General features: G+C 49.2%; 42 protein-coding genes (2 of these 42 cut by a window edge). 23 read left to right on the top strand and 19 right to left on the bottom strand.

Going from position 1 to position 57,671, the window contains the following annotated elements:
• Positions 1-778 carry the 5' portion of a catabolite repressor/activator gene (cra, locus tag N7E60_RS07325; protein WP_269596948.1) on the bottom strand. 236 nt of this gene lie to the left of the window's left edge, so only the first 778 of its 1,014 coding nucleotides appear in the window; it begins with the start codon at positions 776-778; its stop codon lies beyond the left edge, outside the window.
• A 460-nt stretch (positions 779-1,238) separates the two neighbouring features.
• Between cra and fruB the strand changes: the two genes are divergently transcribed.
• The 3 genes from fruB to fruA are packed head-to-tail and all read left to right on the top strand — an operon-like array spanning position 1,239 to position 5,123.
• Positions 1,239-2,411, top strand: coding sequence for a fused PTS fructose transporter subunit IIA/HPr protein (gene fruB, locus N7E60_RS07320; protein ID WP_096631387.1), 1,173 nt, complete (start codon positions 1,239-1,241; stop codon positions 2,409-2,411).
• A complete protein-coding gene (gene pfkB / locus N7E60_RS07315; RefSeq protein WP_269596945.1) occupies positions 2,408-3,364 on the top strand; it encodes a 1-phosphofructokinase in 957 nt (318 codons plus the stop codon). The genes fruB and pfkB overlap by 4 nt, the downstream gene beginning before the upstream one ends.
• Positions 3,365-3,389: 25 nt before the next feature.
• Positions 3,390-5,123, top strand: a complete 1,734-nt coding sequence (gene fruA / locus N7E60_RS07310) for a PTS fructose transporter subunit IIBC (RefSeq protein ID WP_269596943.1) — start codon at positions 3,390-3,392, stop codon at positions 5,121-5,123.
• Positions 5,124-5,182: 59 nt separating this feature from the next.
• On the opposite strand, the gene N7E60_RS07305 is transcribed toward fruA, so the two are convergent.
• The 3 genes from N7E60_RS07305 to N7E60_RS07295 all read right to left on the bottom strand — a co-directional run bounded on the left by N7E60_RS07305 (position 5,183) and on the right by N7E60_RS07295 (position 11,025).
• Positions 5,183-6,628 carry a glyceraldehyde-3-phosphate dehydrogenase gene (locus tag N7E60_RS07305; RefSeq protein WP_269596942.1) on the bottom strand — a complete coding sequence of 482 codons (1,446 nt, stop codon included), beginning with the start codon at positions 6,626-6,628 and terminating at the stop codon, positions 5,183-5,185.
• Positions 6,629-7,018: 390 nt separating this feature from the next.
• Complete coding sequence (locus N7E60_RS07300) at positions 7,019-7,702, bottom strand: DUF3334 family protein (RefSeq protein ID WP_069588523.1); 684 nt, start codon at positions 7,700-7,702, stop codon at positions 7,019-7,021.
• 128 nt (positions 7,703-7,830) lie between these two features.
• A complete protein-coding gene (locus N7E60_RS07295; protein ID WP_269596941.1) occupies positions 7,831-11,025 on the bottom strand; it encodes a hybrid sensor histidine kinase/response regulator in 3,195 nt (1,064 codons plus the stop codon).
• A gap of 367 nt (positions 11,026-11,392) precedes the next feature.
• Between N7E60_RS07295 and N7E60_RS07290 the strand changes: the two genes are divergently transcribed.
• The 3 genes from N7E60_RS07290 (at position 11,393) to nagK (ending at position 13,630) form a co-directional block, all read left to right on the top strand.
• A complete protein-coding gene (locus N7E60_RS07290; RefSeq protein ID WP_069588527.1) occupies positions 11,393-11,737 on the top strand; it encodes a DUF3802 family protein in 345 nt (114 codons plus the stop codon).
• Between the two features lie 134 nt (positions 11,738-11,871).
• Positions 11,872-12,618, top strand: a complete 747-nt coding sequence (locus N7E60_RS07285) for a tRNA-uridine aminocarboxypropyltransferase (protein ID WP_269596939.1) — start codon at positions 11,872-11,874, stop codon at positions 12,616-12,618.
• A 106-nt stretch (positions 12,619-12,724) separates the two neighbouring features.
• The gene (gene nagK / locus N7E60_RS07280) at positions 12,725-13,630 is read left to right on the top strand and encodes an N-acetylglucosamine kinase (RefSeq protein ID WP_269596937.1); all 906 of its coding nucleotides are present in this window, start codon (positions 12,725-12,727) and stop codon (positions 13,628-13,630) included.
• Positions 13,631-13,713: 83 nt separating this feature from the next.
• On the opposite strand, the gene N7E60_RS07275 is transcribed toward nagK, so the two are convergent.
• From N7E60_RS07275 to N7E60_RS07260, 4 genes are all read right to left on the bottom strand, one after another.
• Entirely contained in the window at positions 13,714-14,793 is a 1,080-nt protein-coding gene (locus N7E60_RS07275) for a ketoacyl-ACP synthase III (protein ID WP_077457025.1), read from the bottom strand.
• A 127-nt stretch (positions 14,794-14,920) separates the two neighbouring features.
• Entirely contained in the window at positions 14,921-16,291 is a 1,371-nt protein-coding gene (locus tag N7E60_RS07270; RefSeq protein WP_269596935.1) for an SLC13 family permease, read from the bottom strand.
• Positions 16,292-16,501: 210 nt separating this feature from the next.
• Positions 16,502-17,161, bottom strand: coding sequence for a SanA/YdcF family protein (locus N7E60_RS07265; RefSeq protein WP_096628440.1), 660 nt, complete (start codon positions 17,159-17,161; stop codon positions 16,502-16,504).
• 119 nt (positions 17,162-17,280) lie between these two features.
• Positions 17,281-18,972: an NAD-dependent malic enzyme gene (locus tag N7E60_RS07260; protein WP_269596934.1), complete on the bottom strand. Its 1,692-nt coding sequence runs from the start codon at positions 18,970-18,972 to the stop codon at positions 17,281-17,283.
• A gap of 514 nt (positions 18,973-19,486) precedes the next feature.
• Between N7E60_RS07260 and N7E60_RS07255 the strand changes: the two genes are divergently transcribed.
• On the top strand, positions 19,487-20,224 hold the full coding sequence (locus N7E60_RS07255; RefSeq protein WP_077674812.1) for a substrate-binding periplasmic protein: 738 nt from the start codon (positions 19,487-19,489) through the stop codon (positions 20,222-20,224).
• A gap of 75 nt (positions 20,225-20,299) precedes the next feature.
• On the opposite strand, the gene N7E60_RS07250 is transcribed toward N7E60_RS07255, so the two are convergent.
• The 3 genes from N7E60_RS07250 to N7E60_RS07240 all read right to left on the bottom strand — a co-directional run bounded on the left by N7E60_RS07250 (position 20,300) and on the right by N7E60_RS07240 (position 23,535).
• Positions 20,300-20,782, bottom strand: coding sequence for a YajQ family cyclic di-GMP-binding protein (locus N7E60_RS07250; protein WP_077457015.1), 483 nt, complete (start codon positions 20,780-20,782; stop codon positions 20,300-20,302).
• A gap of 48 nt (positions 20,783-20,830) precedes the next feature.
• Positions 20,831-21,889, bottom strand: coding sequence for a 3-deoxy-7-phosphoheptulonate synthase (locus N7E60_RS07245; RefSeq protein WP_077457013.1), 1,059 nt, complete (start codon positions 21,887-21,889; stop codon positions 20,831-20,833).
• Positions 21,890-22,065: 176 nt separating this feature from the next.
• On the bottom strand, positions 22,066-23,535 hold the full coding sequence (locus N7E60_RS07240; protein ID WP_269596932.1) for a protein adenylyltransferase SelO: 1,470 nt from the start codon (positions 23,533-23,535) through the stop codon (positions 22,066-22,068).
• Between the two features lie 189 nt (positions 23,536-23,724).
• Between N7E60_RS07240 and N7E60_RS07235 the strand changes: the two genes are divergently transcribed.
• Positions 23,725-24,558: a CvfB family protein gene (locus N7E60_RS07235; protein ID WP_269598558.1), complete on the top strand. Its 834-nt coding sequence runs from the start codon at positions 23,725-23,727 to the stop codon at positions 24,556-24,558.
• 177 nt (positions 24,559-24,735) lie between these two features.
• On the opposite strand, the gene rsmF is transcribed toward N7E60_RS07235, so the two are convergent.
• From rsmF to N7E60_RS07215, 4 genes are all read right to left on the bottom strand, one after another.
• Positions 24,736-26,184, bottom strand: coding sequence for a 16S rRNA (cytosine(1407)-C(5))-methyltransferase RsmF (gene rsmF / locus N7E60_RS07230; protein ID WP_269596931.1), 1,449 nt, complete (start codon positions 26,182-26,184; stop codon positions 24,736-24,738).
• Positions 26,185-26,330: 146 nt separating this feature from the next.
• Positions 26,331-28,970, bottom strand: a complete 2,640-nt coding sequence (locus N7E60_RS07225) for a PqiB family protein (protein ID WP_269596930.1) — start codon at positions 28,968-28,970, stop codon at positions 26,331-26,333.
• The gene (locus N7E60_RS07220) at positions 28,933-30,192 is read right to left on the bottom strand and encodes a paraquat-inducible protein A (protein WP_269596929.1); all 1,260 of its coding nucleotides are present in this window, start codon (positions 30,190-30,192) and stop codon (positions 28,933-28,935) included. Before N7E60_RS07220 ends, N7E60_RS07225 begins: the two co-directional genes overlap by 38 nt.
• Position 30,193: 1 nt before the next feature.
• On the bottom strand, positions 30,194-31,981 hold the full coding sequence (locus N7E60_RS07215) for an ABC transporter ATP-binding protein (RefSeq protein WP_269596928.1): 1,788 nt from the start codon (positions 31,979-31,981) through the stop codon (positions 30,194-30,196).
• A gap of 76 nt (positions 31,982-32,057) precedes the next feature.
• On the opposite strand from N7E60_RS07215, the gene N7E60_RS07210 reads away from it, so the two are divergent.
• The 4 genes from N7E60_RS07210 to N7E60_RS07195 all read left to right on the top strand — a co-directional run bounded on the left by N7E60_RS07210 (position 32,058) and on the right by N7E60_RS07195 (position 36,121).
• The gene (locus N7E60_RS07210) at positions 32,058-32,516 is read left to right on the top strand and encodes a GAF domain-containing protein (RefSeq protein WP_069589071.1); all 459 of its coding nucleotides are present in this window, start codon (positions 32,058-32,060) and stop codon (positions 32,514-32,516) included.
• A gap of 115 nt (positions 32,517-32,631) precedes the next feature.
• The gene (gene proQ / locus N7E60_RS07205; protein WP_069589069.1) at positions 32,632-33,273 is read left to right on the top strand and encodes an RNA chaperone ProQ; all 642 of its coding nucleotides are present in this window, start codon (positions 32,632-32,634) and stop codon (positions 33,271-33,273) included.
• A 17-nt stretch (positions 33,274-33,290) separates the two neighbouring features.
• On the top strand, positions 33,291-35,297 hold the full coding sequence (prc, locus tag N7E60_RS07200) for a carboxy terminal-processing peptidase (protein WP_269596926.1): 2,007 nt from the start codon (positions 33,291-33,293) through the stop codon (positions 35,295-35,297).
• A 176-nt stretch (positions 35,298-35,473) separates the two neighbouring features.
• Positions 35,474-36,121, top strand: a complete 648-nt coding sequence (locus tag N7E60_RS07195; RefSeq protein WP_077456730.1) for a hypothetical protein — start codon at positions 35,474-35,476, stop codon at positions 36,119-36,121.
• A 79-nt stretch (positions 36,122-36,200) separates the two neighbouring features.
• Here the strand turns inward: N7E60_RS07195 and pncB are convergent, their stop codons facing one another.
• Entirely contained in the window at positions 36,201-37,373 is a 1,173-nt protein-coding gene (gene pncB / locus N7E60_RS07190; RefSeq protein WP_269596924.1) for a nicotinate phosphoribosyltransferase, read from the bottom strand.
• A 342-nt stretch (positions 37,374-37,715) separates the two neighbouring features.
• Here pncB and pepN point away from each other — a divergent pair, with 342 nt between their 5' ends.
• The 9 genes from pepN to rmf all read left to right on the top strand — a co-directional run bounded on the left by pepN (position 37,716) and on the right by rmf (position 52,748).
• Positions 37,716-40,325 carry an aminopeptidase N gene (gene pepN / locus N7E60_RS07185; protein ID WP_269598522.1) on the top strand — a complete coding sequence of 870 codons (2,610 nt, stop codon included), beginning with the start codon at positions 37,716-37,718 and terminating at the stop codon, positions 40,323-40,325.
• 96 nt (positions 40,326-40,421) lie between these two features.
• Positions 40,422-40,640 (top strand): DUF2835 domain-containing protein, encoded by a 219-nt coding sequence (locus N7E60_RS07180; RefSeq protein ID WP_069587733.1) that lies wholly within the window; start codon positions 40,422-40,424, stop codon positions 40,638-40,640.
• A gap of 185 nt (positions 40,641-40,825) precedes the next feature.
• Complete coding sequence (locus N7E60_RS07175) at positions 40,826-45,646, top strand: NAD-glutamate dehydrogenase (protein ID WP_269598521.1); 4,821 nt, start codon at positions 40,826-40,828, stop codon at positions 45,644-45,646.
• A gap of 61 nt (positions 45,647-45,707) precedes the next feature.
• On the top strand, positions 45,708-46,721 hold the full coding sequence (gene pyrD / locus N7E60_RS07170) for a quinone-dependent dihydroorotate dehydrogenase (RefSeq protein WP_096628402.1): 1,014 nt from the start codon (positions 45,708-45,710) through the stop codon (positions 46,719-46,721).
• Positions 46,722-46,877: 156 nt separating this feature from the next.
• Positions 46,878-47,432, top strand: a complete 555-nt coding sequence (locus N7E60_RS07165; RefSeq protein ID WP_077456720.1) for a cell division protein ZapC — start codon at positions 46,878-46,880, stop codon at positions 47,430-47,432.
• 658 nt (positions 47,433-48,090) lie between these two features.
• Positions 48,091-50,229, top strand: a complete 2,139-nt coding sequence (gene rlmKL, locus N7E60_RS07160; RefSeq protein WP_269598520.1) for a bifunctional 23S rRNA (guanine(2069)-N(7))-methyltransferase RlmK/23S rRNA (guanine(2445)-N(2))-methyltransferase RlmL — start codon at positions 48,091-48,093, stop codon at positions 50,227-50,229.
• Between the two features lie 2 nt (positions 50,230-50,231).
• The gene (locus N7E60_RS07155) at positions 50,232-50,486 is read left to right on the top strand and encodes a glutaredoxin family protein (RefSeq protein ID WP_269598519.1); all 255 of its coding nucleotides are present in this window, start codon (positions 50,232-50,234) and stop codon (positions 50,484-50,486) included.
• Entirely contained in the window at positions 50,473-52,395 is a 1,923-nt protein-coding gene (uup, locus tag N7E60_RS07150; RefSeq protein ID WP_269598518.1) for an ATP-binding cassette ATPase Uup, read from the top strand. The genes N7E60_RS07155 and uup overlap by 14 nt, the downstream gene beginning before the upstream one ends.
• 182 nt (positions 52,396-52,577) lie before the next feature.
• The gene (rmf, locus tag N7E60_RS07145) at positions 52,578-52,748 is read left to right on the top strand and encodes a ribosome modulation factor (protein ID WP_269598517.1); all 171 of its coding nucleotides are present in this window, start codon (positions 52,578-52,580) and stop codon (positions 52,746-52,748) included.
• 222 nt (positions 52,749-52,970) lie between these two features.
• On the opposite strand, the gene fabA is transcribed toward rmf, so the two are convergent.
• On the bottom strand, positions 52,971-53,486 hold the full coding sequence (gene fabA, locus N7E60_RS07140; protein ID WP_069587720.1) for a bifunctional 3-hydroxydecanoyl-ACP dehydratase/trans-2-decenoyl-ACP isomerase: 516 nt from the start codon (positions 53,484-53,486) through the stop codon (positions 52,971-52,973).
• 68 nt (positions 53,487-53,554) lie between these two features.
• Positions 53,555-55,210, bottom strand: a complete 1,656-nt coding sequence (locus tag N7E60_RS07135; protein WP_269598516.1) for a Lon protease family protein — start codon at positions 55,208-55,210, stop codon at positions 53,555-53,557.
• 197 nt (positions 55,211-55,407) lie between these two features.
• On the opposite strand from N7E60_RS07135, the gene matP reads away from it, so the two are divergent.
• Together matP and N7E60_RS07125 are read left to right on the top strand one after the other, a co-directional pair.
• Positions 55,408-55,857 carry a macrodomain Ter protein MatP gene (matP, locus tag N7E60_RS07130; protein ID WP_269598515.1) on the top strand — a complete coding sequence of 150 codons (450 nt, stop codon included), beginning with the start codon at positions 55,408-55,410 and terminating at the stop codon, positions 55,855-55,857.
• A gap of 59 nt (positions 55,858-55,916) precedes the next feature.
• A complete protein-coding gene (locus tag N7E60_RS07125) occupies positions 55,917-56,207 on the top strand; it encodes a DUF3634 family protein (RefSeq protein WP_269598514.1) in 291 nt (96 codons plus the stop codon).
• A 291-nt stretch (positions 56,208-56,498) separates the two neighbouring features.
• On the opposite strand, the gene N7E60_RS07120 is transcribed toward N7E60_RS07125, so the two are convergent.
• On the bottom strand, positions 56,499-57,671 hold the 3' portion of the coding sequence (locus N7E60_RS07120; protein ID WP_269598513.1) for an ATP-binding protein. Its footprint extends 951 nt past the window's final position; 1,173 of the gene's 2,124 nt are visible here — the last part of the coding sequence; its start codon lies off the right edge, out of view; the stop codon is at positions 56,499-56,501.

Here is a 57,671-nt window from a genome sequence, read left to right as displayed (position 1 = left end):
GCCGGATTGCATCCAATACACCCTCACATAGGGTAAATGAGGTAGTAAGCAAGGCATCGGGTAAATCGCCAGCGTCTATCCATTCAGTCATTAATCGTTGACCTTCGCTGCGGCTAAAGGCGTTGCCATAGCGCACTTGTCCGTCCACATTGCCGACCTTCAATGCGTTACGAAAGCCTTTTTCACGCTCTTGCGAGATGGCTAAAGAGGGGACGGCACCAATTAATCCCGCCTGATACACATCGCGAGGCGCAATAAGTGTCTCGGTTAATTGATACGCACCTTTGGCATCATCACTCAGTACATTGGCGAACTGGGTCGCGTCTAGTTGTCGGTCGATAGCCACCACAGGTGTGCCTTTTCGCTGCACATCAGGATAGAAAGCATTGTCCGCTGGCAAACACGAAGCGACGATCAACGCATCAATCTTTCGAGAAATCAATGTAGTGGCAACGGTTTGCTCGCGCTGAGGATCATCATCCGAGCCGGTGATAATCACTTGGTAGCCTTGGTCATGGGCTTTGCGCTCTAGCAATTTGGCCAAGAGGGCATAACTGCTGTTGGCAAGATCAGGAACCACCAATCCGAGGGTGCGTGTTGTTCCTGCCCGTAGGGCGGTTGCGGCACGGTTGGGTTGATAGTTATGTTGGTCAACAACCGCCATCACCCGTTCCCGGGTCTTAGCACTGATCCGATAACGATCGGCTTTTCCGTTAATCACGTAGCTGGCCGTGGTGCGTGACACGCCGGCAAGGCGTGCTATCTCATCGAGCTTCATAGAAAGGATCCAGTATCAGGCCAATCGTTATTGATGGCTTTGTGAATGCGATCAAAGTTTGCACACATCCGATCGAGATTATGTTTGCATTATATGCTAAAACGATTCAGCCTTAAAGCTGAAAGGTTTCAGCTGTTCTGTATGACACTACTTTTATCACATATTTGCCAAAGACAGGACGGCAAAGCGTTAGACCGGATTCAACGTTGCGATAAATAGACCCGAAGGCAACACGCTTGAGGTCTGACTGCAACCAAAAGCTGAAACGATTCAGCTTGGCGTGAGTTGAGTGATACGAACCATCTCGCGTCTTCAAGGATTGAACAGAATGTGGGTCGATGATGCAGGCATCCGTCTGGCTCACCTTCTACGATTTACAATGCAGTTGCTGCGATGCGGTGATTGTAATGAGCCCAATATATTGCGTGCGCAAGGCGCACAAACGAAGAGGATTAACCTCATGCTCGCACTAACAGCACAAGATATCTATTTACAGCAGTCTGCCGCCTCGAAAGAAGAGGCGATCAAAGCTATGGCCATGCGACTGATTGACAAAGGATTGGTCGAGCCCGGTTATCAAGCGGGTATGTTGGCGCGAGAAGCGCAAACGAGCACCTATTTAGGCAATGGTATTGCGATCCCGCATGGCACTACAGATACCCGTGATCAAGTGAAACAAACGGGCGTGCAAGTGTGTCACTTCCCACAGGGCGTAGACTGGGGAGACGGTGAAACCGCTTATCTTGCCATCGGTATTGCGGCGAAGTCAGATGAGCACTTGACAATCCTACGCCAATTGACCCACGTGCTATCACAAGACGGTATTGAAGCGCAGTTGAAACGTATTGAGAGCGCAGACGCTATATTGGCACTCCTCAATGGGGACACGAAGGACAATAATCAGGGTTTTACGTTTACCCCAGATATGATTTTAAGTGGTTTCCCAGCGCGAGATATCACCACACTGCAAGCAGCTAGCGCGGGACTTTTGAAAAATAGCGGATGCCTAGATACCTCAGGCGTTAGTCATCTGATTGCCGCAGCGCCTGTTCATTTGGGCGAGGGGCATTGGGTGTTGGGCATTGCAAATGGCGTGTCTCACACTGGGGTGTCGTTAGTCATGCCTTCTGAGCCATTGAATATGGGTGAGCATGTCGCCCATGCTTTGTGGTGTTTTGCGGCGAAGAATGACGCGCATATGGCCCTGCTCGCCAAGCTGACCCAACTCAAAGCAGAGGGTAAATTGAACAGCCTTATCAACCAATCACCTGACGCGCTTGTGTCGGCGGTTATGCATCCGGATGCCGCTGACGTAGAGACTGTGCAGCCACCAGCATCAGCGGCAAATATTGAGGGTGAATCTGGGCTATTTACCATTACCAATGCACATGGCCTACATGCGCGACCTGGTGCCATGTTGGTGAACACCGCTAAAAAATTCAGCGCGGATATTCAAGTGGCCAATGCTTCTACCCAATCGGCTGCCGTCAACGCGAAGAGCTTGATGAAAGTCATTGCCCTGGGAGTAAAGCATGGCCATCAGCTTCAGTTTACCGCCCAAGGGAGTGATGCGCAGGAGGCGATAGCCGCCTTGGGTGAAGCTATTCGTCAAGGTTTAGGAGAACACGCATGAGTGCAATCTTAACCGTGACCTTTAATCCTGCTCTCGATATGACGGGAGCGCTTGGTATCTTGCAAGCTGGCGATGTCAACTTAGTGCAAAAGTACAACCTACATCCTGCAGGAAAAGGCGTGAATGTGGCGCGGGTGTTGGCTGATTTGGGCGCTCAAGTGACGGTGTCTGGCTTTTTGGGTGAGGAAAATCAAGATCCTTTTGCGCACTTATTTGTTGAGCATGGTATTTGCGATCGCTTTTTACGCGTACCGGGCGTGAGTCGAACAAATGTCAAACTGGTGGAAAAAGACGGTCGCGTCACGGATCTCAACTTCCCGGGAATGGCAGTAGAAGGACGCGATATTGAGGCGCTCACGCATACCTTATTGGAATTAGCTGATGGGCATGACTGGATTGTACTGGCCGGTAGCTTACCGCCAGGCGTCAATGCTGATCAGCTCAGTGACTGGGTTCAGGCTCTCACCGAGGCCGGAAAGCAGGTGGTTGTAGATACCAGCCAACATGCGCTGCGTGCTGCGGTGTCCGCCAAGCCTTGGCTTGTGAAACCCAATGAAGCTGAGCTTGCTCAGTGCTTGAACGCGCCAATCAGTAATGAACTCGATACCTTGTTAGCGCGTGGTGAACAGCTATTCCAACAAGGGATTGCCAATGTGGTGATTTCTCGTGGTGTAGATGGTGTGTTGTGGCGCAACCATCAAGGTTGGCTGCAGGCCGTTGCACCTGCGCAAGAGGTCGTCAGTACCGTTGGTGCGGGAGATTCACTGGTTGCCGGTTTGGTATGGGGATGCCAAGCCGGTGAAGAAAAAGCGACGGTACTTCGTCGAGCGGTCGCGCTATCTGCGCTGGCGGTTACCCAAGTGAGTGTCGGTGTCTCTGATCTCGACCGTGTTTATCAAATGATAGAAAAAATTAGCGTGTCACCGGTCACTATGTCCGCACACGCCGAATAAACAATCCAAGAGTGGGGTAAAAGGTATGAAACTGGTCATTGTGACGGCGTGCCCAAGTGGCGTCGCTAACACAGTTATCGCAGCAGGATTGCTTGAAAAAGCAGTCGGTGAGCGAGGCTGGCAAGCAACCATCGAATGTCAATCGAGCATTAAGGCGCCAACACCGGTCTCGTCTGAAGCGATTGCTGACGCGGAGCGTATTTTGCTCGTCGGTTCACCGGCGCAGACGGCACGTTTTAACGGTAAGCCGGTTTATCAGGCATCATTAAGTGATGTGATGGACAATGCGCAAGCGGTTCTCGATGCGGTGTCATCTCACGCTGAGGTTTATCAAGCGTCAGAGGAGCCTGAGGCGAATCAATCCATGCGTATTGTCGGCATCACCGCATGTCCGACCGGGGTTGCCCACACGTTTATGGCGGCTGAGGCGATCGAAGAGGCCGCCAAAGCGAAAGGCTACAGCGTTAAAATTGAAACACGGGGCTCGGTGGGGGCAAAAAATGCGCTGACTGACCAAGAAATCGCTGATGCGGATGTGGTGTTTATTGCCGCAGACATTGAGGTTGATTTAAGTCGCTTTGATGGGAAGCGATTATATCGAACCAGCACAGGCGTCGCGTTGAAAAAAGCCGCTCAAAGCCTTGATGATGCGGTCGCCAATGCTGAGGTCTACCACGCTGCTAAAAAGCACACCAACGGACAAGCGACTGCTAGCCAAGGTGAGCGGACGGGGGTGTATAAACACTTGATGACTGGGGTGTCGCACATGTTGCCACTCGTGGTCGCGGGCGGTTTGGCCATTGCACTGTCATTTGTGTTCGGCATTGAAGCATTTAAAGAAGAAGGCACATTGGCTGCCGCATTAATGCAAATTGGCGGTGGCAGTGCGTTTGCCCTGATGGTGCCTGTCCTCGCCGGTTTTATTGCCTTTTCTATCGCGGATCGTCCCGGTCTTGCTCCCGGCCTTATTGGCGGTATGCTCGCAGCCTCAACCGGCGCAGGGTTTCTTGGCGGGATTCTGGCGGGCTTTATCGCCGGTTACAGTGCCAAGTTTGTTGCTGATAAAGTGCAACTGCCTGCAACCATGGAAGCCCTCAAGCCTATTTTAGTGATCCCATTGGTGGCAAGCTTATTCACGGGCTTGGTCATGATCTATGTGGTGGGTGGCCCTGTTTCGGTGGCGATGGATAGCTTAACCACCTTCTTGCAAGGAATGAACTCAACCAACGCAGTGATCTTGGGTGTAATACTGGGTGCGATGATGTGCTTCGACTTGGGTGGTCCAGTGAACAAAGCCGCATACACCTTTGGTGTGGGTTTGATCGACAGTGGTACCTACATGCCAATGGCAGCGATCATGGCCGCAGGTATGGTGCCGGCGCTGGGTATGGGACTGGCAACATTTCTGGCGAAACGTAAGTTTAACGATGCTGAGCAAGAAGCGGGTAAAGCCTCGTTTGTGCTGGGGCTGTGCTTTATCTCTGAGGGGGCGATCCCTTTCGCGGCTAAAGACCCAATGCGAGTTATTCCGGCGTGTATTGCTGGGGGCGCATTGACTGGTGCAATTTCGATGCTGATTGGCGCAAAATTAATGGCGCCTCATGGTGGATTATTTGTCCTGCTTATTCCCAATGCAATCACCCCCGTGTTTATGTACTTGGCTGCCATTGCCGCGGGTACGTTAGTCACAGGGATTGTTTACGCGTTGATCAAACCTGTCAGTCAGCCATCGCCGCTGACGGCTGCAAAGCAGTCATAGTTTGCTCTCTGCTTAGCAAAAAAGGCCCATTCGGGCCTTTTTTTATGCTCTACACCTGATTACAGGCTTGCGGGTTCAGGGACCAATGGATAGCGAACGCCCATCATTTTCTCCATGCAATGAACCACTTGGCAGCTATAGCCAAATTCATTGTCGTACCAGATATACAGGACGCAACGGTTTCCATCCGCGATAGTTGCTTGGCTATCAACCACACCCGCAAAGCGAGAACCGATTAGATCGCTAGAAACCAGCTCAGTAGATTGGGTAAAGTCGATTTGGCCGGATAGCGGCGAATACAAGGCAACATCTTGAAGGTAAGCATTGATCTCATCTTTGCTTGTTGCGTTATCCAAATTCAAATTGGCAATTGCCATCGAAACGTTTGGGGTAGGAACGCGTACAGAATTCCCCGTGAGCTTACCTTTTAACGCAGGCAACGCTTTCGCGACCGCACTGGCGGCACCGGTCGAGGTGAGCACCATATTCAAGGATGCTGAGCGACCACGGCGATCCCCTTTGTGATAGTTATCAATCAGGTGTTGGTCGTTGGTGAATGAGTGCACCGTCTCGATATGGCCACCATCAATGCCAAATTTGTCGTGCATGGCTTTAAGCACTGGCGTGATCGCATTGGTGGTACAGCTGGCCGCTGAGATAATCTTATCATCGTCGTGGATAACGTTATCGTTGACGCCGAATACCACGTTTTTGATATCGCCTTTGCCCGGTGCGGTGAGCAAGACCTTTTGGGCGCCCTTGCTTTTCAGGTGTTGGCTCAACCCTTCTTCGTCGCGCCACATTCCCGTGTTGTCGACCACTAATGCATTGTGAATGCCGTACTGGGTATAATCCACATCCGCTGGACTATTGGCGTAGATCACCTGAATAAAGTTGCCATTTGCGATTAACGCACTGCGGTCTTCATCAACGGTGATACTGCCGTTGAATGGGCCATGAACCGAGTCACGACGTAATAAACTGGCACGTTTTTCTAGATCGCCTTCGCGCCCACCACGCACAACAATAGCGCGTAAACGTAATGGATAGCCGGGACCGCTTTTCTCCACCAACAGTCGTGCTAACAAACGCCCAATGCGGCCAAAGCCATATAAAACGACATCTTTAGGCTCAACACTGTTGCCCGTTCCCACTAAATGGCCTAATTGACTGTGGAGAAAATCAGCGATGCCGTCTTGGTTGTCATGAGATTGCCAGTACGTCCAAGCCAGTTGGCCGACATCGATTTTACTTGGCGCGAGATCCATTTCCGCCATCACTTCAATCAAAGGCAAGGTTTGACTGGGTGCTAAGGTGCCTCCGGTGTAACGGCGTGCGACTCGGTGCGCTTTGATAATATCAATGGTACTGGCGTTGATCAGTTGACGGCCAAACAGTTGGATTTCGACCCCTTTTTGGCGATAAAGCTGGCTGAGCAGCGGATACATGGTTTCAGAGTGGTTTTGGCTAGTTTGCCAATCGAGTAGGTAATGTTCTGGACTCATGAATCGACCTTTTTTCACGAATGATAATGGAGTGGGCAGGGTGCCCAGTAGGGTTTTGACTGATCTTTTGCCAGCCTTATGATTTTGTGGCGCAGTCTATACGATGCAGAATTATTCACCTACTAAAAATAACTGACGTATTTAATGAGGTAAACGATTAAAAAATGGCGAGATTTTGATTGAGATTCATTCTTTCTGTGTGACGTTAATCAAACGAAGATTGCGATAGGATGCAAAAAGAAAGTTAATAAATTGAGGTTGCGCAATAAGAGGCGTATTTATTTTATTAACTAAAATTAGTTGCAGGCCTTACAAGGCGAGAGTGAGTCTTCCCAACCACTAACTATGGCGACGTTAATGGTTGGGGGCCCAAGGTTCAAAGGGGAGCGATTAGATCCCTAGTTCGTCGAGTAGGTCGTTATTACCGCCACCCGTCCCTTTTTTCTCGGTGGGTTTCTTCTCCAGCTGACGGACGGTTTCTTCTTCGAGAATCGCGTCTGGATTGACCTCTTCACCTTCTTCAAAGTCTTGTAACTGGATGAATTCAGTCCGCTCCATCGCCAGCTCTAGGTAGAAAATGTGGTTGTTTTCGGTGGTAAAGCTCACACGGCGCGCTTGTGGCTTATCAATGTTGCTGTCCACGGATACCGTGAGGTTTTTGTTCACCGCCATCATCTTCGGCTGATTCTGAGTGATAGAGGTTTGAATCGAGCGTTTAATTTTCCCTGTGAAGTCACCAATGATTTGGTTCATCAACTCGCCAAGTACGTCACCGACTTCATCGGATGTGTGCAAACTCGCAAGCTCTTCGGCAGGGATCCCCATGTGTTGCATATAGTTGTTGTAGATCTCCATTGCCGCAGCAGAGGAGAAGTTGATGACGACAAGGCCAGAGAAGCCGCCATCAAATAAAACAAAGCAGCCTAAATCAGGCTTTAAACTGGTTTTGGCAATTTTTTGTACCATCGCGGCGTGATGAACCGGTGAATTGGTGGCCTTGGTCAACACAGCGGTGGCTGACTGACAAAGCTTAAGTAATATGTCCTCGGAGGTGACGACCTTGGTTTTTCTCATTATTCACTACCGTAGTTGTTTAACTGTCTCTTACTCAGTGTGGCACTGGATTGCGCAATTTGTACACTGGTTTTACAGATATCCGGATATGGGATCACGTTATCCCTCGTCATCCGCCGCTGATACCGCTATTCCGACCCGTCCAGAATTTGCGCAATAGCTGCCTCGAGGCGAGGTAGTGCTTGGTGGAGTTGGCGAAGCGCTGTATCCAATCCAGCGCTATCGCGTGCGGCCGCCGCTTTTTCTGCCGCTAGGCAATAGTGATATGTCTCTTGTGCCCCGATACTGCCTGCCGCGGATTTTTGTTTGTGTGCGGCGTCTTTTAATGCCGCCCAGTCGTGAAACGGTGGTGTGTGTTGTACAAGCTCATGTAGGCAGGGCAGGCTGCGTGTTTTAAAAACGGCGATGATGTCTTGGTAAGCATCTTGTTGCCCAGCATACAGTCGCGTGATCACGCTGGCGTCTAGGACGAGATGCTCGGCTGTTTGTTCTGCCTCGGGCGTGGTGTGCTTATCGTCTGAGACAGGGACGCCTGAGGTGAAAGCGGCAAGCGCATTGTCGTCGTTCAACCACTTTTGTAAGGTCTCGTTGAGCGCGTCGAGCTCAATGGGTTTAGTGATGTAATCGTCCATCCCTGCTTGAAAACAGCGGGTGTCTTCACCGCTCAGGGCGTTGGCGGTAATGGCTATGATTGGAATGCGTTGACCGCCTTGCTGTCGTTTTCTTAGTGCCGCGGTGAGATCGTAACCATCCATTTTGGGCATGTGGCAATCGGTGAGCACCAAATCCACCTCATGCTGTTGGTAAACACTGAGGGCATGTTCACCATCTTCTGCCATCAGTACATCGAATCCGAGATAACTAAGCTGCTGGATCAGCACTTGCTGGTTAGTGGGGTTATCTTCGACGACTAAAATTCGACCCCGTCCGGTTTTGAGTGGGGCTGACAGTGATAGCTCGTCACTATATTCACCGAGCATACTGACATCGGGGCTTTCTAGCCCTAAGCAGACACGAAGACCGTGCACCAGTCGACGATAGGTCAATGGTGAGGCGAACAGTTCCACCACACGCTTATCTTGGTGACGAGCCAAGGAGAGGGTATGTCGCAGTGCAATCACATGGGCGAAAGTATATTGGTGAAGTTGGCTATCATTTAATACCGTTTCTGGGTCTTGGGTGATAATAACGAAGTGGGTGTTATCCGTTTGAGTTGAGCTGGGATGCGCATCAAGCGGTGTGAGCGCTTTATTGTGTGTCACTCGGTGTTTGATACCTAAGTGTTTTAAATAAGCGGTAATGGCGGTGCGCAACGCTCCGGCGGGTAAATCAATAAAGACCCACAGTGGCGCGATCGATTCTGTGGCAATGGCGGGTTTAGTTTTTTCTGACAGGGGATTGATCGTGTACTCCAGCTCGACACGAAACTGTGTGCCTTTCCCTTCCTCACTGTGCACGCGGATCACGCCGCCGAGCAGGTCAACAATATTCTTGCAAATCGCCAGTCCGAGACCGGAACCCCCATACTCGCGGGTGGTGGATGATTCAGCCTGATTGAATGGCTGAAAAATGGTTTCGAGCTTCTCTTGGCTAATACCAATTCCATTATCGGTGATTTCGATATCGAGCTTGGTTTTATCCGGCGAAGAGGCAGGCTGAGGCATGATCCAGACATCGACTTTCCCTGTCAGGGTCGACTTTCCGCCGGAAAACTTCACCGCATTACCAACCAAGTTATACAGCACTTGTTTAAGGCGGTTGGGGTCCCCAATCAGCTGATCAGGAAGGCGCGGATCGATAAATAGTGACAGTGTCACGTTTCGCTTGTTGGCATGGTGGCTCACCGTTTCCATGACTTGCTCGACCGTCTCCGAGAGCGAAAAGGTGACGCGTTCAAACTGGAGCTTGCCCGCCTCCGTGCGAGAAAAATCAAGAATATCGTTAATAATCGACAACAGCGATAATGCCGATTCTCGCACTGTTGCAATCAGACTGTGTTGCGACGGTGAGAGCGGTGAACGGCGTAACATATCAATCATACCGATGACGCCATTCATTGGCGTACGAATTTCATGGCTCATGGTGGCGAGAAATTGAGCCTTCGCGCGCGAGGCACTTTCTGCGCGCTCTTTTTCTCGCATCAGCTGTTCTCGTGCTTGGTTGCGAGAGATGATATGCGCACGGAATATCACTAAACCATGCGCGATTTTACCAACCTCATCGGTGCGTTCTTGGTAGTCACTGAGCGGGGGCGTCATATCGCCTTTCACCAAGCTTTGCATGGTATCGGCCAGGTTGACGATAGGTTGTGTGAATGTGCGGTAGATATACACATACATGGCACCGCTCACAAACAAAATAAATAGCAGCAAATAACCAAGATTAAGCTGATTGGAATGAAGAATATCTTGCAAATCAACCATTGAGCTGCTGACAACCATACCCGTTTCGCGTGTAAAGCCGGAAAGCGCATTTTCTAGCGCTTGATATTCCTGATCACTGAGCGTTCGCACCGCCTTCATAGCTTCTATTTTGGCGCGAGGTTGATAGTTATTGAAAATGGCAATGCCACTGCGCTTCAGGCTGGTAAAGTGCTGAGAAATTAATTCCAGTTTGTTCAGAGACAAGGGATCATTGAGCTCGAACTTCGCCAGTGATAGGTAGCGCTCGAATGTTGCCATGTCGTCAGTGAAGTCGCGACGACTGGGTTCTTGGCCATCGAGGTATTGGTTGAGCTCGGTGAGCATGTCGCCGTTTTCATCCACGAGCTCATCAAGGTATTGTAAAATCGCGACGTTGTCGGGTTGCGTCAGCTCTTGAGCGGCTTTTAATTCGGCGACGAGGCTATCGATCGGGCGGACCACATCAATCGATAAACGTAATACTTGCTTGCGAGCCCATTGCTCAGCAACGGGGTCAAACTCGGTTAGTACTTTCTGATGAGCTTTACGTTGAAATCTTTCATACAGATGACGAATTTCCGCAAGCCGCTGGTGGCCACTTGGTTTGATTCGCGCGAGTTTGTCTAGTTGGTTCTCGAATTCTTGTTGGTTTTCAAGAAACACGGCCAATGATTCATGACGCCCCATGACATATTTGAGCATGCTGGCATTCATTTCACCCGCCGCCCGCAGTAAGGTCATGGTAATAATGGCACTGGGGATTTCTTGGTTCGTGGCTTGCTCAACATCCCGATTAACGCGCTCTTGCATCACGTAACTGGATACAGAGAGGCCGAGCACCATCAGGGTAATAAAGGTCATGATCAGCCCGATTTTGCTGACAATACTTTTGCTAAATGGGCGGGCACGGTTAGCTGTCATGCGTGTTTCCTACATCCTTGTGCGTGAATAGCGACGGGGTCATCCCGGCTTGTTGCCATTGAGGCCTCTGCATCTTTGCCAACCCCCAGCTATACTGCTGGTAGTTGCACTGGCGTTCAGTCCTTTGTATGAGCTTGTGCCTCAACACGGATTGTGGTTGTATGCTTGCCTAGCTCACGAATTTGACGACGTGTCGGTTCGACGTGGTCGCATGGCGTGCTATACACAATGCTATCTTATAGTATACATAGCGTTAAGCGGTGTACGAAGAAGCGTGACTAGCTTTCTAATTTCGTGCGCAAAAGGCGCATACACTTGACGATCGCGATACAATAGCGACATTAGAACAGTCTAAGGACAAGTAATCATGGTAGTAGACTCAGACGGGTATCAAGCACTGATCGAGCATTTTGCGTTTAATCTCTCTGTGTTTGAGCAACCGGGCGAAGCCATTGGCGATGATACGATTGCCGATATCGTCCATGATTTGGTCGCATCCAATATTATGACTATATGCGAGCAGAATCCTGGCCTTTCGTCAGCGTTGCGCTTTACCATCCTGAAAGAAGCTGACCGTGTGGTAGAAGACATGGAAGAAGTACTCGCGGGACGCTGGGAGCAACCTGTTACGGCAGAACAAGTGGGCTTTTTGGAAGAGTACATTGCACTCGTAAAAAATTTGTTTGATGGCGCTATGGTTGAACTGCGCTAAACAAAAGATCACTACATGCCACAGAGCTCAGTGTTGACTGGGCTCTTTTCCTGTCAGCACAACCTCTTTCAGCACTGCATCTCATTTTACTTTGCGTATAATAGGCACCTTTATCGTTATTGCCTGCTTGCCTTATGTCTGACGCAACCCCTTCCCATGCCATTCACCGCTTATACGAGAGGCGTCTTGCTCGCGCCACACGACCTTATCTTGCCCGAGGTGCAGGTGTTGAACGTTGTACCCAATGCATGTTGGTTCGCCGCTATTGTGTGTGTGAATACCGTCGTCAGTGTGAGACTAACGCCGCGTTTATGTTGATCATGTACGATGACGAAGTTCTTAAGCCGAGTAACACGGGGCGACTCATTGCTGACTGTATCCCTGATACCTCGGCGTATATTTGGTCGCGTACTGAGCCAGATCCTGAGATGCTGACGCGATTAGCCAATCCCGCTTACCAGCCTTATATTGTGTTTCCTGCCCAATATGCTGAGCCGTCTCGCGTTGTTTCTTCCCCAAAGCCTCATCCTAGCGGTAAACGTCCGTTATTTGTGATCATTGATGGCACATGGCGAGAAGCGAAGAAAATCTTTAGAAAAAGCCCTTGGCTTGATCGTTTTCCGGTTTTGAGTATTCAACCTGAGGCATTATCACGCTATCAAGTCCGTGACGCACACGGAGAGAACCAATTAGCGACCGCAGAAGTGGCAGCGCACGTGCTCGAAAACGCGGGTGACCGCCGAGCCGCGGTGCATTTAAGCCAGTGGTTTGATGTCTTTCGCGAACGTTATATTGCTGGGAAGCGACAAAAAACCTTACCTGAGGGAGATGCGTTAACCCAGTTTATGGCGATGCGTGACCAAACATCTTACGCGGGATAAAATATCTTGTTCTAAAGTAACGAAATATGTTGCGGCTCACGGACATTTATGACCGTTTGCTGAATAATAATTTGTATAAATAACGACACACAAAGGTGGCTGGGCCATGTATTACGGCTTTGATGTGGGCGGAACCAAAATTGAATTTGGCGCCTTCGATAAACAACTCAATCGTATAGCAACTGAGCGCTATGCGACACCGACTAAGGATTACGCAGCCCTGATTGATACCCTCGCCATGTTGGTCGAAAAGTACGACGCGAAGTTCGGCGAAAAGGGGACGGTGGGGATTGGCATTCCCGGATCAGAAGCGGCAGACGGCACGGTGTTAACCGTGAATGTGCCTGCGGCTAACGGGATGCACTTGCGAGCGGATTTAGAAGCGCGCGTCGATCGCGAGGTGCGGGTGAGTAATGACGCCAATTGCTTCGCGCTATCGGAAGCGTGGGATGAGCAAGCCAAAGAAGCGAAAACCGTGTTTGGTTTGATTCTGGGTACCGGGTTTGGTGGTGGCTTGGTGATTAACGGTAAAGTGATCAACGGTAAAAACCAAATGGCCGGTGAAGTGGGTCATATGCGCATGCCTATTGATGCCTGGCTACGCTTGGGGGATAAACCACCCATGTTTGCCTGTGGATGTGGTAATCAAGGTTGTCTCGATAACTACTTGTCAGGACGCGGGTTTGAACAACTTTATGCCCATTATTACGCGCCGCTATCTGCCGTTGAGATCATCGAGCAATACCGGTTAGGCGAAACGAATGCCGTTGCGTTTGTTGACCGCTTTTTTGATGTGTTGGCGATGTGCTTTGGTGGGCTGTTAACCGCGTTTGATCCCGATATGGTGGTACTAGGCGGTGGTTTGTCTAACTTTGATGAAATTTATCACGAATTGCCCAAGCGTCTTCCTCATCACCTTTTGTCCGCGGCAAAACCACCGATGCTGATGAAAGCACAGCACGGTGATTCTGGTGGCGTACGCGGTGCGGCGTTTTTGCATCTCGCTCACTAAGCAACGCCTGATAAAATACACAGCAAAAAGCCGACTTGATTGTCGGCTTTTTTTAGCGAGTGCGGATGCACCAAGCGTTGGGGCTAGGCTTGGCGGTTCTGACATTGATCAACCGCGTAGGCAAGTAGCTCGAGCGCGGTTTTATCTGTGGCGGGTAATTCCGCATCCGATTGTTGCAGTGGCGTAGTGCGTTCACCCCAACGAATCAATCCCGCGCCCCAAGTTAAACCGGCACCAAACGCGGCGGTCAGTAATTGGCTATGGGGTTTCACTACACCTTGTTCCACCGCTTCGCAGAGTGCGATAGGAATGGTTGCTGCCGAGGTGTTGCCATAGTGCTGAATATTCACAAATGCTTTATCTAGGCTAATGCCTGCGTGGTCACAAAGTGCTTCAATAATGCGTTTATTGGCTTGGTGAGGAACCACCACGTCAATTTGTTCAGCGCTGAGCTGATTACGCGATAGCACTTGGTTCGCGGCAGCTCCCATTCCTTTCACAGCCCGTTTAAAAATGTCGCGGCCGATAAAGTCAAACGCGAAGTGACCATTTTGCGGATCAAATCTGTCCATCGCGGTGCCAAAAGCAGGAATTGCCAACACATCGCGTCCTGCTGAGTCGCATCCGAGCTGTGCGTCGAGAAGGCCCACTTCTTGATCGGTTTGACTAATAACCACCGCGCCAGCGCCATCACCGAACAACACCGCAGTATCACGTTTGCTCCAGTCGAGGTACCATGTTAAGTGTTCTGCCCCGATGATCAGCGCATGCTGATAATGGCCGGCTTGAAGCATCTTGGTTGCGGTTTCTAGGCCATAGAGAAAGCCGGTGCAGGCTGCATTCATATCAAATGCCGCCGCGCGCACTGCACCAAGATTACCTTGGACTTTGGAGGCAATGTTAGGAATTAAGGTATCCGGTGAGCAGGTTGCAACAATCAGTAGATCAAGCTGCGCTGCCTCAATCCCAGCAGCGGCCAGCGCACGTTGAGCGGCAACGGTGGCAAGATCTGAGGTTTCTACATGACTGACTCGGCGTGACTCAATACCGGTGCGGGAGCGGATCCACTCATCGTTTGTTTCAATAATCGTGCTGAGGTCATCATTGGTCAGCACCGCCGGAGGAAGACATTTTCCCCAGCCTGTAATTTCTGCAAATGCCATAGTTAGTTACGGTTAATGAAGCGTCGCAACAGTGTAAACCTGAAACTCTATTGAAACAATTTCGGGGTGAGAGTAGAGGAGAAAAACACTACCTAGCGCATATGCTAGGTAGTGTGATTGAACAGGGTTACCAGAATAACCAAGTAAAGACGGCTAAAACCATGATACAAATAATGTTTAGGTACAAACCAATACGCATCATGTCACGCTGTTCGATATGACCGGAACCAAAAACAATGGCGTTTGGCGGTGTCGCGACCGGCAGCATAAAGGCACAGGATGCCGCAATCGCAATCAGTGCAGATAGCGCAACAGGGGAAACACCTAACGCTTCTGCAATAGTGGCAAACACAGGGACGAGTAAGGCAGCACTGGCGGTATTACTGGCAAATTCCGTCAGGAAAATCACAAAGGCGACGACACCTAACATGGTGAAGAAGATGCCGGAGCCGGTAAGGGCGCTGCTTAGGTGGTTAGCCAAAAATAGGCTTGTCCCTGTGGCTTTGAGTACGTTGCTTAGACAAATCCCGCCGCCGAAAAGGAGCAAAACGCCCCAATCAGCAGTCTTTTCGATCTCTTTCCATTTCACGACACGGGTAGCACCCAGCAGCACAATGGCAGACAACGCGACGATGGAGTCAAACTTACTGAGGCCGCCTAGTAGGCTGTTCAGTGGTTTGCTAAAGATCCATGCTGCGACGGTGAGTGCAAAAATTCCCATGGTGACTAAGCGAGGCAGCGTCCATTCGAATTGGCGTTTCTCTGCCTCAAATGCATGGCTTAAATTAGGCTTGGTCAGCACATAGAGCACCAAGACGGCGATCGGCAGCAATACCAAGGTGATAGGCAATCCGATTTTCATCCAACCAACAAAATTCAGTCCCGCTTCTGCTGCAGCAATCGCATTGGGTGGGCTGCCGACGATGGTCGCAATCCCGCCGATACTCGCGCAATAAGCAATCCCCAGTAACACAAACACGTAGGTTCCATGATCTTTTTGGTTACTGACTTTACGTAAAATGCCGAGTACAAGCGGCAGCATCATCGCCGTGGTAGCGGTGTTGCTTATCCACATTGACAAGGCCGCAGTGACCCCAAACAGCATCATCACGGCAACGGACATTTTTCCTTTCGCGACCGTCAGTACCTTATTGGCGATGGCTTGATCCAGCCCTTGTGATTGCAATGCCGCGGCAAGGGCAAAGCCACCCAAAAATAGGAAAATGATAGGGTTAGCAAAATTCGCCATCGCTGCTGGGGTTTCAAATACCCCTAAGACGACCGCCAGAATGGGAACGAGAATGGCAGTGATGCTGACATGGATAGCTTCAGTTAGCCAGAGCACCGCGATAAAGACGAGAAGGCTAAGACCTGTGGTCACTTCAGGGTCAAAGGGTAGGCTGTAGTACAGCGCGAAAAAGAGTGCGATATCGGCAAATAGGATCCACGCTTTTCTATCCAACCCGGAGGATTGGGAGGTCAAAGATTGCACATCCATAGGGCTTCCTTTTTGTTATAACGTCATCGTGCAATGCGGCACGTATTATTATGTTTTAAACACTGCACAGAACCTGCTGTGTCAGACGGCGCTAATATACGCCTTATTGAAGAGGGTGTTAATCGATTGCACGCTACTTTTTGAACGCTTGATTAAAAAGATGTGAAATTTGTGAGAGGAAAGAGAAAGAAAGGGTGGATTTGTACCCATTTACAATTCGGTAGCGGTGACACCATCAATTGGCTCTTTCGGGCCGGTAAACTTGGGTTTCACATTAAGGATAAAGCTATCTAACACGGCTTTAGTACGTGCGAGCACTTCACGCAAACGGATCTTTATGCCAGCCCAGCCTTGTGGGCTTGCTACGGCATAGCAAATCGCATCAATATTGTTCACGTCAGCAAGAAATAAGGCTCGCTCACAGTGAAACTGCTGGCTGACGACGGTAAAGCGGGCCAAGCTAAACACCGTTTTGGCTCGAACCACGGAGTCGAGTGTACGAAAACCAGCATAATCGAGGTGAATGGCGTCGTCTGCGATCCCGGCTTTCAGTAGATCGCGCTTCATGGTCCAAGGTTCATTATAGGAGCGGTGCGCATTATCGCCGCTTAAGAGTAAATGACTCACCTTGTTCGCTTTATACAGTGCCTCTGCGGCCTCGATGCGGTGGGTATAGTAAGGATTCGGGGTTTTACCAATATACTTGCTGGTACCAAGCACTAATGCCACTTGACGTTTGGGCAGGTCGTCAACGTCGGTGTAAACGCGGTCACGCGCATTGAGTGTGATCGCTAAGTCACTAGCTACCATAGTAACCAGTGCGAAAATCACTGCGATAAACACCAATCGTGCGAGGCGCCGGATCGCCATACTACTTACTGTCCCTTTCAGAAATACCATGCGGATAAGGCGTCAAGGTTGGCGCCTCAAGTGAATGGAATCCTAGCAAAAAAAGCTCCTCGAAAGGAGCTTTTTGTGTCAACCGCTGGTTAAAACGACGTGCGTTTATACTCACGGTATCTGGGTTCCCAGAAGCTATCATCAATGCGTTTTTTCAATGCCTCATCAGAGAGCTCGGCGGCAACGCCTTCTTCAATCGCCTGTTTCGCAACCGCAAAAGCAATTTGCTTTGACACATAAGTAATGTCTTCCAGCGAAGGAAGTAAGGCACCGGTGCCGCGCTTCGCTAATGGCGAACATTCAGCGAGTGCACGTGAAGAGGCCATTAACATGCCATCGGTCACGCGAGTGGCGTCCACTGCAAGGACACCTAGGCCAATCCCCGGGAAAATATAGCTATTGTTACATTGCGCGATTGGGAAGGCTTTACCATTGTCTAGGCGCACGGGTTCAAACGGACTACCTGTCGCAACCAGTGCTTGGCCGTCTGTCCAGCGAAGAATGTCAAAGGGAGTGGCTTCGACCCGGCTGGTTGGGTTTGATAGGGGGAAGATAATCGGCCGTTTACAATTATCATGCATGGCCTTAATAACCTCTTCGGTAAAGAGGCCCGGCGCCCCAGAGACACCAATGAGCACGGTTGGCTGGGCATTACGTACCACATCCAATAGTGAGATATTATTGTCTTCTAATTGCCAGTCTTTTAATGCGCTGCTCTTTTGAACCAGTTTTTGCTGGAAGTCGAGTAGGTTTGGCATGGCATCAATGAGTAAGCCCCAGCGATCAACCATAAAGACACGCGCACGCGCTTCTTGATCGGAAATCCCTTCCGATACCATTTGGGCAATAATGGCTTCAGCAATGCCACAGCCGGCAGAACCTGCTCCAAGGAAGGTGATACGCTGCTCGGAGAGCTTAGTGCCAGCGGCTTTACAGGCAGCAATTAACGAACCCACGGTGACGGCGGCCGTCCCTTGGATATCGTCGTTAAAACAGCACACTTTGTCTTTGTATCGCTCAAGAATAGGCATCGCATTTTTCTGTGCGAAGTCTTCAAACTGAATGAGTGCATCCGGCCAGCGACGCTGCACCGCTTGGATGAATTCTTCAATAAAGTCGTCGTAATCTTGACCGCTGATCCGAGTATGGCGCCATCCCATGTACATAGGATCTGACAGACGTTGTGGATTGTTGGTGCCTACATCGAGCACGATTGGAAGCGTGTACGCTGGGCTAATGCCCCCACACGCGGTGTACAAAGACAGCTTTCCGATTGGAATGCCCATGCCGCCGATGCCTTGGTCGCCAAGACCAAGAATTCGCTCACCGTCGGTAACGACAATCACTTTCACGTTGTGACGTGATGCGTTGTTTAAAACATCATCAATCCGATCGCGGTTTGGATAAGAGATAAAAAGCCCACGGCCTCGACGATAAATATTAGAGAAGTTCTCACAGGCAGCACCGACCGTTGGCGTATAAATGATTGGCATCATTTCGGTGATGTGGTTCGACACTAAACGATAAAATAATGTCTCGTTGGTATCTTGAATATTGCGTAAGTAAATGTGCTTATCGATATCGTTTTCAAAGCGTTGGTACTGTTGGTAGGCGCGCTCGGTCTGCTCTTCAATGGTTTCAATGGCATCGGGTAGCAAGCCCTCGAGGTTAAAAAACTTACGTTCTTCGACGCTAAACGCACTGCCTTTGTTGAGAAGCGGGGTTTCGAGTAACGCAGGTCCCGCATAGGGAATGTAAAGAGGTCGCTTTTGATTATTCATGGACTATCAGACTCGGCATTGTTCAGGCTGGAATATGACTGACTTTATTGCTCACTCGATAACCTTAATCGTTAAAGTACGCATTATTAATGCGGACTAATTGAGCAATTATATGAAACAAGGGGTAAAGTTTAGTCATTAATGGTGACCCAATTCAACTTTTTTGCGTGGATGTGGGCGTCAACCATCATGTTTTTGCGTGTGCTGAGTGTAAACATTCGTATTAACGCGCAAGCATGAGATATCGCTATATGCATCAAGGTGTTGAATTGTCAGAAAACAAACTTGGGGAATAGCTCACAGCCGTGTTTAAAATTACGCAGGGTGATTTTTCGCTGACTATACTCACCAGTGATAACGGTTAGCACGGTGCTTGTATGTGGTTAAACCACAACCGCATGAACACCATGTTGTGGCAACCAAGAAATGGCGTCACATATAAGTACGGGTTACCCGAATAATAATATTGGCTGGGCGTCTGTTTTTATGGAATGAACAACAAAGAGGTAGTCCAATGAAGTCACTCATCGCCGCCAGTTTACTGGTGTTTTCAACTACGACAGTTGCTGCCAACCTAAGCGACTTAAATTATATCACTGAGGTTTACCCCCCTTTTAACTATGAAGAGAACGGGCAGTTGAAAGGGATTGCCGTGGATTTCCTCGAAGCGGCTACCGAAGCAGCGGGTGAGCCTATTACCCGTGATCAAGTTAAGATCCAACCTTGGGCGCGTGGCTATGCCACCGCATTGTCTGATCCAAATACGGTACTGTTTTCAACCACCCGAACGGAAGAGCGCGAAGATAAGTTTAAGTGGGTAGGTCCCATCACAGATACCAAAATTGTCGTATGGGCACCGAAAAGTAAAGGGATCACCATTAACAGCGGCAGCGACTTTGCCAACTACAAAGTTGGGGTGGTACGTGACGATGTCGGTGAGCATTTGTTGCGCAGCCTAGGCGTTAGCGATAACGCATTGCGTCTCTCACCTAAAGCAGACTTGCTCGCTAAACAGCTCGCGGCGGGCCGCGTAGATATGTGGGCGTATGAAGAAAACGTCAGCTCCTTCATCATGAGTCAAAACAATGTGGACACAAGCCAGTTTGAAGTGGTGTATGTGCTGAGTGAAGCGCAATTGTATTACAGCCTGAGCAAAAGCACGCCTGATAGCTATGTAGAGAAATTGCAAGCTGGGGTAGATAAAGCGATTGCAAGCGGGGCGCTCGATGAAATCAAAAGCCAGTATAAGTAGTGTTAGCTGATAACGACACTGTCTTTACAAGCAAAACGGGCCAAATGGCCCGTTTTTTGTGGCAGATGTTGCACATTAGTCGCGAAAGTTTTCGAACTGGAACGGCTGCTCAAAATCACTGTCTTTTACCAGCTGAATCACCGCTTGAAGATCATCGCGTTTTTTACCGGTTACTCGGACTTGTTCGCCTTGAATTTGTGTTTGTACTTTCATTTTGGCGTCTTTGATAGCTTTAGTGATTTTCTTGGCAACGGGGGTTTCAATGCCATTTTTGAATTTCACTTGCTGCGAGAAGCTTTTGCCTGAGTGCACCATATCTTGAATATCCATGGCACGAGAATCCACGCCACGTTTGGCAAGGTTATTACGCAGGATATCCATCATCTGGTTGAGTTGGAAATCTGCCTCTGCAATGACTTTCACGGTTTCTTTGTCCAGCTCGAAGCTCGCTTCAACGCCACGAAAATCAAAACGCGTCGCCAGTTCGCGACTTGCATTATCTACGGCGTTCTTCAATTCAACCTTGTCGATTTCAGACACAATATCAAAAGAGGGCATAGTTCTGTCCTTTTCTCACATGACGGATGTCATGTCGCTGATCAATAATTAATAGGCTTGATGTCGCTTAGCACTTGCAGTGGCCAGTCGCTCAAGCAAGCGTTCAGTATCCTGCCAGCCAAGGCAAGGGTCGGTAATAGACTGGCCATATCGGCGCGACGCGCTATCACCCATAGGTTGGTTGCCTTCTTCTAAAAAGCTTTCTGCCATAATACCCGCAATGGCGGTACTTCCGTTAGCCAGTTGCGTCGCAATATCCTCTGCGACATCTAACTGACGGCGATGCTGTTTCTGGCAGTTGCCATGGCTAAAGTCTACCACTAATTTGGCCGGCAACCCGAAGCTCGATAAGGTTTCTGAGGCCGCTTGCACATCTTTTTGATAGTAATTGGGTTGATGGCCGCCACGTAAAATAACGTGGCCATCAGGGTTACCTGCTGTGCGATAAATGGTCATAGTGCCATGCTTGTCTGGCGAGCAAAACAGGTGTGACTCACGGCTCGCACGAATGGCATCGACAGCGATACGAATATTGCCATCAGTGCCATTCTTAAACCCTACTGGGCAAGACAAGGCGGATGCCATTTCGCGATGGATTTGAGACTCGGTTGTACGCGCACCGATGGCCCCCCAGCTGATCAAGTCGGCAATATATTGGCCGGTGATCATATCGAGAAACTCGGTCGCAGTGGGTAAACCCATTTTATTGATATCGAGTAACAACTCACGGGCAGTGAACAGCCCAGCACGAATATCACCGCTCCCATCAAGGTGAGGATCGTTTATCAAACCTTTCCAACCGACAACCGTGCGCGGCTTTTCAAAGTAGGTACGCATGACAATCAGTAACTGATCGGAGTAAGTCTCTGCCAATCCTTTTAACCGTTTGGCGTACTCGCGTGCAGCGTCAGGATCGTGCACGGAGCAAGGCCCAATCACCACAAGTAGGCGCGGGTCATGGCCATTAAGAATTTGGCTGATTGCATGACGCGAAGCAGTAATATGGTGAGCAACATTGTCGCTGATGGGGTGGGCGGCTTCCACCTCTGCGGGCGTGGGCATGGTATCAACCACGCGGGTGCGAAGTTCATCGGTTTTCAGTGGCATAGAGGACAGCCTTCCTCACATCTTAATCTGTTGCGAAGCCAGTAAGATAGCAAAAATCGCGGCCCTTGAAAGCATGAATGTGATATCCGTAGCGTTTTTAAGGCGGTTTTGACCAGAAAAATGCTGGTTAGGGCTGTCGACGAGCTAATTTTTTGCCCGTCATCAGTCACCGATAGTTAGGACGAACAGCTCAATGCGAGGCCTTTATTGTCATCCGTTGGCGGGTTGGCTAAGTGCGCGAGCGACGGGTGCTCATCGAAGGGATGGGCAAGTACCGTCATTAAGTCATGGGTTGGTTGTAAGTCGCCTTTTTCAGCCGCCTCGATCGCCGCTTGGGCCAAATAGTTGCGTAAAATATACTTTGGATTGGTGCGCTGCATGCAGGCCAGACGAGTCGAATCATCTAGTGTATGCACGCGCTGTTGGTACGCGGATAGCCATTCGGTTAATGCCTGCGTGTCTTGGCAGATGGATTTGAACTGGTTCAGGGTACCGGCTGTTAGGAGTGCGTCACCACGATACTGACTGAGTTGATAGAAAAAGCACGTATAGTCGGTTTGATTTCCCTCTAGCAATGCAAAGAGCTGATTAAACAAGTCACTGTCTGATGGCTGTGCGTCGGACAAGCCCAGCTTATCGCGCATGGCGCGGCTATAGGCAACTTGTAGTCGATGCTCAAAGCCGCCAAGAATATCGTTAATCACATCCTTATCCACGAGAGGCGTAAAGGCATAGCCCAGTGCGGACAGATTCCAAAGTGCGATGGCAGGTTGCTGATTAAATGCATAGCGACCACTGTAATCGGAATGGTTGCAGATATAACCTGGGTCGAAATCGTCTAAAAAGGCATAAGGGCCGTAATCGAAGGTCTGGCCGAGAATCGACATATTATCGGTATTCATCACACCGTGGTTAAAGCCGATGGCTTGCCACTGGGCAATCATGTCCGCCGTTCGTTCAACAATTTCTTGTAGCAGTGCCGCATAGGGTTTTTCGGCCTCGGCCAGTTCAGGGAAATGACGTGCAATCACATAGTCGGCCAGCGTGCCTAGCGCCTCATGCTGCTGACTGTAAAACAAGTACTCGAAGTGGCCAAAACGGACGTGACTCTCGGTAACGCGAAGTAGCGTTGCGGCAGTTTCGATGCGCTCGCGCATGACTGGGGTATCGCTGATGGCCATCGCAAGTGCCTGTGTGGTCGGAATGTTGAGCCCTGTCATGGCGGCACTGGCGAGATACTCGCGGAGCGTCGAGCGTAACACCGCACGTCCATCACCGTGGCGGCTGTATGGCGTTTTTCCCGCCCCTTTTAGGTGCCAATCCCACAAGGTGCCATCGGCATCGCGCCATTCCCCTAACAAGACACCACGGCCATCGCCGAGCGCGGGGTTATATTGACCAAACTGGTGACCGGTGTATTTCATCGCAAACGGTGTTCGGCCGGCTAACGGCTGCTCTGCGGATAAAATTGCCCGAAACGCCTCCGAGGTGAGCTCGGATTCATTCAATCCAAGCTGTTTTGCCACTTCGGCGTTATAGGTGAAAAGCCGACCGTTTTCGAGCGCGGTTGGCGTGACGTGTTCGCCAAATGCACTGCCAAGCTGGCTAAAACTAAAGCTGATATGTGAGCCGTTAAATACTGCCATGAATTCCCCCTATGGTCTTCACTCAAGCCTAACAGGGATTGCGTCGCTAACAAGAGACAGAAAGTAGGGGTATAGCGGGAAATAGGCAGTGCTTGATGGATTTTTATCCGTTTGAGTGGTGTTTTGGCTGCGCATATCAAGATGAAATTGCGTATACTCACCGCCATTACTTTCTACAGCGTTGAGACAATGATTAAACTAGGCCAATACAACACATTGACGGTAGTGAAGCAGGCAGACTTCGGGGTGTTTCTTGATGGTGATGAGTTCGGCAATATTTTGCTGCCAACCCGGTACGTCCCTGAAAATACCCGTGTCGGCGACGAGCTCAAGGTGTTTATCTATTTCGATTCCGAAGACGATATTATCGCCACTACTGAAACGCCATTGGCTCAAGTGGGTGAGTTTGCATCTTTGCGCTGTGTTGGTGTCAATTCGGTTGGCGCGTTTGTCGATTGGGGCTTGAGCAAAGACTTGTTGGTGCCTTTTAGTGAGCAACGTACGCGAATGGAAGAGGGTAAACCTTATGTGGTTCGCGTCTACACGGATAAAGCCTCGGGCCGTATCGTCGCTAGCCGTAAATTCAACAAGTTTATCAGCGACGAAAAGCCGCGTTTAAAAGCGGGCGACAAAGTGTCGGTAATCATTACGGATATCACGGATCTCGGCTTTAAGTGTGTGGTGAATAATCAGCACTGGGGGCTTATTTATCGCGCTGAAGCGTTCGGGAAGCTGTTTATCGGTAAGAAGTTGAGTGCGTTTGTGAAAACGGTGCGCGACGATGGCAAGTTGGATCTTGCTCTACAGAAACACGGTAAAGCGCGGGTTGATGATTTAAGCGATAAAATTTTGCAAACCCTAGATAAAAAAGGGGGATTTTTGCCGCTTAACGACAAAAGCTCCCCGGATGCGATTTTTTCCTTGTTCCGCACCAGTAAAGCGACCTTTAAAAAGACCTTGGGTGGCTTGTACAAGCAACGCAAGATTCGTATTGAAGCGGATGGCATTTACCGCGTTAAGTGACGGCGTCACGCAAGACAAAGCAAAAAAAGGCTCGGAACGTCCTGTTCCGAGCTCAGGGAAAGGGCTCATTGGAGCCAGATGCCAATTTAGGTTGTGATTCCATTAAAGTGTAGTTTATCAATACAGCTTTGCCAGTTTCTTTCCCTGCGAACTATTATCAACACCATTTCATATCGATTAAAACAAGTTGCTATCGCGAACTTGATCGCGAGGTAGACCATTTTTAATCCGATTCCCGACCCATTTGCCGAGTCCGAGCACGTCTCCTTGATAGGTCACAATGACATCGCCTTTTTCTGGCGTTTGCTCGGGCCAAATGTCGCGTCCTTGATACCATTCAACGGCTTGTGTCTTGGTGAGCGCAATGGTTTTACATTCAGCGAGTGACTGGGTGCTCAGTGCGATAATCGCCTCGTGTTGCCAGCGATAACCTTTGCGGTGGGTTTCGGCTAACTTGATCCCAATGCGGTCAAACTTCACTTCGCCTAACATAGGTTCGATAGCTGAAGGGAATAGCCATACCTCTTTGTCACGCAACCATAGCGTGGCCGCATCCGGCAGCGATAGCCCAAGTTCCTTTTTAAAGGTGGCGCTTATCTGTTGACTGTCTTTTTGACTCGCCGGTGAAAATGGAAATTTGCCCAGTCGCTTTTTTACACTTGGTGGAGTGGCGGATGCATGTTTACGAATGCGGGCGACAAAAAATCCCTCGCTGTCAAAAATCTGAGGGTAGAGATGTAAAAAGCCTTCGTCGGTTAGGGCTTGCTCGGCACCCGGGAATAAATCCTTTAGTGACTCAAAAGTGACAGCGTCACCGTAGGTTTGCTTGAGCCAGTGGCAAACCGACTGATTTTCGGTGTGGTTCAAGGTACAGGTTGAATACACCAGCACGCCGCCTGGTTTCAGTGCGTGAAACGCGCTATCAATCAGAGCTTGTTGGGTCTGTGCAATGTCATCCACTGAGGCAAGGCTCCAGTTATTCATCGCATCAGGATCTTTGCGAATGGTTCCTTCGCCAGAGCAGGGCGCGTCGAGCAGAATGGCGTCAAATTGCTCGGGTAGCCAGCCGCCGAATACACGGCCATCAAAGTGGGTCAGTGCAACGTTTCTTACCCCACAGCGTTGTACATTGGCATGTAGCCCTTTGATGCGGCTCGCTGAAAACTCATTCGCGACCAAAATACCGCTGTTTTGCATGGAGGCTGCCAACTGCGTGGTTTTTGAGCCTGGCGCGGCCGCAACATCAAGCACATGCTGCCAATCAGGGGCTTGGCCCGGTTCATGCTCGCCTGCCAGTAAGGCAGTGACTGGCATCATCGAGCTTGCTTCTTGAATGTAAAACAGTCCCGCCATGTGTTCAGCCGTATTGCCTAATGGCACTTTGTCATCGTCTTGTCGCTCAATCCAAAACCCTGTGTCACACCAAGGTACGGGAGTCAGTGTCCAATGATGTTCTGCGGCACGTTGCTTAAATGCATCGACGGAAATTTTTAACGTATTGACACGAATACTGCGGCGCAGAGGACGCTGACAGGCAGCGACAAACTCCTCCATGGAGAGGTGCGAGGGCATTGTCGCCTGTATTTGGGCTAAGAAAGCCTCTGGCAGTGAGATATTGGGGTGCAAAACAGGATCTCTTGTTGATTAACTCAAAATTAGCAGCGCAAGATTGTAAACAGATCTTGGTCTTGAGTGTAGGTCGCGGGAGGAGAAAGTCGGTAATTTTGCTCAAAAAGGGCAGCCAAAGAGAATGGCTGCCCGAAAAGATAGCGCTAGGGCTTGGGGATCGCCGTGCGCCACGCAACCCATTCCGCTTTGGGTTCACGGTGCAACAAGTAGTGGCGTTTGTCGTTAGCTTTGGGGGCCAACGGAGAGGTGTCGGGCGTTGCAAAGGCGATTCCACCTTTCAGTAGGCTATCAATGGTGCCGCTTTTTAGGTTGGCACCGGTCAAACCAATCGACACATCCACGCCGGATTGATTCCAAAACACCGTGTTTTCTCGCACCAGATGTGCATACTGCGGCGTGATCTGGACACTGAATAAAACGCGGTCAGCAAACTCGCCCAATTGCACTTTGGATACAGTGCCTACCTCCATATCGCGATAGAGGATTGGGGTGCCAACAGTAATGGAATGACGTGCATCACTTTCAAGCACGAGTGACAGGCCCCGCGGGTATTTGGGTGAAGCATGTAATTTGAATTGCTGCTTGAATTCGCCCGCACCGGGCACGACTGAAATATAGGTTCCAAACAAAGAATCTAGGTTCTCAGTTTTTGTTAGGCTGAGTACTGGCTGGGTTAGCCAGTAATAGCTCCCTTGACGGGCGAGCTCATTTTTATACTCAGGATACAAACGACCGTGCACGCGGACTGATTGAGTCTTAAAATCCGGCTCTAGCTGGGTAATCTCGCCAACATCTACCCCTTGATAGCGGATTGCGCTGCCAACCTTTAACCCTTTGGCTTCGTCCGTGTTGAGTACAATATCGACCCCGTAACGTGCTGCGTCTTTTCGTGAGGGGTAGAGCTTCCAGTCGCCTTGGCGTTTGTTGCTAATGCCCGGCATAGAGCCAAAGGCGATACCGCCACTGAGTAAAGAACGAAGCGAGCCTGTGTTGATTTCTACGCCACTACTTAAGTTGGCTTTGATGTCGAGACCGGATTGGTTCCAAAATACTGTGTCGCGGTTTATCAGGTGGCGATAGCGATTGTTCACGGCAATCGATATCGTGACGCTTTTGCCATTCAGCTGGTAGCCTTCCACTTGCCCGACGATAAAATTGCGATACATGACTGGACTGCCCTCGTTAATGCTTGGCAGTGCATCAGCCACTAGGGTAAAGCGGGTTTTGCCTTGCGCGTCTTCTCGCGCGTGTTTGGCTTGGATACGTGAGGTATAGAGCGGATAGCTATCGCGTACACCTTGCTTGCCTTGGCTAGTAAAGCTTAATGCGGGATCGGCGATTTGCTCCATAGCAGGCACTACCACATCGAGCCCATTGCCGCTTAACTCACCGGTAATTCCCCCTAATATAAAGAATTGCGATTGTTGTTTGACAAGGTGGCGGTATTGCGGATAGATCACCGCTTTTATCGTGACGGTGTCACTTTCGTTGAGGCCGATGTGGTCAATAAAGCCCACCTGAATACCGCGATGGAGCACTTTGGTGTGAGGCGTAAGGCCGTAAGCGTCATCGGCGTCGAGCGTAACTACCAAGGCATCGGCGGCCTCTTTTTGTTGCTGCTGCCACGTGCTGGCTGAGAAGCGATAATGACTATCAACAGCCGGAGCATCAGGGGAGCCGGGCACCACGGATAAGAAGTTCCCCAACACCAGGTTGCCGATATTTTTAAGACCGTTAAAACCAATCTGTGGTTGTTCGATGGTGATTTGGGTCTCTTGATTGAACAGCCAAAGCATACTCGGGTCAATGGCGGCTGTGGCAGACGCGTTTTGGCTGTCAGGGTCGATGCGAATCTCGGTAATCTCACCGATCTGCAGTCCTTGATAGGTCACTCGGGCGCCAGCGCCTTGAATACCGTGGTTGGTGGGCAAAGCAATTTCAATGGTTTGACCTCGCTCGGCCGCACTCAGGCTTGGGTATAACCGAAAGCTATCATTATGCGACGCTTGTCGGCTGGTACTCGGTGAATCAAACGTCACACCGCCGGCCACCAAGCTGGCAAGACTATCAAGTTCAACATCGACCCCAGACAGATCGACATTCGCTTTCAAACCACTAACGGACCAAAAGCGCGTGTCTTGCTTCACCAAGGCACTGAACTCAGGTTTGATCAATGCAGACAGGGTGACGCCTTGATTATCATCATCAAGACGATAACTGTAGATTTCGCCGACTTGGATTTTACGGTAATAAAGTGGCGAGCCGATATTGAGCGAACCTAAGGTCGGTGCGTGGAGCTTAAAGGTCGTGCCAGCTTTATCCGTCATCTCAGCGGGGGGCTCATCACGTGCGGTAAAGCGAAGGCTAGGTTCACCCGTTCCCGGCTGAAGGGCGATGTAATTCCCCGACACCAGTGTTTCAAGGCCGCTGATCCCCGTTAACGACGCGCGTGGTTTCACTAACCAGAAATCACTGCCGGTCGTCAGTAACTGCTTGGCCTCTGGATAAATCGTGGCATCGACATAAATACCATTGAGATCATCTGCCAAGGTGATATTGCGAACTTTGCCGACTTCTAGCCCTTGGTAACGAATAGTTGTTCGTCCCGCTTCTAAGCCTTGCGCATCGCTGAATAGAATTTGAATCCGCTGTCCGGCTTCATTAATGGATTGAAAAACGAGCCATCCCGCTAAGCCTAGCGCCAAGATGGGCAGGATCCATAAAGGAGAAAGGCCATAGGTAGTCTTAATGGTTGGCGTCGGCACGTCGTGTTTGTCGCTCATGATGATCCCATATCAAACGCGTATCAAGAAGGTCAGTGGCCAGCATAGTGAGTACCACCACAATACCAAAAGCAATGGCGCCAGGGCCGGGTGTAAAGTCCATAATGCGGCCACGATCAACGAGCGCGACCATAAATGCAATCACGAATAAGTCCATCATTGACCACTTGCCAATCCATTTCACGCTTCTATACAGCCACATGCGTTGGCGAGGTGTAATGGCGACAGAGGTATGCAAGCTAATCAGAATGAAACCAAGTCCGAGAATCTTTGCTACCGGCACAATGATACTGGCGGTAAAAATTATCGCCGCTATTCCCGGCATACCATTGTTAATCAGGCTGGCAACGCCAGAAAAAATCGTGTCCTCGAGTCGGATGCCGTTCGAGAAAAAAATCGAGATTGGATAAAGGTTGGCGGGCAACAAAAAGACCGCAGCGGTGAGCAGACACGCCCATGTTTTTTGCTCGCTGCGTAGCAGGCGAACGTGCAGGGGACGCTCACAACGTTGGCAATGGGTTTGAGTACCGTGGTATTGCGTCAAACCACAGTGATCGCAACGAATCAAATTATGGATACTGGTGACAGGTTTAGGGGCTAAGAACGCATCCCAGTAGCGTCGAGTATTAACACGTACAAGCAACACCGAAAGCAGAATTTGTAGCGTGGCGTAGCAGGCGAGCCCCAATGAAAAGCGAAGCTCGGCGTAGTCTTGGATTTTAAAGCACGCAATCGCCAAGCTAACCATAAACACATCCGCCATGACCCAATGACGGAGGTGGTCAATTAGCGTCACGGTAGGCCGGAAAAGGCGAATGTTGCCGTGACGGCGCGCCAAGTGCATGACCAGAATGGCTAAGGTAAAAAGGAGTGGTGCAAGGCTGGCACAAAAGACCACCAGCGCAGTGACAAAGGGATAGCTGGTCCATAGAAGGTTCGCGCCAGTCAGCACCGATGCGCTAATATCCTTGCCTAATAGATTGATTGATAACAGCGGTAGCCCATGGGCGGGGAAAAATAGCACCAGTACGGTTAGCGCAATGGCCAACTCACCGTTAAACGATAATCGACGTCCTTGCTGCAATTTGGTGGCGCAGCGTGGGCAGACGGCAAGGTGATCCCAATCGGTCTCGCAACCGGTCAACACAAGATCGCAACCGGGACAGCGAATTAACCCTGTCCGTGGTTGGGGCTCAAGACGAGTGACCGATTGCGTGTGCATGCTATTTCCCTGCTGCTTGTTGAATGGTGCCATAAAGCGTTTGGTAAACACCCGGGGCGGTCACCAACTCGCCGTGGGTGCCTTTTTGGGTGACTTGGCCATCCTCCAGCACATAAATCAAATCCGCTTCTTTCACCGCAGAGAGCCGATGCGCGACAATCAGGGTGGTGCGACCGGCTAAGAAGGTATGCATCGCTTGGTGCAATGCCCGCTCTGTTGCGGTATCCAATGCCGATGTAGCTTCATCTAGAATGACCAGTTTCGGGTCGCCAAGCAACATTCTCGCGATGGCGACGCGTTGACGTTGCCCGCCCGATAAACGGATCCCTTGTCGTCCTAGCGGTGTATCTAGCCCTTGAGTGAGCTTATTCACGACATCGCCAAGTTGCGCCTGTTCTAGCGCGTGCCAAAGCTCGCTATCAGTCACATCTCGCCCCAAGCTCAAATTATTACGCAGGGTATCGTTAAACAACATGGGTTGCTGTAGTACCACCGCAATCTGTTGGCGAAGCGCGGCTAAATTAAGCTGATTGATCGAATAGCCGTTATAGCGAATATCGCCGCGTTCAACCGGATAAAGGCCCAGCAACAATTGGATCAATGTTGACTTGCCGCCACCACTGGCGCCGACCAATGCGACACGCTGTCCCGCTGGGATATGCATGTTCAAGCCATTGAGAACAGATTTATCCTCATCATAGGCGAAGTGCAGATCCTCAATCTCGATATCCAAGGCTGTATTGTCGCTATCACTTGGATTTTGGCCGTCAGGACGGCGAGCCTCTTCTTGCAAACTCAACACATCGTTGACTCGATTCATGGCTGCTTTAGCGCTATACCATGCAAACTGGATCCCTAACAGTTCCTGAACCGGACCCAACATAAACCAAAGATAGCCGAACACAGCAAACATTTGGCCAATGGTCAGATCACTAAAAAAGACCATGCCCATCGCCACAGCGCGGAAAAGTTCAAAGCCAATCAAAAACATCAAAAATGATAAGCGTCCCGCGGCCTCTGACTGCCAAGCATATTTATCGGCACTGACCTTAATATCGCCTGCACTTTGATCCAATTGGTGAAGATATTCACGCTCTCGGTTGGCGGCGCGGAGTTGGTAAAGCCCATCGAGTGTATCGACGAGACGTTGCTGGAAGCGCTCAAACGCTTGGTTTTCTCGTTTTTTAAGATGTTTAACCCGTTGGCCTAGAGCGCGACTTAAGGCAACCACGATCGGGTTGATGAGCAAAATAAAAAGCCCTAACCGCCAATCCAGCCACAAAAGCACCACCGCGGTGCCCATTACGGTGAGAATGCCGATAATAAACTTACTCAGCGTAGTACCAATAAATTTATCAATGGTTTCGACATCGGTCACCAAATGAGACGTTAACCCGCCACTGCCGCGCAGTTCATACTCTTGCATGCTCACACGGCCTAATTTCGCAATCAGGTGTTGACGAATTTTATAGGTAATGGCTTTGCCGACCAGGGTGAACTGACGGCTTTGAAGGATGTTAAGCGCTTGGCTGGTGGCACGCATAAACACCACAATGACAAGCACCGCCGCGATATAAAAAGCGGCATGTTGCCAAGCTTGTGGCAATACGTGGTTTAGCACCGCGAGCCCCCAATCGGGTTTATCGAGCAGCACTTCATCGACCAGTAAAGGCATCAGTAAGGGAATGGGCACGCTGATCAAGGTGGCGGTAATTGCCACAATATTGGCCCAAATCAGGCGGGTACGATGAGGTCGGGCTTGGTCAAGAAGCCAGCGCCAAGTAATCATAAATCAAGATACTCAATTGAAATGTCTTTGGATTATTTCTATTGTAATGGTCTTGTTGTTTGAGATGCAGTGATTTATGGAAAACAAAGCTGATTTTTACCGTCTGTTAACCCAACAAGCGGTTGCTTTATGTGAGGGCGAGCCAAGTTTGATTGCAAAACTGGCGAACGTGAGCGCATTACTGAATAGCCAACTTGAAGACATTAACTGGGTGGGTTTTTACTTGAGTGATGGCAAAGAGTTGGTGTTGGGACCATTTCAGGGGCTGCCGGCGTGCGTTCGGATCCCATTTGAAAAAGGGGTTTGCGGTGCCGCCTTTAGCCAAGATAAAGTCATGCGGATTGAAGACGTACACGCATTTGAGGGGCATATCGCCTGTGATGCCGCCAGTAACGCTGAACTTGTCGTCCCGGTTAGAATCGACAACCAACTCCAAGCTGTGCTTGATATTGATAGCCCAACCGTGGGTCGTTTTGACCAAGAAGATGAACAGGGCCTGACTACCTTGGTCAAAGAAATGCAAAAACACCTGTAATTTCGTCAATCTCGGTAGTTTTTTAATATCAGGTATCTATAATACGCACCACTTTCATACTTAAATACACGTAGATATTCTGCTGCAGCTTGACTACAGCAGGCCAGGAAAAAACATGGAAAATACTGAAAAGCTCGCGAACAGCAAAGAAGTCATTGCCTACATTGCTGAACGTTTCCCTAAATGTTTTACTGTTGAAGGCGAAGCCAAGCCACTAAAAATTGGCATTTTTCAAGATCTTGCAGAACGCTTGAATGATGACCCTAAGGTAAGCAAAACCCAATTGCGAGCCGCGCTTCGCCAGTACACGTCTTCCTGGCGTTATCTGCACAGCGTGAAACCGGGTGCGTCACGCGTCGATCTTGATGGCAACGCGTGTGGTGAGCTAGAACAAGAGCATATTGATCACGCGGCTCAAACTCTTGCTGAAAGCAAAGCGCGTGCGGCGGAACGTCGTAAGCAACAAGCGAAAAAAGCAGACGGTCAAGGCAAAACGCCAGCCAAAGGCAAAAAAGCGGCAGCTCAAACGGCAAAAGCTCGTACGAGTAAACCAAAGCCAGCTAAAATGACTAAGAAAGCTAAAGAGCCACGTCGCGAACTCAGCGCCAGCGACGTTGTCGTAGGAAAAGACGTAAATGTGAACATGGGCAATGGTAATCTACCAGCGACCATTGTTGAAATTAACAAGGATGAGGTGCGTGTTCGTCTTACTAACGGTTTGACCATGTTAGTGAAAGCGGAGCACCTCAGCGCCTAAAGGAGACTCCTCGACGCATGTTTTGTCGACGCCGCTTTTCGGCTATCGCTGCCAGCTTGATGCTGGCAGCGTCTGCCCAGGCCGTAGAGGCCAACTTTCAACTCAGTGATTTGCCAACACTTTCCGCTGAACCCCAACACAAAACCGCTTCAAAGCGTGTCACCTCGCGCTTTACTCGCTCGCATTACAAGCAGTTTTCTCTCGACGATGCTTTCTCGGCCGGGATCTTTGAGCGTTATCTCGAGACGTTAGATTACAACCGTGTCTTTTTAACCCAGAGCGATGTCGATACCTTATCGCGTTGGAAAGATCGGCTGGACGATCAGCTCAAAGAGGGGGAAACCGACGCAGCCTACGAAATCTACAATTTGGTACTCAAAAAGCGCTTTGAGCGATACCAATACGCACTCGAGGTTCTCGATAAGCCGTTTGATTTCTCTAAAGACGAGTCAATGGTTCTCGACCGTACCGAACTGCCTTGGGCGGCCAATGAGCAAGGACTCGATGCGATTTGGGATAAGCGGATTAAAAATGATGCGTTGAATCTCCGTCTAACGGGGAAAGACGATGACGATATTCGCGAAACCCTAGGTAAGCGCTATAACAGCGCATTGAAGCGCCTCACCCAAAGTCACAGTGAAGATGTGTTTCAAGTCTACATGAACGCCTTTGCGCGAGAAGTGGACCCGCACACTAGCTATCTCTCTCCACGTAATGCTGAGCAGTTCCAATCTGAGATGAACCTGTCACTCGAAGGGATTGGTGCGGTGTTGCAGGTGAAAGATGAATATACAGTGATTCGCTCGCTGGTGGCCGGTGGTCCTGCCTCTAAGTCTAAACAGTTATCGCCGGGAGATCGCATTATCGGTGTCGGTCAAGAAGACGAGGCGGTGGTGGATGTGATTGGCTGGCGACTCGATGATGTCGTCGAGCTGATCAAAGGACCTAAGGGAAGTGAGGTCCGGCTACAGATTTTGCCTGAAGGCGCCAACGCTAAAAGTTACAGCGTCACTATTACCCGTGACAAAATCCGCTTAGAAGACCGCGCGGTCAAATCCGACGTGATTGAACGTGGCGATCAAAAAGTAGGGGTGCTGACGGTACCGGGCTTTTATGTCGGCTTGGCTGAAGATACCAAGAAAGAGTTGGCAGCGCTCACTGCGCAAAATGTCAGTGGTATCGTGGTGGACTTGCGTAATAACGGTGGCGGCGCTTTGAGTGAAGCAACAGCGTTGAGTGGCTTGTTCATCGACAAAGGTCCGATTGTGCAAGTGCGCGATAGTTACGGTCGAGTTAAGGTCAATAATGATAGTGATGGCAAGAGTTTCTACAACGGGCCGATGACGGTACTGATTAACCGTTACAGTGCGTCGGCGTCAGAGATTTTTGCCGCGGCCATGCAAGATTACCACCGTGCGATTGTGCTTGGCGAACAGTCATTCGGTAAAGGTACAGTGCAGCAGCACCGCTCGCTAAATCATATTTATGATTTGTTCGAAAAGCCTTTAGGTTACGTGCAATACACCATTCAAAAATTCTATCGCATCAGTGGTGGCAGTACCCAAAATAAAGGCGTGGTACCCGACATTGCGTTTCCATCGTCGGTATCCCCCGATGAAACCGGTGAGAGCATGGAAGACAATGCGTTGCCATGGGATCAAATTGCCCCTGCGGAATACTCGGCAATGAAGCTGCCTGATGACGTGATTGATGCGTTGACCAAGCGCCATCAAACCCGTATTGCCTCAGACCGTGAGTTTGGTTTTATCCGCGAAGACATTACGCTTTATCAGCAGGAAAAAGATAAAAACAGTATTTCCTTGAATGAGAAAGTGCGTCGGCAGGAAATGGATCGCGAGGATAAAGAACGTTTGGCGCGCCTAAATGTACGTCAAAAAGCCATGGGCGAACTGCCGTTTAAATCGCTCGAGGATGTGCCGAAGGATTACGAAGAGCCGGACGCCTACTTAGAGGAAGCGGCGAGCATTACCAATGATCTTGCCTCCCTAATCGCTAACCGTTGATCATCCTCGGTTGGTGTCACGACAAGCCTAGGCAATTGCCTAGGCTTTTTTTATGACATGGAGATGACGTGCCGATATTGATGAACCGATAAAACGAGATCAATATCAAAAAATTGTAGCATTTTGAGATCTGCGTCTAACCTTATTGATAGGAATAACGGTCAGTGGGGTGAGTTATGCGTCTCTTACTTGGGTGTATGTTAGCGATCATCGTGTCGCTTCCGGTTCGTAGCGAAGAGCTCTCTCGCGTGGATTTCCCATTACTGCTGGGAGATTGGTATTGGTTTAGCGACATGCCCGTTGAGCAAGCCCCACATCCTTACAAAGCGATTAATCTGTCTTTTAATTCCAATTACGAGTTTCGTATCGATTTGTTGCGTCATGATGGACAACTCGAAACCGCTGCAGGGCAGTACGACATCAACGAGAACATATTACGCCTGTACGATAATGAAGGCATCGAGCAGCGGCATGCCTATCAGCTCAATCATAACCAATTGCAATTGCAAGGTGCGGTCTTTACCAAGCTCCTGCCAGAAGATTTAAGCGGTTTGTGGCGTTCCCACAGCATCTCAGGCGAAGATGTGAGTGAACACGTTGACGGAGTATCGCTGCAATTACGGCCTGACTTCTTATTCGCGATGCAGGTGCGCGGGGATGATGGGAGCTCAGTTACTCATCGCGGGGTCTATTTGGTGGAAGGCGACAACCTGATGTTGATCTACCGTAACGGTCGGCACTCATCGCAATTCCAACTGGCGGCAGATACCTTGCGGTTAACCAATGATGTGTTTGGGATGGAAGCGATTCTGGAACGGCAATAGTGCGCCAAACAAGACAATAAGCCATCACGCGCTGAAAAAAATGCCCGCATCACAGCGGGCATTTTTGTACCTGATTCTTTTAATCAATCAGTCTAAATGCGGCTTTCAGCGCACTCAAATGCGCCTCGTCTTTACAAATTGCTTTGTTTGGCTCATCGGAGATTTTGGCGACGGGTTTGCCTTGGCAGCTAGTGAGTTTGATCACCACGTTAAGGGTTTTCACATCGGGTAGATCACAGGTTAATTGGGTACCAATTCCAAACGATGTTTGCACCCGTCCTGAAAAATGGCGATAGATATGAATAGCCTTGGCTAACGTGAGGCTGTCAGAGAAGACCAGCGTCTTAGTGTCAGGGTCTATATCATGATGCTGGTAGTGGGCAATGGCTTTTTCTCCCCAAGCGATGGGATCGCCACTGTCATGACGCAGGCCGGTAAAGGCTTGCGAGAGTTCGCTGTCAAAATCACGAAGGAAAGCATCCATATTGATGCAATCGGTCAGGGCGATGCCCAGACTGTTTGGATATTCCTTTAACCAAACACGTAGCGCGAGCTGTTGTGAATCGGCCAACGCTCCCGCCAGCTGCTGATGCGCTTGAAACCACTCATGAGCTTGGGTACCAACTGGGGGCAGGCCAAGCTCTTTCGCTAACCAAACATTGGAGGTGCCTTTTAGCGGGGGATAAGCGGCTTTCAGGCGTTTAACGATGGCGTAGTGCACATCACGCGAGAAGCGGCGACGTGTGCCAAAGTCGACCAATTGAAAGTCATCGGCAAAGCCGTCTTCGGGTAAATGATTCAGTTTCTCCTCGAGTCGGGCGAGTGCGTGCTCCACCCCGTACGTGGGGTAGCAGATGCGATTCCGTAACTCACAGATAATCGCGAGTAATGGCACTTCCCAGAGAATCACTTCGCACCACGGACCAGCAATATGAATCGCCAGCTGTCCTTCTTCGATAGTGACAGTGACTTGCTCTGGGCGAAGCTGAAAGTACTTCAGGTATGAGAGAAAATCTGCTTGATAGAGCTCGAGCGAGGCCAGATAATTTAACTCCTGCTCAGTAAAGCGCAGTAAGCCTAGCGCGTTCACTTGCGCTATCACCGCGTCTTTTAGCGGAGTCAAATTCTCATCACTCCGACAATAGAAGTCCGCGGTGACGTGAACGTCACGATAGTGATGAAAGACGGCTTGCTGCATATTCAGCTTGTATGCGTCCGTATCCAGCAGTGAAGTGATGATCGGATTGTGCATGCGTGTGGAACGCCTTACGTGTTACAAAACGAAATTGGCGTCATAGTACCGCAATTTCTGTAAAATTTAACCGTCGTCACATTATATTTCCTGCCGGATTGGCAGCCTGCGTTGACAATATGCTGCACAATTCGCCAATTTGAGAGGTTTTATCGTCACATTGACAGTTTGTGAGGCGTTTTTTACACATCGCATACGCAAACAATTGATAACAAAGTGTTAAACCTATAGTCATCTTTTTGCGAGCGCGGTATGGTATAGCACGCTGCTCGCCAAGGTTGGCGTCAGGCAGTCACTGACACGATTTGTTGGCTGAGGTACACCCAATAATAAGGATTCAACATGTCTCAACAACCCACTGCGAAATATCGCAAAGATTATCGCGCCCCTGATTTTACCATCACTGACCTAAACCTAGAATTTGATCTTGAGCCAAACGCAACCTTGGTAACGGCCGTGAGCCAAGTGAAGCGTTTAAATGACAATGCGACTGACATTGAACTGGATGGCGAAAACCTAAAGTTAGTGCGTATCGACATCAATGGCGATGCATGGACGGCCTACAGTGAAGAGTCAGGCAAACTCATCATCCGTGATGTGCCTGCGGCGTTCACGCTCACGATCCAAACCGAGATCGACCCAGAAAATAATTCGGCCCTTGAAGGTTTGTATATATCAGGCGGTGCGTATTGCACGCAGTGTGAAGCAGAAGGCTTCCGCCGTATTACTTACTATCTCGATCGCCCGGATGTCTTGGCACGTTTCACCACCAAGGTGATTGCGGATAAAGCGTCTTATCCATACTTGCTGAGTAACGGTAACAAAATTGCGTCGGGCGAGTTGGATAACGGTCGTCATTGGGTTGAGTGGCATGACCCGTATGCAAAGCCAAGCTATCTGTTTGCGCTAGTTGCTGGTGATTTTGATGTGTTGCGTGATAGCTTTGTGACACGTTCAGGCCGTGAAGTGGCCCTCGAAATTTTCGTAGATAAAGGCAACTTAGTTCGCGCCGATCACGCCATGGTTTCGCTTAAGAATGCGATGAAATGGGATGAGACACGCTTCGATCTTGAGTATGACCTTGATATCTACATGATCGTGGCCGTTGATTTCTTCAACATGGGTGCCATGGAGAACAAAGGCCTAAATATCTTTAACTCCAAGTATGTGCTTGCCAATGCAGAGACGGCAACCGATGCCGACTATTTGGGGATTGAGGCGGTTATTGGTCATGAATACTTCCATAACTGGACGGGGAACCGAGTCACCTGTCGTGATTGGTTTCAGCTGAGCCTGAAAGAAGGGTTAACGGTTTTCCGCGATCAGGAGTTTTCGTCTGACTTGGGCTCTCGCTCGGTCAACCGTATTGAAAATGTTCGCGTTATGCGCGGGCCTCAATTTGCTGAAGATGCAAGCCCGATGTCGCATCCGATCCGCCCGGAAAAAGTGATCGAAATGAATAACTTCTACACCCTTACCGTCTATGAAAAGGGTAGTGAAGTGATCCGCATGATGCACACCATTCTTGGCGAAGAAGGGTTCCAAAAAGGTGTGAAGCTCTACTTTGAACGCCATGATGGCACCGCTGCAACGTGCGATGACTTTGTGCAGGCAATGGAAGATGCCTCAGGGATTGATTTAACCCAATTCCGACGCTGGTACAGTCAATCGGGCACGCCGGTTCTCAATGTATCTTCAACCTATGACGATGCCACTAAACAACTGGCATTGCATGTGAAGCAACATACGCCAGCAACGGCCGATCAAGCGGAAAAACTACCATTGTATATTCCGCTCGATATTGAACTATATCGTGCAGATGGCAGTGTTATTGAGTTACAGCGTCACGGAGAACCTGTACACCATATTTTGGCGGTGACTGAAGCAGAGCAAACCTTTATTTTTGATGCGGTGGATGAGCAGCCAGTGATTTCGTTGCTACGCGAGTTCTCGGCACCGGTGAAGCTTGAGTATGATTACCAAGATCAAGACCTAACCTTCTTGCTGCAATACGCGCGCAATGATTTTGCTCGTTGGGATGCCGGACAAAGTTTGCTAGCAAAACACATCAAGGCCAATGTGGCACGCGTACAAAATGATGAAAAGATAGTGATCCCAGCGTCAGTGGTTGATGCTTTCCGTGGAGTACTACTGAGCGAGAACACTGAACCGGCATTGATTGCAGAAGTGCTCAAGTTACCTTCTGAAAACGAAGTGGCGGGCTGGTTTGATGTTGTGGATGTGGATGCGATTCATAGGGTCATGGCTGCTTTCAAACAGCAATTCGCGGATGAAATGGTTGATGAGCTGGAAACGGTTTATCGCCAATATACGCAAGCGTCATATGAAATCAGCCATAAAGCGATTGGTGAGCGTGACTTACGCAACACGTGTTTAAGCTATCTTGCACATACTGAAAACGGCAATGATTGGGTCGAAGCACAATACCGTAATGCCAACAACATGACCGATACAATGGCAGCACTGCATGCGGCCAACGCCGCGCAACTGCCATGCCGCGAGTCCTTGATGAAGCACTTTAGCGACCAGTGGCAGCATGACGGGCTAGTGATGGATAAGTGGTTTGTGCTGCAAGGTATAAATCCGGCAGAACATGCCTTGGAAGGGGTGAAAGCACAAATGGCTCATCCGGCATTTAGCCTTAAGAATCCAAACCGAACCCGTAGTTTGATTGGTGCCTTTTGTTCGCGCAACCCCGTGCACTTCCACGCTAAAGATGGAAGCGGCTACCGATTCTTGAAAGAGATCTTGGTAACGTTAAACGAATCGAACCCGCAAGTGGCTTCTCGTTTAATCGATCCATTGCTTAAACTGGCGTATTACGACACTGAACGTCAGCAGCATATGCGCCAAGTACTACAAGAGTTGGCTGACATGGATAACTTGGCTAACGATTTGTACGAGAAAGTGCAAAAAACGCTCGAACAATAGGGCGAGCTAATCGTGACCCAATGATCATCAAGCCGTCCAATTTGGGCGGCTTTTTTGTTACCCTTTGCAGAGAAAAAATGACTGAGCATCAACACGATGGATTATCGTTTTAACGTCAATATTTCCTATTCAGAGTATCAGCTCTATTACAGTGGCGCCGCGTCGAGTGTGGTGGTTACTACCGATAAGGGATTACGCTTGCAAATTCCCGCCGCACGCTTTCGTCCTTATCTCTCACAACTCGGTATCCGAGGCCGTTTTAAACTTACCACCGATGAGGAGAATCGCTTTCGCTCTCTCGAGCGCATCGCCTAACCAAACGTAGCAAAGGAAATAGCTACACCAGTCACATTCTCGCGAAATTCGTATAAATCCAGCTGTTTAGATATAACGTTTTTGTGTAGCAAGCCTTACACTAGGCAGTGCGTATGTTAACGCAATGTTTACCTCTAATACTTACTACAAAGATAACGTCTAAAAAAGGACTACGGAGTTCCAGAATGACCTCGCGTGACCCTATAGTACCGGTGTTACTTGAGAAAGTTTATCAACTGATTGCCGATAAACTGGATGATACTCAACAGCCACTCGTCGATGCATTAGCCAAAAGGATATTGGGTCAAATTTCTGATAATGATTTGCAGGAGCGCAATGAATCAGATCTCTATGGTGCCGTGATGAGCATGTGGCATCACCTCAACACATTCGAACAAGATAAAATATTCGTTAAGGTCTTTAACCCCAGCCTCAGTGGTAACGGTTGGCAATCAACCCATACCATTGTCGAAATCCTCGCCCCGGATGCGCCGTTTTTGGTAGATTCCGTCCGTATGGCCCTCAATCGATTGGGGATCACGACACACCTGATGCTAAACACGCCCGTGAAAGCGTTGAAAAACCAACAAGGTGATGTGGTTGAGATCAGCGGTGAAAATGGCCAATTCCAAAGCACTTTCCACATCGAAATCGATAAGATGTCAGAAGATGCTGAAATGGCAGCGTTGGAAAAAGAGCTCCATGAAACGCTAACCGATGTGGTGATGGTCGTGAATGATTGGCAGCCAATGCGCAAGCAAATGCTGTCTTTGGTGAAATCACTGAAAGAGGACACGCTGCCGTTTGATGATGAGCGCCGTCAAGAAGCGATTGAATTTCTGACTTGGATTACCGAAAACAACTTTACCTTCATGGGTTACAAGTGTTTTGACCTTGTGGCCGTTGAAGGGGACTATGAGCTTCGCGCCTCCAGTGAATGTGATGCACTCGGTCTGGCCAAAAAGCACAAATCACCGAATGTGGTGCGCTTGTCGGAAATGCCCGAGTCTGCGCGTGCAACGGCATTAAAGAAAGAGCTGTTGGTACTGACCAAAAGCAATGCGAAATCCCGTGTGCACCGACCTGCCTATGTTGACTATATCGGCATCAAAAAATTTGATGCGCAGGGAAATGTGATTGGTGAGCATCGCTTTACGGGGTTGTATGCGTCATCGGCGTATAACCAATCGACCTCCAGTATTCCGGTATTACGCAATAAAGTACGCCGCATTTTGGATAACAGCGGCTTCTATCAAGAGTCACATTCGTGGAAAGCACTGGCGAACATCCTCGAAAACTATCCACGTGATGAGCTGTTCCAAGCGACCGAAGATGAGATGCGTAATGTCGGTATGGGCGTCGTGCAAATGCAAGACCGTGACATGCTGCGTGTGTTTGTCCGTCGCGATCCGTTTGGCCGTTTCTTCTCATGTATGGTGTATATCACGCGTGAGCGGTACAACACAGAATTTCGTCGTCAGACGCAACGTATTTTCCAGCAGTACTTTGGTTCTGATCAGGATGTTGAGTTCAACACCTTCTTCTCTGAAAGCCCATTGGCACGCACGCACTACATTGTGCGGGTCGATAATAACAACTTCGATATTGATGTGAAAAAGATTGAGCAAAACCTTACCGAAGCGGCTTCATCATGGGATGACCGTTTACAAGAAGCGGTGATTGCCAACTTTGGCGAAAACCGAGGTACGCCGATCGCGAAGCGTTACCTACGTGCGTTCCCTCGTTCCTATAAAGAAGCGATGTTGCCTGGTTCTGCGGTGGCTGATATTGAACGTTTGGAAGGCTTAAGTGACGACCATAAGTTGGACATGTTGTTCTATCGTCCACAAGAGGTGAGTCATCACTCGAATGCGGTGAGCTTGAAACTGTTCCAAAAAGGCGAGCCGATCCACTTATCCGATGTAATGCCAATGTTGGAAAACCTCGGTCTGCGTGTCATTGGTGAGTCGCCGTATGAAGTCGAAACCAGTCATGGTGACATCTATTGGATTCTCGACTTCTCGATGTTGCACAGTGCCGGTTCAGCCTTCAACTTGTCGAAAGCGCGGGATCGTTTCCAGCAGGCCTTTGCTGATATTTGGCACGGACGGTTGGATAACGATGGGTTTAACCGTTTAGTCTTGAATGCAGGGCTATCGGGCCGTGAAGTGACTATCCTTCGTGCCTATGCGCGTTATATGCGACAAGTCGGTTTTCCGTTTAGTCAGGCATACATTGAAGAGACGCTGGCATCCCATCCTGATCTAGCGAGTTTGCTGGTTCAACTGTTCAACAAACGGTTTGATCCGGCAGCGAAGAATACCCAGCGCGCGCAAGACAAATTGATCGCCCAGATCGAAGACGCGCTTGAGCAAGTGGAAAGTCTGGATGACGATCGGATTATCCGTCGTTATATGGAAATGATGTTGGCGACATTGCGCACCAACTTCTTCCAAAAAGACCCAGAGAATGGCCTGGATAAGCCGTATCTATCATTAAAATTGCAACCTGCAGACATTCCCGAGATCCCTCAACCGGTGCCAGCCTACGAGATCTTCGTATACTCACCCGATGTGGAAGGTGTGCATCTGCGCGGGGGGAAAGTCGCTCGGGGTGGTTTGCGTTGGTCAGATCGTCAAGAAGACTTCCGTACCGAGGTGCTTGGCCTCGTTAAAGCGCAACAGGTTAAAAATACCGTGATTGTGCCGGTAGGCGCGAAAGGCGGATTCGTCTGTAAACGCCAACACCAGTTTACCGGTCGCGATGAGATCTTTGCTGAAGGTCAACGCTGTTACCGTATTTTCATTCAAGGCCTGTTGGATATTACGGATAACATCATCGAGGGCGAACTAACCCCGCCAAATGAGGTGGTGCGCCATGATGATGATGACGCTTATCTGGTGGTTGCGGCGGATAAAGGCACGGCAACCTTCTCTGATTTGGCGAACAGTGTCTCAGCACAATACAACTTCTGGTTAGGGGATGCCTTTGCCTCTGGTGGCTCCAATGGTTACGACCATAAGAAAATGGGTATTACTGCGAAAGGGGCCTGGGAGTCGGTAAAACGCCATTTCCGCGAAATAGACATCGATTGCCAGACGACAGATTTTACCTGTGTCGGTATTGGTGACATGGGCGGCGATGTATTCGGTAATGGCATGTTGCTTTCTAAGCATATTCGCTTAGTTGCGGCCTTTAACCATATGCATATCTTTATTGACCCAGATCCGGACGCCGCAAAAAGTTGGAAAGAGCGTGAGCGTTTATTCAACTTGCCTCGTTCTAGTTGGGAAGATTATGACAGTAAGCTGATCTCAAAAGGCGGGGGCGTTTTCTCTCGTCGTGCGAAATCCATCACCTTGACGCCAGAGATCCAAAAGCTATTGGGTACGCGCAAGCAATCTATGGCACCGAACGACTTGATCAAGCAGATCCTACAAACCAAAGTGGATCTTCTTTGGAATGGCGGGATTGGGACGTACGTGAAAGCCGCAAACGAGACCCATACCGAAGTGGGTGATCGTGCGAATGACGGATTACGTGTTAACGGTAAGGAAGTGGGTGCGCGCATTATCGGTGAAGGCGGTAACCTCGGTATGACGCAATTAGGGCGTATTGAATACGCACTAAAAGGTGGTCGCGTTAATACTGACTTTATTGATAATGTGGGTGGCGTTGATTGCTCGGATAACGAAGTAAACATCAAGATCCTATTGAATGGCTTGGTGGCATCCGGTGATCTTACCTTGAAAAAGCGTAATCAACTGCTGGAGAAAATGGAGAATGATGTTTCTGAGATTGTGCTGGAAGATGCCTACAGTCAAAGTGAATCTATCTCTGTCACGCACAACCAGCAAGCGTCGTTGCTCAAAGAGCAGATCCGCTTTATTCATTATCTCGAGAAAGAGGGCAAGTTAGACCGTGCGCTTGAGTATCTGCCTGATGATGAAACGCTCGCGGAACGTAACTTGCGTGGAAATGGTTTAACACGTCCAGAAATTGCGGTGCTGGTCGCGTACGGCAAAATGGTGTTAAAAGAGCAGCTGGTGGTCGATGAGGTGACACAAGATAGTCACTTTGGTCAACTGCTCCCCGGTTATTTCCCGAAGGAGTTACAACGTCACTATCGTCAAGAGATGGAGTCGCACCCACTGCGTGGTGAGATCATTGCGACTGTGCTGGCAAACCAAATGTCGAATGATATGGGCTTTAACTTTATCACTCGTATGCAAGACGAAACCGGTGCCAGTGTTAGTGACATTGCTAAATCTTACGCGATTGCTCGTGAAGTCTTTGGTTTCGAAAAGATATTTGATGATGTTCGCGCATTAGATAACCAAGTGAGCGCGTCCGTTCAATACGACATTTTGTTCCGTTGTCGTCGCATGTTGCGTCGTGCGACTCGCTGGATGCTTCGCAACAAACGCAAAGGCGAGAGCATTGAAGCGCAAGTAGCGTTTTATCGTCCTGCGTTACAAAACTTGGCAGCGAACCTGGATAGCTACTTGGTCGACAGTGAGATTAAAGAGCACGACGATCAGGCGGAGAAACTGCGCAAAGCGGTTGTACCCGACGAGTTGGCAAGCAAAGTGTGCCGCTTGACCAGCATCTTCTCGGGCCTCGACTTGGCGCAAGTATCCGAGCAGCTAGATAAACCGTTCGAGCTGGTGGCACGCTTGTACTATGTGCTGGGTGATACCTTATCGCTGCATTGGTTCTTGAAACAAATCAACAACCAACCGGTCGACAACCACTGGCAGGCGCTTGCACGTGCTTCATTCCGAGAAGATTTGGATTGGCAGCAACGTTTGCTGACTGCGCGCATTGTTTCAGAAATGGATCCGAAACAAGATGCAGAAGCAGGACTCGACGCTTGGATGGAGGAGCATGACATGATTCTGGGCCGCTGGCGCAGCATTGTGGATGAGTTCAAAGTCGGCTCGGTCCATGAATTTGCGAAATTCTCGGTTGCGCTGCGCGAATTATCGCTTTTAAATTTGAATTAAAGCAGTAATAAGGCAATAATCTAGCCCCGTTTATAACGGGGCTTTTTTATTAGGAGGGATAATGCTATACCGCCTCGCCAGACCGGCAATCTTTCAATTGGATCCAGAAAAAGCACACGACGTCACGATCAGCTCGCTTTCCCGTTTTCATTCGACCCCCCTTCGTTTTATCTACTCTCAGCATCTTCCTCCTCGTCCTGTTACCGTTATGGGACTCAACTTCAAAAACCCCGTTGGTCTTGCCGCAGGGCTTGATAAAAATGGTGAGTGCATAGAAGCGTTTGGAGCGATGGGATTTGGCTTTGTCGAAGTCGGAACGGTGACACCACGACCACAACCAGGAAATGATAAGCCGCGATTGTTCCGCATCAAAGATGCAGAAGGGATTATTAATCGCATGGGCTTTAATAACCTGGGTGTGGATGCGCTGATTGAAAACGTTAAAAAAGCCAAAGGGTTTGATGGGATCCTAGGCATCAATATCGGCAAAAACAAAGATACGCCGATTGAGAAAGGCACGGATGACTATGTCATTTGTATGCAAAAGGTATATGCATACGCCGATTACATTGCGGTGAATATCTCGTCTCCCAACACGCCTGGGCTGCGAAGCTTGCAATACGGTGAAGCGCTAGATGAATTGCTGAGTACCTTGAAAGCGGAACAAGCGCGCTTGAGTGAAGAGCAGGGTAAGTATGTGCCGCTTGCGGTCAAGATAGCACCTGATCTGACTGAAGAGGAAATTGAGCAAGTTGCGCAAACATTAGTGCGGAATCAGATTGATGGGGTGATCGCCACGAACACCACCTTAGATCGCGCACTGGTTGATGGTATGCCACATTACCAAGAAGCGGGCGGTCTCAGTGGTCGACCTGTACAACTGAAGAGCACCGAAGTTATTCGCCGTCTTCACCAAGCCTTAGAGGGTGCCTTACCCATTATTGGAGTCGGTGGGGTTGATTCGGTGATGGCGGCTCGCGAAAAAATGGCTGCCGGTGCTGCGCTGGTACAAGTTTACACCGGGCTGATTTATCAGGGACCGGGATTAGTGAAGCAATTAGTTCGTAATATCTAACCATCACTAAAATTTGTATAAAAAATAAAGGTTTTAACGTGAAAAGGGGAAGGTTTCTTCCCCTTTTTTTTTGCCCTTAAGCCATTACACTTCGGGAATGTGGCACGTTTGGCAAAGCCAGATACCCCATTAGATGTATCGTCGCGGGAGCTGAGTATGTTAAAACCTAACAATGCATGGACATGGTATTTCGACACCGAGTCGGAATCGCTAATGCTTGATTTGGGCGATGACATGCTATTTCGCGTCGCCATCAGTGCCAAACACCTCATCCCCGATGCGTTCTCTGAGTCCCCATTCTCTGTAGAGGACGCATCCCTTTTTCAGAGCATGACAGATACCTTGTCATGCCTCGATTTGTCGGCTCCTCGACGAGCCGAACTCGCTTTGAACGCAGTGGCAGCCTATCGCTTCCACAAACCTATCTTGCCGAAAAGTTGGTTTTTTGACCCTCAGCTTGAACCGCTCTCAGCGCCTGAGTGTGGTCAGGTTGTAGAGCTTCAAAGCCAAGCGGGAGATAGGGCGCCATTTCTAATCATAGAAAACGCAGGCTCGGCTTCATTGTGCATGCTCGCTCGTGAGGCCGATTTTCAGCTTAGCGACAATAAAACCTTGGCGTTTTGTGGTGCGATTAAAGTAATGAACGACCGGTTATCTCAATTCATACCTCAAACAAATAACCGAAAAGGTCGATTTGCGTTAGTGGGCTGAGTATCATTTTTGGTACCAGCCCACGCTTTATTTGCTTCCCCCCTTAAAATCTCCGTTCATCATTCACGAATTTTCTCCGCTTCCTTGGCCAAACTCGTTTCTAATGACGAACAGCCTGTCGATTAAAATGTGATCTGTATCTACTGGTTGAACAAAATTTATTCGGAAAATCGCACGGCCATGAGGCCAATCTGACGTAAAAGACACCGCTTTTGCGGCAATCTATTACCGCTTTCTTCCTATTTTTTCATGTTGAACGCTTTTAAAAATACCATCTGGTATATACCAATTAGAGGTGGGTTTATTGTTGCCTGATGGGATTTAATCTGTCTAGTTAAAAGCACGACCGCCTTGTTTGCGTGAGTTTTGTTCATAGTGAATGCTTACCAATTGCTATGTTGAGTCGCCGCCAACCCTCGCCACGAAAGGGATTTATCCTAGTGTTTCTGTTGAGAAACAGGGTGCGATCGCGGGTAGATATATTTGTTTCTTAATGGAAACAGTTGGCATGGGTAGATTGATTCTTATCAGAAACAAATTGGTGGTGATTATTTCAACAATCAATGTGGATGATGTGGCTTAATCCCACGAGTATGTTCAGTTTGATGTATAATCGGCGCCAATTTGATAAATGACGCCCCAAGGGTGTAGAGAACCAATGAAACACTATCTCGCGATAACCGCTCGAGGCCTCGAGCACTTGCTTGCACAAGAGCTAGAACAACTCGGTGCCACCAACCTCAAACAAGTTCACGCAGGCGTGAAGTTTAAAGCCGACGACGCAACCCTGTATCAGTGTTGTTTATGGAGCCGTATTGCTTCTCGCTTTGTGTTGGTACTGAGTGAGTTTACGGTGCGCGATGATATGGATCTCTATCTCGGCGCCACTGCCATCAATTGGCCGGATTACTTTCATTCCAGTCAGCGTATCGCCGTCGACTTTAACGGGACTAACCGTGAAATCCGCAACAGCCAATACGGTGCACTGAAAGTAAAAGACGCTATCGTCGATAAGTTTGAAAAAATGAACTTCCCTCGACCGAGTATCGATCGCGAGCAGCCCGATTTACGCATTCACATGCGCTTATCTAAAGAGCAGGGCGTGCTCGGTATCGATATGGTTGGCAGTGGTTTGCACCAACGCGGATATCGTACACAAGCTGGTGCGGCGCCATTGCGTGAAACCCATGCTGCTGCACTGGTAAAACGTTGTGGTTGGCAGCCTGAGCAACCGTTTATGGATGTGATGTGCGGTTCAGGCACTTTGGTGATTGAAGCGGCGATGATCGCGGCGAACGTGGCTCCGGGCTTGAAACGGAAACGTTGGGGGTTTGAATCATTACTTGGGTTTGACAGTGACGCTTGGAAGAGCATTAAAGCTGAAGCGAGCGTTAAAGCAAAACGTGGCGTGAGTCAGTGCCAAACTCGCTTTTTTGGCTTTGACAATGACCCGCGGGTGGTCGAAACGGCGAGGGCGAATGCAAAACGCGCTGGGGTTGGCGAACTGATTACGTTTGACGTTGCCGATGCCACTCAGGTTACGCCACCTGAAGACTTTACCGGCGGTCATATTCTCTCTAACCCACCTTATGGTGAACGCCTTGGCACAACCCCAGGTTTGATTGCGCTATATACCCAACTCGGTGATCACCTCAAGCAGAGTTTTGCCGGTAATCAGGTATCACTGTATTCAGGCTCTGAGGAGTTGCTGAGCTGTTTACGTATGCGCGCGGATGACAAGTTCAAGCTACGCAATGGCGCGATTGATTGCGTAATGAAAACATATGGTATTACCGCGCGTGGCGAGAAGCCCCGATCCGACCAGGATAAAGAGGCGCACGGGAGCACGGATGTCGCGCCCGACTTTGCCAATCGCTTGCGTAAAAACATGGCCAAGTTAGATAAATGGGCGAAAAAAGAAGGGTTAGAATGCTATCGCCTATACGATGCGGATTTGCCGGACTATAAAGCGGCCATTGATCGCTATCGTGACTATTTAGTCATTCAAGAGTATGCCGCGCCTAAGACGATTGAACCAGAGAAAGCGCGTCGTCGTTTGCTGGATATGGTTCGAGCATCGATCGCGGTGACCGGGATCGACGTCAACAAAGTTGTCCTCAAAACCCGAGAAAAACAAAAAGGGAATAACCAGTATCAGAAGCTGGCGGCAGGCGAACGTACCATGACGGTCAATGAATATGGGGTTGCCTTGGAAGTTAACCTTTACGACTATCTCGATACCGGCTTATTCCTCGATCATCGCCCCACGCGCAAACTCATTGGCCAGAAGGCCGCGGGGAAAGATGTGTTAAACCTTTTTGCCTATACCGGCAGTGCATCCGTCCACGCGGCGGTTGGGGGCGCTCGCTCAACAACCACGGTCGATATGTCCAAAACCTATTTGGCGTGGGCCGAACGTAATATGAAGCTCAACGGCATTGTGGGTCGTCAACATCAATTTGAAAATGCCGATTGCTTGCAGTGGATCCGTCAATCAGACCGCCAGTTTGACTTGATTTTTATTGATCCACCGACGTTTTCTAACTCCAAACGCATGAACACGACGTTTGATGTTCAGCGCGATCACGTTGATGTGTTGTTAGCACTGAAAGAGCGGCTTCGTCCAGACGGTGAGATCATTTTCTCTAACAACAAACGCCATTTCAAAATGGATACCGACGCGCTGGCTGAAGCTGGGTTACGCGTTGAAAATATAACTAAGCGCTCGATACCAGAAGATTTCGCGCGCAATCCTCACATTCATAACTGCTGGATCATTCGTCACCAAGAGGTCTAAGTATGGCATTAATGCTCTACAGCACGGAAGGCTGTCACCTCTGTGAGCAAGCCTACGAACTCTATCAGTCGTTGGGGTGCCAGACACCCCTCGACACCCAAGATATCGCCTTCGATGACAATTTATTTGAGCGTTACGGTGTCACTATTCCTGTGATTGCTGTGCTGACGTCAGAAGGACAGGTGAGGTCAGAGCTTGGCTGGCCATTTGATTCAACACAATTACAGGCTTGGTTAATAGAACATGGCATTGATTAAAATTACCGGCGCACAGTTAGCGTACGGCGATAATCCTTTACTCGACCACACGGATTTTATTTTACAACCGGGCGAACGCGTATGTTTGGTGGGACGCAACGGTGCGGGAAAATCGACGTTGATGAAGGTGCTTGACGGTCAAGTTCAACTGGATGATGGCTCGATTCAACGCCAATCTGAATTAAAAGTCTCGCGTCTTGAGCAAGATCCGCCTCGCGACAGTGATGGTACTGTCTTCGATTATGTCGCCGAAGGGTTGGCCGAGGCGGGCGCGAAGCTCAAGGAATACCACCAGCTGATCGCGACGATCGAAACCGATCCTAGCGATCGCAACATTGCCGCGCTTGCACGTGTGCAAGAGGCTCTTGACCATGCAGACGCGTGGCGCTTCGACAATCAGATTATGGTAGTGCTAGGCGCATTAGGTTTAGACGGCAATACCGCGTTGAATGCGCTCTCGGGAGGTTGGCAACGTAAAGCCGCACTAGCGAGAGCATTAGTCTGCGAGCCCGATGTACTGCTGCTTGATGAGCCAACAAACCACCTTGATGTATCAACCATCCTGTGGCTTGAACAGTTCTTAAAAGACTTTAAAGGCGCCATTGTCTTTATATCTCACGACCGTTCTTTCATTCGAGCCATGGCAACGCGTATCTTAGATCTCGATCGCGGCAAGCTGTCCTCTTGGCCCGGTGACTACGACAAGTATCTTGAAGGCAAAGAGGAAGCCCTGCGCGTTGAAGCGGAGCAAAATGCCGAGTTTGATAAAAAACTGGCGCAAGAAGAAGCGTGGATTCGACAAGGCATCAAAGCGCGAAGAACGCGTAACGAAGGGCGAGTGCGTGCGCTGAAAGCACTACGACAAGAGCGAGCTAACCGGATTGAGTTACAGGGTAACGCAAATCTCCAGCTCGATGATGCTTCTCGCTCCGGTAAGATTGTTTTTGAGGCTGAAAACATCAGTTTCACCTATCAAGAACAACCCTTAATTAAACCGTTTAGCTTTACAGTGATGCGTGGCGATCGCATTGCGTTGATTGGTCCCAATGGGTGCGGAAAAAGTACGCTATTAAAGCTCATGCTTCAGCAACTCGAGCCTGACACTGGCCATTTGCACGTCGGCACCAAGTTAGATGTCGCCTATTTTGACCAATACCGAGAAAAGCTCGACCCGGAAAAAACCGTTATCGACAATCTGGCGGGTGGGAAAACCGAAGTCGACGTTGGCGGACGTAAACGCCATGTGATGGGCTATTTACAAGACTTCTTATTCCACCCTCGACGTGCTCAAACACCGGTCAAAGCGCTATCGGGCGGTGAAAAGAACCGGCTATTGCTGGCGAAACTCTTTTTAAAGCCAGCTAACTTATTGGTTCTCGATGAGCCAACCAATGACCTTGATATTGAAACCTTGGAGCTACTCGAAGACTTACTGTCGCAATTCCAAGGAACGCTGTTGCTCGTTAGCCATGACCGTCACTTTGTTGATAATACCGTGACGCATAGCTGGATTTTCGAAGGCGATGGAACCATCAATAAGTTTGTAGGCGGCTACCATGATGCACAACAGCAGCGTGAGCAATTTTTGCAAGCGGTCACACCGTCAAAGTCCGATCCCAAGCGTGTAAAAGACACCCAAGATACGGAACAAAAGACGGCAAAACCTAAAGGTAAGCCTCGTAAGTTATCTTATAAATTGCAACGAGAGCTTGAGGCCTTGCCAGCACTGCTTGAAGCGCTAGAAGCCGAAATCGACAGCCTACAAACAGAAATGAATGATCCTGAATTTTTCTCTAAAAGTCAGGAGGTTACTCAGCCAAAGCTCACAAGACTCTCGGAAGCCGAGCAAGAATTGGAGCAAGCCTTTGAACGGTGGGAAGAATTAGAGGCCATGCAGCAAGATACATAGTGACGTTGTCACTAATAGGCTTGGGCACGACTCACAATTTCATTGTCATTGGTACGATATGTCTTGATTAAAAAATAATCATGATCGAAGCTGTAGAGGATGCTTCATAAAAACGTCACGGACAGAAGCATCCTTGCGACAGCAAGTAGCACTGAATAAGATGGAATAAAGAGGGCGACTCTATGAAAAGACAGAAGCGAGATCGTTTGGAACGTGCACAGTCAAAAGGCTTCCAAGCAGGTATCAACGGTCGATCGTCTGATATATGTCCTTACCAACAAACGGATGCAAGGAGCCACTGGCTTGGTGGCTGGCGTGAAGGCAGAAGTAGTAAATCTGAAATGATGAAGTGATCATTTATTGCCGTGTTTTTGGCCTTATCGTTCGGGTAAGGCCTTTTTCTTGGTCATTTAATGCACTATAACTTTCAGTGTAATGCAAGATTAGAACATACCTAACGAGTTCCCAATAAGCTAAATCACTAAGTTCAATTCACAAGTCTATTTAAGCGAGTCGGGGATAATAAAAAGCCGGCGTAGATGCCGGCTTGGAGAAGTGTAGAGATACAGTATTAGCTAGAATGCTGATGTATCTTGGAACAAACCTACTTTCAGGTCTTTGGCGACATAGATTTCTTTGCCATCGACAAGCACGCGCCCGTCAGCAACACCCATCACCAACTTGCGGTTAATCACTCGCTTCATGTGAATTTCGTAGCGTACTTGCTTGGCAGTAGGAAGTACTTGGCCGGTAAATTTGACTTCACCCACACCAAGCGCACGTCCTTTACCTTCGCCACCAACCCAGCCAAGGAAGAATCCCACAAGCTGCCACATTGCATCAAGACCTAAACAACCCGGCATCACAGGATCCCCCGGGAAGTGGCAGTCGAAGAACCAAAGGTCAGGATTAATATCGAGCTCGGCGATGATGACCCCTTTGTCGAAATCCCCACCTTGTTCGGTGATTTCAGCGATGCGATCCATCATGAGCATGTTAGGCGCGGGGAGTTGCGGTCTGCCAGGGCCAAATAGTTCACCCTGGCTAGAGGCGAGAAGGTCTTCACGATTATAGGAATTTTGGCGTTTCATTATATCTAAACTGCTCCTTATTCAATTGCGAGCAGATTAGCGTACACGTGTACGCCAAACAACTCGGATCAGTACTGGCCCAACCAGTTTTTTAATCGGCTAAACAAAGTGTTGCAGGTTTGTTTTTCACCATTATGAAAGTGATCGATCCTGTCAGAAATTTTGCCAAGTAATGTTTCTCCTTCGTCTCCTGAGAATGGGAGCCCAGTCACGATAGGAAGCGCTTGTTCGACATCATCAACCGCCCAAATATGAAATTGACCGGCTTTTATCGCATCCACGACATCTTGGCGTAGGCAGAGCGATGACAGATTTGTTTTCGGTAATACAATGCCTTGCTGACCAGTTAAGCCACGATGCGCGCAAACTTGATAGTAACCTTCAATTTTTTCATTGATCCCTCCTACGGCTTGCACTCGTCCAAACTGGTCGACAGCGCCCGTAATCGCAATCGCTTGATTGATAGGTTGCAAGGAAAGCGCGCTAACAAAAGCACACAGCTCTGCCAAGGAAGCGCTGTCACCATCGACCTCACAATAAGATTGCTCAAACACAATGGACGCTGAGTAGGGCAATGGTTCATCAAGATTAAGCGCAGCACTAACAAAGGCCTGCATAATCATCATGCCTTTGGCATGAATATTACCCGCGAGTTCCGCTTTGCGTTCCACATCAGCAATGTCGCCGTCGCCAGAGTGTACGACACATGAAATACGTGCCGGTTCACCATAGCTCATGGGATGGCCTGGGACTTCAATGACAGTGAGACCGTTGATTTGGCCAATATGTTCACCGCGAGTATCAATAAATACTTGGCCTTTATGGATATCTTCAATGGCTCGTTCAGGTAAGTAGGCGGCACGTTGATAGCGCTCTGCTAATGCCTTAGCAATCGCGTCCCCGTCCAATTGGTTTTCAGCATGCATAAGTGCTTCGCCAAGCAGCTGCTGATACCACACTGGGCACAAAGGCATACGGTGCTGGGCTTCGCTCTCTCGCGCCCCTGCTTGCATCAGTTGGACAATGGCAGTGTCAGTGATGGTTTTATCTGTCAACTGATTTGCAATGCCTTTTAGCCAAGCAAGATAGGCTTCAATATTGTTCTCATTGACTTCAATGTCTTGCTCGTACTCCGCGAATGCGGCGATACCATCGTACAAGTCAGGTTCATGAGTCTCAAAATCTGCTAACCATTGTCGATCGCCCACCAGTATCACTCGGACGCTGAGCGTCTCATCAGGCAATGCGGTCAGTTGATCGGCACGTGCTGTTTGCCAGGGTAAGCGACCCGTGGCGAGTAGTTGACGCAAACGAAGCCAAACACGCGGTTGTTGAAGCACATCTGCGATTTTGAGAATGATGGCGCCTTGATGAGCTTGATGAATTAAGCCAAATTGCTTTTGTGACGCTGTAACGTTTTTATTTTCATCATAAGCAAAGCCGAATAGTGATGTCTCAGTGATGTTTTCACCCACAATCACAGGGGTACGTGCATCAATTTGGGTTAACGCATCTTGGTACGCATTAAGATAGCCCGGCAAATCAGAGGACATGACGACTAAGCACTGTGTTGGACAGTCTGGTGTCATTAGCCACCGGAACGCGCGACCAAGTCGAGATTGGAGTGAGAATAGCTCAGCCGCTTCCAATGTCTCAAATTGAGCAATTGCTGGGGTAAACTGAGAATAATGTGGTTTGGCATCACGCCAATCAACTTCATGCATGTCTATGATTACTGACTAGGATTAGAATGGAACGAGTATAAAGGATAACACACTGGTCGAATAGGCATACTCGCTATGGGCACACCGGTAAACGACGGGCAGGGGATCAATACGCCGCTTTTACTATGTGTGATAATTGAACAGATTGACAGTTGGTGTTACGCTGTCACCAATCGGCGTGATCAAAGCTTGGGCATATGAAATATCAACAACTCGAAAACCTCGAAGCGGGCTGGAAATGGACCTATCTAGTCAAAAAATGGAAAGATGGTGACACCGTCACAAAATACATTGATAGTTCCGAAATACAAACGGCTATCGATGCGTTAATGGCGATTGAGCATGAGCCAACGCGCGTCAATCAATGGATTGAAAAGCACATGTCGCCAGCGCTCGATAACAAGCTCAAACAAGCAATTCGTGCCAAGCGAAAGCGTCACTTCAATGCCGAGCAAGAACACACCCGCAAAAAATCAATTGATTTGGATTATCGGGTTTGGGAACGGCTATCACAAAAAGCGCATGAGCTAGACGCGACCTTATCCGATACCATCGAGTATTTGTTGTCCGAGGCAAACCGTACAGAGAGCGCAAGCAAGCAAGTTGATGCATTGAAAAAAGATTTGAGCAACTTACTCGATATTTAGCCGTTGGACAGATTGCATTCACAGCAAGAGTCTGACTCTGGAGCAGTTAGAGCAGTATTATGGGTTATTTTTTACTTATATCGTTCGCGATTTTTCTCGCGTTTATGTTGATTGATAGACCTTTGATTGTCATCGCATTTAAAGATGGACAGCTTGTTCGTCACAAAGGCAAAGTGCCAAAAGGTTTCTTGCATGATTGCCAAGAAATTGCCAAACGAAATCCGTTTACCGGAACCGTTAAAGTGTATAGCAACCGTTTTAAGCCGGCGAAATTGGTCATGTCACGCAGCATCGATAGTCGCACACAGCAGCGCATCAAAAACGTTTTTCCACATCAATCATTCAAATAGTGCTAGTTTTCGCTCAAATAACATGACTGTTGGAGGCGATAATCAACACGTCGCCTCTGTGTTAACCATTAAAGCCAAGTGCGCATTATATAGATTATGTTAAATGAGGTGTGCAATTGATTGTAATGTCTGCCGATTAACCATACGCTTCTCTACTTCATCCGTGCCATTAAACGTAATTAGCTATTTACCATAAAATAGCTAATTACTACTTCTTTTAATCTGATTATCCCAACTTGGTATAAACCGATTCAACTCATTGTAATTAGACCTCGCAATGGCTAGCGCGAGTTACTCGGTATGTAATCCGGGCTGGTAGTCACTGAGCACCGCATGGAGGCTTTCAGCTCTGACCGGTTTGGTGACGAAGTCGTTCATGCCCGCTTGAATGCAGCGACGGCGGTCTTCGTCCATCGCGTTAGCCGTTAGCGCGATAATTGGTTTGTCAAAGCCTGCCATCCGTAATGCCTTGGTCGCGGCAATGCCGTCCATCACTGGCATCGACATATCCATGAGCACTAAATCAAAATCATCGAGGTGTTGCTGAATATGGTGAATGGCTTCTTCACCGTTGGATGCCAAAATGACTCGATGGCCTTGCTTTTCCAGCATGAGTCTCACCACCATTTGGTTGGCGCGACTGTCTTCGGCCACTAAAATCGTCATCGGAGGCACTACATCATCATGATTTTCATCTGTTTTTGGTCGTTCCGGCGGTAATGCGCCATCGGGAGGCGCAATGATGGGCAAACGAACACAGAAATCTGTTCCTTGGTTTGGCTCGCTTTGCACGCTGATGGTCCCACCCATCATTTCAACCAGCTTTTTACAGATAGACAGTCCTAACCCTGTTCCGCCGAAACGGCGCGTGATACTGCCATCTGCTTGAGTAAAGGGATCGAATATCCGCGCGAGTTGATTTTCTTCGATACCGATGCCGGTATCTTTCACCCATAACACCAACGTGTGCTGCTCGGCATCAAGAGATACGGTGACACCACCACGATCAGTAAATTTGAGTGCGTTACCGATAAGGTTCAGTAAGATCTGCGTAAAGCGATTTTCATCCATAAAAATCGTCTCTGGAACCACAGATGAAACCGACATGGATAAGTAGATATGTTTTTTATCGGCACGATCGACCAATTGCTGATAGACATTTGTGACACTGTCACTAGGGCGCATGACGGAGGGAGACAGAGAAAAGCGATTGGATTCAATTTTTGATAAATCAAGCACGTCACTAATAAGCGTTAAGAGCAACTGAGCCGATTTATCCATCTGCCCTACCCATGCCATTTGATCAGCGTTAAGCGAAGAATTTTGCAGTGCGTCAATCAGCCCCAGCACCGCGTTTAACGGAGTTCGTATTTCATGACTCATCACCGCCAAAAATTGAGACTTCGCATTATTGGCTAGCTCTGCTTGTTTGCGTGCTTGTTGTAGCTCTTCGACACGACGCTT

This window comes from Salinivibrio proteolyticus (genome assembly GCF_027286365.1).
GTDB lineage: Bacteria > Pseudomonadota > Gammaproteobacteria > Enterobacterales > Vibrionaceae > Salinivibrio > Salinivibrio proteolyticus.
Note: the sequence above shows the minus strand (reverse complement) of the source record. Positions and strands in the feature narration are given on the sequence as shown.

Excerpts from the sequence above, each read along its gene's own strand:
- fruB (WP_096631387.1), top strand. The coding sequence starts at position 1,239 with ATGCTCGCACTAACAGCACAAGATATCTATTTACAGCAGTCTGCCGCC.
- pfkB (WP_269596945.1), top strand. The coding sequence starts at position 2,408 with ATGAGTGCAATCTTAACCGTGACCTTTAATCCTGCTCTCGATATGACG.
- fruA (WP_269596943.1), top strand. The coding sequence starts at position 3,390 with ATGAAACTGGTCATTGTGACGGCGTGCCCAAGTGGCGTCGCTAACACA.
- N7E60_RS07305 (WP_269596942.1), bottom strand. The coding sequence starts at position 6,628 with ATGAGTCCAGAACATTACCTACTCGATTGGCAAACTAGCCAAAACCAC.
- N7E60_RS07300 (WP_069588523.1), bottom strand. The coding sequence starts at position 7,702 with ATGAGAAAAACCAAGGTCGTCACCTCCGAGGACATATTACTTAAGCTT.
- N7E60_RS07295 (WP_269596941.1), bottom strand. The coding sequence starts at position 11,025 with ATGACAGCTAACCGTGCCCGCCCATTTAGCAAAAGTATTGTCAGCAAA.
- N7E60_RS07290 (WP_069588527.1), top strand. The coding sequence starts at position 11,393 with ATGGTAGTAGACTCAGACGGGTATCAAGCACTGATCGAGCATTTTGCG.
- N7E60_RS07285 (WP_269596939.1), top strand. The coding sequence starts at position 11,872 with ATGTCTGACGCAACCCCTTCCCATGCCATTCACCGCTTATACGAGAGG.
- nagK (WP_269596937.1), top strand. The coding sequence starts at position 12,725 with ATGTATTACGGCTTTGATGTGGGCGGAACCAAAATTGAATTTGGCGCC.
- N7E60_RS07275 (WP_077457025.1), bottom strand. The coding sequence starts at position 14,793 with ATGGCATTTGCAGAAATTACAGGCTGGGGAAAATGTCTTCCTCCGGCG.
- N7E60_RS07270 (WP_269596935.1), bottom strand. The coding sequence starts at position 16,291 with ATGGATGTGCAATCTTTGACCTCCCAATCCTCCGGGTTGGATAGAAAA.
- N7E60_RS07265 (WP_096628440.1), bottom strand. The coding sequence starts at position 17,161 with ATGGCGATCCGGCGCCTCGCACGATTGGTGTTTATCGCAGTGATTTTC.
- N7E60_RS07260 (WP_269596934.1), bottom strand. The coding sequence starts at position 18,972 with ATGAATAATCAAAAGCGACCTCTTTACATTCCCTATGCGGGACCTGCG.
- N7E60_RS07255 (WP_077674812.1), top strand. The coding sequence starts at position 19,487 with ATGAAGTCACTCATCGCCGCCAGTTTACTGGTGTTTTCAACTACGACA.
- N7E60_RS07250 (WP_077457015.1), bottom strand. The coding sequence starts at position 20,782 with ATGCCCTCTTTTGATATTGTGTCTGAAATCGACAAGGTTGAATTGAAG.
- N7E60_RS07245 (WP_077457013.1), bottom strand. The coding sequence starts at position 21,889 with ATGCCACTGAAAACCGATGAACTTCGCACCCGCGTGGTTGATACCATG.
- N7E60_RS07240 (WP_269596932.1), bottom strand. The coding sequence starts at position 23,535 with ATGGCAGTATTTAACGGCTCACATATCAGCTTTAGTTTTAGCCAGCTT.
- N7E60_RS07235 (WP_269598558.1), top strand. The coding sequence starts at position 23,725 with ATGATTAAACTAGGCCAATACAACACATTGACGGTAGTGAAGCAGGCA.
- N7E60_RS07225 (WP_269596930.1), bottom strand. The coding sequence starts at position 28,970 with ATGAGCGACAAACACGACGTGCCGACGCCAACCATTAAGACTACCTAT.
- N7E60_RS07220 (WP_269596929.1), bottom strand. The coding sequence starts at position 30,192 with ATGCACACGCAATCGGTCACTCGTCTTGAGCCCCAACCACGGACAGGG.
- N7E60_RS07215 (WP_269596928.1), bottom strand. The coding sequence starts at position 31,981 with ATGATTACTTGGCGCTGGCTTCTTGACCAAGCCCGACCTCATCGTACC.
- N7E60_RS07210 (WP_069589071.1), top strand. The coding sequence starts at position 32,058 with ATGGAAAACAAAGCTGATTTTTACCGTCTGTTAACCCAACAAGCGGTT.
- proQ (WP_069589069.1), top strand. The coding sequence starts at position 32,632 with ATGGAAAATACTGAAAAGCTCGCGAACAGCAAAGAAGTCATTGCCTAC.
- prc (WP_269596926.1), top strand. The coding sequence starts at position 33,291 with ATGTTTTGTCGACGCCGCTTTTCGGCTATCGCTGCCAGCTTGATGCTG.
- N7E60_RS07195 (WP_077456730.1), top strand. The coding sequence starts at position 35,474 with ATGCGTCTCTTACTTGGGTGTATGTTAGCGATCATCGTGTCGCTTCCG.
- pncB (WP_269596924.1), bottom strand. The coding sequence starts at position 37,373 with ATGCACAATCCGATCATCACTTCACTGCTGGATACGGACGCATACAAG.
- pepN (WP_269598522.1), top strand. The coding sequence starts at position 37,716 with ATGTCTCAACAACCCACTGCGAAATATCGCAAAGATTATCGCGCCCCT.
- N7E60_RS07180 (WP_069587733.1), top strand. The coding sequence starts at position 40,422 with ATGGATTATCGTTTTAACGTCAATATTTCCTATTCAGAGTATCAGCTC.
- N7E60_RS07175 (WP_269598521.1), top strand. The coding sequence starts at position 40,826 with ATGACCTCGCGTGACCCTATAGTACCGGTGTTACTTGAGAAAGTTTAT.
- pyrD (WP_096628402.1), top strand. The coding sequence starts at position 45,708 with ATGCTATACCGCCTCGCCAGACCGGCAATCTTTCAATTGGATCCAGAA.
- N7E60_RS07165 (WP_077456720.1), top strand. The coding sequence starts at position 46,878 with ATGTTAAAACCTAACAATGCATGGACATGGTATTTCGACACCGAGTCG.
- rlmKL (WP_269598520.1), top strand. The coding sequence starts at position 48,091 with ATGAAACACTATCTCGCGATAACCGCTCGAGGCCTCGAGCACTTGCTT.
- N7E60_RS07155 (WP_269598519.1), top strand. The coding sequence starts at position 50,232 with ATGGCATTAATGCTCTACAGCACGGAAGGCTGTCACCTCTGTGAGCAA.
- uup (WP_269598518.1), top strand. The coding sequence starts at position 50,473 with ATGGCATTGATTAAAATTACCGGCGCACAGTTAGCGTACGGCGATAAT.
- rmf (WP_269598517.1), top strand. The coding sequence starts at position 52,578 with ATGAAAAGACAGAAGCGAGATCGTTTGGAACGTGCACAGTCAAAAGGC.
- fabA (WP_069587720.1), bottom strand. The coding sequence starts at position 53,486 with ATGAAACGCCAAAATTCCTATAATCGTGAAGACCTTCTCGCCTCTAGC.
- N7E60_RS07135 (WP_269598516.1), bottom strand. The coding sequence starts at position 55,210 with ATGCATGAAGTTGATTGGCGTGATGCCAAACCACATTATTCTCAGTTT.
- matP (WP_269598515.1), top strand. The coding sequence starts at position 55,408 with ATGAAATATCAACAACTCGAAAACCTCGAAGCGGGCTGGAAATGGACC.
- N7E60_RS07125 (WP_269598514.1), top strand. The coding sequence starts at position 55,917 with ATGGGTTATTTTTTACTTATATCGTTCGCGATTTTTCTCGCGTTTATG.